Annotated in this window: 54 protein-coding genes, 1 tRNA gene, 1 rRNA gene and 4 pseudogenes (2 of these 60 cut by a window edge); 24 read left to right on the forward strand and 36 right to left on the reverse strand. The window is 30.9% G+C overall.

The annotated features are described in order from the left end of the window. The 3 genes and pseudogenes from CCUN_RS02645 to CCUN_RS02655 form a co-directional block, all read left to right on the forward strand. Position 1 carries a 1-nt sliver of an endonuclease MutS2 gene (locus CCUN_RS02645; protein WP_027305902.1) on the forward strand. The gene continues 2,198 nt to the left of window position 1, outside the view, so a 1-nt sliver of its 2,199-nt coding sequence is all that appears in the window; its start codon lies off the left edge, out of view; its stop codon straddles the left edge of the window (only 1 of its three bases is visible, at position 1). A 10-nt stretch (positions 2 to 11) separates the two neighbouring features. Continuing rightward, positions 12 to 2,669: an AAA domain-containing protein gene (locus tag CCUN_RS02650; protein WP_027305901.1), complete on the forward strand. Its 2,658-nt coding sequence runs from the start codon at positions 12 to 14 to the stop codon at positions 2,667 to 2,669. A 79-nt stretch (positions 2,670 to 2,748) separates the two neighbouring features. Continuing rightward, positions 2,749 to 3,051: pseudogene (locus tag CCUN_RS02655) on the forward strand (endonuclease MutS2); the annotation flags it as partial. A gap of 1,145 nt (positions 3,052 to 4,196) precedes the next feature. On the opposite strand, the gene CCUN_RS02660 reads toward CCUN_RS02655, so the two are convergent. Then, positions 4,197 to 5,709, reverse strand: a 16S ribosomal RNA gene (locus CCUN_RS02660). Between the two features lie 748 nt (positions 5,710 to 6,457). Between CCUN_RS02660 and CCUN_RS10245 the strand changes: the two are divergent. Together CCUN_RS10245 and CCUN_RS10250 are read left to right on the forward strand one after the other, a co-directional pair. Further along, a pseudogene (locus CCUN_RS10245) lies at positions 6,458 to 7,264 on the forward strand (nitrate- and nitrite sensing domain-containing protein); the annotation flags it as partial. A 600-nt stretch (positions 7,265 to 7,864) separates the two neighbouring features. Further along, a pseudogene (locus CCUN_RS10250) lies at positions 7,865 to 8,389 on the forward strand (methyl-accepting chemotaxis protein); the annotation flags it as partial. A 679-nt stretch (positions 8,390 to 9,068) separates the two neighbouring features. On the opposite strand, the gene gdhA reads toward CCUN_RS10250, so the two are convergent. Genes gdhA through gltX form a run of 4 tightly spaced genes read right to left on the reverse strand, consistent with a single transcriptional unit; the run spans position 9,069 to position 13,761 of the window. Beyond that, complete coding sequence (gdhA, locus tag CCUN_RS02670) at positions 9,069 to 10,424, reverse strand: NADP-specific glutamate dehydrogenase (protein ID WP_027306375.1); 1,356 nt, start codon at positions 10,422 to 10,424, stop codon at positions 9,069 to 9,071. Continuing rightward, positions 10,421 to 11,089 carry an MqnA/MqnD/SBP family protein gene (locus CCUN_RS02675; protein WP_027306374.1) on the reverse strand — a complete coding sequence of 223 codons (669 nt, stop codon included), beginning with the start codon at positions 11,087 to 11,089 and terminating at the stop codon, positions 10,421 to 10,423. Before CCUN_RS02675 ends, gdhA begins: the two co-directional genes overlap by 4 nt. A 42-nt stretch (positions 11,090 to 11,131) precedes the next feature. Next, positions 11,132 to 12,370 carry a malic enzyme-like NAD(P)-binding protein gene (locus CCUN_RS02680; RefSeq protein WP_027306373.1) on the reverse strand — a complete coding sequence of 413 codons (1,239 nt, stop codon included), beginning with the start codon at positions 12,368 to 12,370 and terminating at the stop codon, positions 11,132 to 11,134. Further along, complete coding sequence (gene gltX, locus CCUN_RS02685) at positions 12,367 to 13,761, reverse strand: glutamate--tRNA ligase (RefSeq protein ID WP_027306372.1); 1,395 nt, start codon at positions 13,759 to 13,761, stop codon at positions 12,367 to 12,369. The genes CCUN_RS02680 and gltX overlap by 4 nt, the downstream gene beginning before the upstream one ends. Before the next feature lie 65 nt (positions 13,762 to 13,826). Between gltX and CCUN_RS02690 the strand changes: the two genes are divergently transcribed. Next, entirely contained in the window at positions 13,827 to 14,645 is an 819-nt protein-coding gene (locus CCUN_RS02690; protein ID WP_027306371.1) for a SurA N-terminal domain-containing protein, read from the forward strand. 217 nt (positions 14,646 to 14,862) lie between these two features. Here the strand turns inward: CCUN_RS02690 and CCUN_RS02695 are convergent, their stop codons facing one another. Then, positions 14,863 to 16,194, reverse strand: coding sequence for an acetyl-CoA carboxylase biotin carboxylase subunit (locus tag CCUN_RS02695; RefSeq protein WP_027306370.1), 1,332 nt, complete (start codon positions 16,192 to 16,194; stop codon positions 14,863 to 14,865). Between the two features lies 1 nt (position 16,195). Beyond that, positions 16,196 to 16,651, reverse strand: a complete 456-nt coding sequence (gene accB / locus CCUN_RS02700; protein ID WP_027306369.1) for an acetyl-CoA carboxylase biotin carboxyl carrier protein — start codon at positions 16,649 to 16,651, stop codon at positions 16,196 to 16,198. Between the two features lie 151 nt (positions 16,652 to 16,802). Between accB and dcd the strand changes: the two genes are divergently transcribed. Continuing rightward, positions 16,803 to 17,363, forward strand: coding sequence for a dCTP deaminase (gene dcd, locus CCUN_RS02705; RefSeq protein WP_027306368.1), 561 nt, complete (start codon positions 16,803 to 16,805; stop codon positions 17,361 to 17,363). 501 nt (positions 17,364 to 17,864) lie between these two features. Here the strand turns inward: dcd and CCUN_RS02710 are convergent. Next, positions 17,865 to 17,940: transfer RNA gene (locus CCUN_RS02710), tRNA-Phe, on the reverse strand. A 135-nt stretch (positions 17,941 to 18,075) separates the two neighbouring features. Here CCUN_RS02710 and CCUN_RS02715 point away from each other — a divergent pair. Continuing rightward, on the forward strand, positions 18,076 to 19,419 hold the full coding sequence (locus CCUN_RS02715; RefSeq protein ID WP_027306367.1) for a TrkH family potassium uptake protein: 1,344 nt from the start codon (positions 18,076 to 18,078) through the stop codon (positions 19,417 to 19,419). After that, on the forward strand, positions 19,416 to 20,066 hold the full coding sequence (locus tag CCUN_RS02720) for a potassium channel family protein (RefSeq protein WP_027306366.1): 651 nt from the start codon (positions 19,416 to 19,418) through the stop codon (positions 20,064 to 20,066). Before CCUN_RS02715 ends, CCUN_RS02720 begins: the two co-directional genes overlap by 4 nt. Here the strand turns inward: CCUN_RS02720 and CCUN_RS02725 are convergent. From CCUN_RS02725 to gap, 5 genes are read right to left on the reverse strand one after another with little or no spacing between them, the layout of a single operon-like run. Continuing rightward, the gene (locus CCUN_RS02725) at positions 20,047 to 21,663 is read right to left on the reverse strand and encodes a hydrogenase small subunit (RefSeq protein ID WP_084483713.1); all 1,617 of its coding nucleotides are present in this window, start codon (positions 21,661 to 21,663) and stop codon (positions 20,047 to 20,049) included. The two genes, CCUN_RS02720 and CCUN_RS02725, sit on opposite strands and share 20 nt — an antisense overlap. After that, positions 21,660 to 22,484, reverse strand: coding sequence for an enoyl-ACP reductase FabI (gene fabI, locus CCUN_RS02730; protein ID WP_027306365.1), 825 nt, complete (start codon positions 22,482 to 22,484; stop codon positions 21,660 to 21,662). The genes CCUN_RS02725 and fabI overlap by 4 nt, the downstream gene beginning before the upstream one ends. A gap of 3 nt (positions 22,485 to 22,487) precedes the next feature. Continuing rightward, positions 22,488 to 23,159, reverse strand: a complete 672-nt coding sequence (locus CCUN_RS02735) for a triose-phosphate isomerase (RefSeq protein ID WP_027306364.1) — start codon at positions 23,157 to 23,159, stop codon at positions 22,488 to 22,490. Beyond that, entirely contained in the window at positions 23,156 to 24,355 is a 1,200-nt protein-coding gene (locus CCUN_RS02740) for a phosphoglycerate kinase (protein ID WP_027306363.1), read from the reverse strand. The genes CCUN_RS02735 and CCUN_RS02740 overlap by 4 nt, the downstream gene beginning before the upstream one ends. Positions 24,356 to 24,358: 3 nt before the next feature. Beyond that, the gene (gene gap, locus CCUN_RS02745; RefSeq protein WP_027306362.1) at positions 24,359 to 25,354 is read right to left on the reverse strand and encodes a type I glyceraldehyde-3-phosphate dehydrogenase; all 996 of its coding nucleotides are present in this window, start codon (positions 25,352 to 25,354) and stop codon (positions 24,359 to 24,361) included. Between the two features lie 62 nt (positions 25,355 to 25,416). Between gap and nadD the strand changes: the two genes are divergently transcribed. The 4 genes from nadD (at position 25,417) to CCUN_RS02765 (ending at position 28,475) form a co-directional block, all read left to right on the forward strand. Continuing rightward, on the forward strand, positions 25,417 to 25,956 hold the full coding sequence (gene nadD, locus CCUN_RS02750; RefSeq protein WP_027306361.1) for a nicotinate (nicotinamide) nucleotide adenylyltransferase: 540 nt from the start codon (positions 25,417 to 25,419) through the stop codon (positions 25,954 to 25,956). Between the two features lie 29 nt (positions 25,957 to 25,985). Next, on the forward strand, positions 25,986 to 26,324 hold the full coding sequence (rsfS, locus tag CCUN_RS02755; RefSeq protein WP_027306360.1) for a ribosome silencing factor: 339 nt from the start codon (positions 25,986 to 25,988) through the stop codon (positions 26,322 to 26,324). A gap of 124 nt (positions 26,325 to 26,448) precedes the next feature. Continuing rightward, positions 26,449 to 27,162 (forward strand): gamma-glutamyl-gamma-aminobutyrate hydrolase family protein, encoded by a 714-nt coding sequence (locus CCUN_RS02760; protein ID WP_051521746.1) that lies wholly within the window; start codon positions 26,449 to 26,451, stop codon positions 27,160 to 27,162. Beyond that, a complete protein-coding gene (locus tag CCUN_RS02765) occupies positions 27,159 to 28,475 on the forward strand; it encodes an APC family permease (RefSeq protein WP_027306358.1) in 1,317 nt (438 codons plus the stop codon). The genes CCUN_RS02760 and CCUN_RS02765 overlap by 4 nt, the downstream gene beginning before the upstream one ends. Positions 28,476 to 28,488: 13 nt before the next feature. Here CCUN_RS02765 and CCUN_RS02770 read toward each other — a convergent pair whose 3' ends face one another. Further along, positions 28,489 to 29,853, reverse strand: coding sequence for a phosphomannomutase/phosphoglucomutase (locus tag CCUN_RS02770; protein WP_027306357.1), 1,365 nt, complete (start codon positions 29,851 to 29,853; stop codon positions 28,489 to 28,491). A gap of 97 nt (positions 29,854 to 29,950) precedes the next feature. Here CCUN_RS02770 and fliL point away from each other — a divergent pair, with 97 nt between their 5' ends. After that, a complete protein-coding gene (gene fliL, locus CCUN_RS02775) occupies positions 29,951 to 30,490 on the forward strand; it encodes a flagellar basal body-associated protein FliL (RefSeq protein WP_027306356.1) in 540 nt (179 codons plus the stop codon). Continuing rightward, complete coding sequence (gene acpS, locus CCUN_RS02780; RefSeq protein ID WP_027306355.1) at positions 30,490 to 30,837, forward strand: holo-ACP synthase; 348 nt, start codon at positions 30,490 to 30,492, stop codon at positions 30,835 to 30,837. Before fliL ends, acpS begins: the two co-directional genes overlap by 1 nt. 287 nt (positions 30,838 to 31,124) lie before the next feature. Here acpS and CCUN_RS02785 read toward each other — a convergent pair whose 3' ends face one another. From CCUN_RS02785 to CCUN_RS10010, 3 genes are read right to left on the reverse strand one after another with little or no spacing between them, the layout of a single operon-like run. Further along, complete coding sequence (locus CCUN_RS02785; protein WP_027306354.1) at positions 31,125 to 31,988, reverse strand: aminotransferase class IV; 864 nt, start codon at positions 31,986 to 31,988, stop codon at positions 31,125 to 31,127. Positions 31,989 to 31,991: 3 nt separating this feature from the next. Beyond that, entirely contained in the window at positions 31,992 to 32,360 is a 369-nt protein-coding gene (locus CCUN_RS10005) for a glycosyl transferase family 90 (protein WP_244893541.1), read from the reverse strand. A 49-nt stretch (positions 32,361 to 32,409) separates the two neighbouring features. Continuing rightward, on the reverse strand, positions 32,410 to 32,976 hold the full coding sequence (locus CCUN_RS10010) for a hypothetical protein (protein WP_240471211.1): 567 nt from the start codon (positions 32,974 to 32,976) through the stop codon (positions 32,410 to 32,412). 91 nt (positions 32,977 to 33,067) lie between these two features. Between CCUN_RS10010 and CCUN_RS02795 the strand changes: the two genes are divergently transcribed. Together CCUN_RS02795 and CCUN_RS02800 are read left to right on the forward strand one after the other, a co-directional pair. After that, positions 33,068 to 33,562: a hypothetical protein gene (locus CCUN_RS02795; RefSeq protein ID WP_027306353.1), complete on the forward strand. Its 495-nt coding sequence runs from the start codon at positions 33,068 to 33,070 to the stop codon at positions 33,560 to 33,562. A 50-nt stretch (positions 33,563 to 33,612) separates the two neighbouring features. Then, on the forward strand, positions 33,613 to 34,341 hold the full coding sequence (locus CCUN_RS02800) for an amino acid ABC transporter ATP-binding protein (RefSeq protein WP_027306352.1): 729 nt from the start codon (positions 33,613 to 33,615) through the stop codon (positions 34,339 to 34,341). Here the strand turns inward: CCUN_RS02800 and CCUN_RS02805 are convergent. The 6 genes from CCUN_RS02805 to CCUN_RS02830 form a co-directional block, all read right to left on the reverse strand. Continuing rightward, the gene (locus CCUN_RS02805) at positions 34,338 to 34,997 is read right to left on the reverse strand and encodes an amino acid ABC transporter permease (RefSeq protein WP_027306351.1); all 660 of its coding nucleotides are present in this window, start codon (positions 34,995 to 34,997) and stop codon (positions 34,338 to 34,340) included. The genes CCUN_RS02800 and CCUN_RS02805 overlap by 4 nt on opposite strands. A gap of 11 nt (positions 34,998 to 35,008) precedes the next feature. Then, positions 35,009 to 35,758 carry an amino acid ABC transporter permease gene (locus CCUN_RS02810; RefSeq protein ID WP_027306350.1) on the reverse strand — a complete coding sequence of 250 codons (750 nt, stop codon included), beginning with the start codon at positions 35,756 to 35,758 and terminating at the stop codon, positions 35,009 to 35,011. 3 nt (positions 35,759 to 35,761) lie between these two features. After that, the gene (locus tag CCUN_RS02815; RefSeq protein ID WP_027306349.1) at positions 35,762 to 36,541 is read right to left on the reverse strand and encodes a transporter substrate-binding domain-containing protein; all 780 of its coding nucleotides are present in this window, start codon (positions 36,539 to 36,541) and stop codon (positions 35,762 to 35,764) included. Between the two features lie 21 nt (positions 36,542 to 36,562). Next, positions 36,563 to 37,291 carry an amino acid ABC transporter ATP-binding protein gene (locus tag CCUN_RS02820; protein WP_027306348.1) on the reverse strand — a complete coding sequence of 243 codons (729 nt, stop codon included), beginning with the start codon at positions 37,289 to 37,291 and terminating at the stop codon, positions 36,563 to 36,565. 128 nt (positions 37,292 to 37,419) lie between these two features. Next, a complete protein-coding gene (locus CCUN_RS02825; protein WP_027306347.1) occupies positions 37,420 to 38,205 on the reverse strand; it encodes a CheR family methyltransferase in 786 nt (261 codons plus the stop codon). Between the two features lie 36 nt (positions 38,206 to 38,241). Then, a complete protein-coding gene (locus tag CCUN_RS02830; RefSeq protein WP_027306346.1) occupies positions 38,242 to 38,811 on the reverse strand; it encodes a CheB methylesterase domain-containing protein in 570 nt (189 codons plus the stop codon). Between the two features lie 135 nt (positions 38,812 to 38,946). Here CCUN_RS02830 and rpiB point away from each other — a divergent pair, with 135 nt between their 5' ends. The 7 genes and pseudogenes from rpiB (at position 38,947) to CCUN_RS02865 (ending at position 47,025) form a co-directional block, all read left to right on the forward strand. Then, on the forward strand, positions 38,947 to 39,384 hold the full coding sequence (gene rpiB / locus CCUN_RS02835) for a ribose 5-phosphate isomerase B (RefSeq protein WP_027306345.1): 438 nt from the start codon (positions 38,947 to 38,949) through the stop codon (positions 39,382 to 39,384). Then, positions 39,384 to 39,716 (forward strand): membrane protein, encoded by a 333-nt coding sequence (locus CCUN_RS02840; protein WP_027306344.1) that lies wholly within the window; start codon positions 39,384 to 39,386, stop codon positions 39,714 to 39,716. The genes rpiB and CCUN_RS02840 overlap by 1 nt, the downstream gene beginning before the upstream one ends. Next, positions 39,713 to 40,238: pseudogene (apt, locus tag CCUN_RS02845) on the forward strand (adenine phosphoribosyltransferase). Before CCUN_RS02840 ends, apt begins: the two are co-directional and overlap by 4 nt. A 91-nt stretch (positions 40,239 to 40,329) precedes the next feature. Continuing rightward, positions 40,330 to 40,953 (forward strand): DedA family protein, encoded by a 624-nt coding sequence (locus CCUN_RS02850; protein WP_027306343.1) that lies wholly within the window; start codon positions 40,330 to 40,332, stop codon positions 40,951 to 40,953. Beyond that, positions 40,950 to 42,401 (forward strand): leucyl aminopeptidase, encoded by a 1,452-nt coding sequence (locus CCUN_RS02855; protein ID WP_027306342.1) that lies wholly within the window; start codon positions 40,950 to 40,952, stop codon positions 42,399 to 42,401. The genes CCUN_RS02850 and CCUN_RS02855 overlap by 4 nt, the downstream gene beginning before the upstream one ends. Further along, positions 42,398 to 43,501: a redox-regulated ATPase YchF gene (ychF, locus tag CCUN_RS02860; protein ID WP_027306341.1), complete on the forward strand. Its 1,104-nt coding sequence runs from the start codon at positions 42,398 to 42,400 to the stop codon at positions 43,499 to 43,501. The genes CCUN_RS02855 and ychF overlap by 4 nt, the downstream gene beginning before the upstream one ends. Positions 43,502 to 43,524: 23 nt before the next feature. Further along, positions 43,525 to 47,025: an acyl-[ACP]--phospholipid O-acyltransferase gene (locus tag CCUN_RS02865; protein WP_027306340.1), complete on the forward strand. Its 3,501-nt coding sequence runs from the start codon at positions 43,525 to 43,527 to the stop codon at positions 47,023 to 47,025. A gap of 375 nt (positions 47,026 to 47,400) precedes the next feature. Here CCUN_RS02865 and CCUN_RS02870 read toward each other — a convergent pair whose 3' ends face one another. From CCUN_RS02870 to CCUN_RS02925, 13 genes are all read right to left on the reverse strand, one after another. Continuing rightward, entirely contained in the window at positions 47,401 to 48,591 is a 1,191-nt protein-coding gene (locus CCUN_RS02870; protein ID WP_085296632.1) for a methyltransferase domain-containing protein, read from the reverse strand. A gap of 24 nt (positions 48,592 to 48,615) precedes the next feature. Beyond that, entirely contained in the window at positions 48,616 to 50,259 is a 1,644-nt protein-coding gene (locus tag CCUN_RS02875; protein ID WP_085296633.1) for a hypothetical protein, read from the reverse strand. Positions 50,260 to 50,493: 234 nt separating this feature from the next. Continuing rightward, positions 50,494 to 50,985: a flavodoxin FldA gene (gene fldA / locus CCUN_RS02880; protein WP_027306336.1), complete on the reverse strand. Its 492-nt coding sequence runs from the start codon at positions 50,983 to 50,985 to the stop codon at positions 50,494 to 50,496. Further along, positions 50,985 to 51,680, reverse strand: a complete 696-nt coding sequence (locus CCUN_RS02885) for a hypothetical protein (RefSeq protein ID WP_027306335.1) — start codon at positions 51,678 to 51,680, stop codon at positions 50,985 to 50,987. The genes fldA and CCUN_RS02885 overlap by 1 nt, the downstream gene beginning before the upstream one ends. After that, positions 51,680 to 51,997, reverse strand: a complete 318-nt coding sequence (locus CCUN_RS02890; protein WP_027306334.1) for a DUF2325 domain-containing protein — start codon at positions 51,995 to 51,997, stop codon at positions 51,680 to 51,682. The genes CCUN_RS02885 and CCUN_RS02890 overlap by 1 nt, the downstream gene beginning before the upstream one ends. Before the next feature lie 273 nt (positions 51,998 to 52,270). Further along, positions 52,271 to 52,483 carry a hypothetical protein gene (locus CCUN_RS02895; RefSeq protein WP_244893542.1) on the reverse strand — a complete coding sequence of 71 codons (213 nt, stop codon included), beginning with the start codon at positions 52,481 to 52,483 and terminating at the stop codon, positions 52,271 to 52,273. A gap of 345 nt (positions 52,484 to 52,828) precedes the next feature. Next, entirely contained in the window at positions 52,829 to 53,314 is a 486-nt protein-coding gene (locus CCUN_RS02900) for an HIT family protein (RefSeq protein ID WP_027306333.1), read from the reverse strand. Between the two features lie 2 nt (positions 53,315 to 53,316). Beyond that, positions 53,317 to 54,099, reverse strand: coding sequence for an indole-3-glycerol phosphate synthase TrpC (gene trpC, locus CCUN_RS02905; RefSeq protein ID WP_027306332.1), 783 nt, complete (start codon positions 54,097 to 54,099; stop codon positions 53,317 to 53,319). Further along, positions 54,086 to 55,375: a tetratricopeptide repeat protein gene (locus CCUN_RS02910; RefSeq protein WP_027306331.1), complete on the reverse strand. Its 1,290-nt coding sequence runs from the start codon at positions 55,373 to 55,375 to the stop codon at positions 54,086 to 54,088. The genes trpC and CCUN_RS02910 overlap by 14 nt, the downstream gene beginning before the upstream one ends. Further along, positions 55,351 to 55,722, reverse strand: coding sequence for a YkgJ family cysteine cluster protein (locus tag CCUN_RS02915; protein WP_027306330.1), 372 nt, complete (start codon positions 55,720 to 55,722; stop codon positions 55,351 to 55,353). Before CCUN_RS02915 ends, CCUN_RS02910 begins: the two co-directional genes overlap by 25 nt. Continuing rightward, positions 55,712 to 56,410, reverse strand: a complete 699-nt coding sequence (locus tag CCUN_RS02920) for a tRNA1(Val) (adenine(37)-N6)-methyltransferase (RefSeq protein ID WP_027306329.1) — start codon at positions 56,408 to 56,410, stop codon at positions 55,712 to 55,714. The genes CCUN_RS02915 and CCUN_RS02920 overlap by 11 nt, the downstream gene beginning before the upstream one ends. Before the next feature lie 9 nt (positions 56,411 to 56,419). Continuing rightward, a complete protein-coding gene (locus CCUN_RS09740; RefSeq protein WP_157258372.1) occupies positions 56,420 to 56,557 on the reverse strand; it encodes a hypothetical protein in 138 nt (45 codons plus the stop codon). 326 nt (positions 56,558 to 56,883) lie between these two features. Beyond that, positions 56,884 to 57,671, reverse strand: partial view of a fumarylacetoacetate hydrolase family protein gene (locus tag CCUN_RS02925; protein WP_027306328.1) — the 3' portion only. The gene runs 85 nt beyond the window's last position; the window shows 788 of its 873 coding nt (coding positions 86-873); the start codon falls outside the window, past its right edge; its stop codon occupies positions 56,884 to 56,886.

Here is a 57,671-nt window from a genome sequence, read left to right on the forward strand (position 1 = left end):
GGCAAAAGAGTATGGATATAGAGCAATATTTAATCATACTTAAAAAAGAAGATAAGACTGCACAAATTAAAAAATATGTTTTTGAAGGTGAAAATATAAAAGTAACATTTGGCGATTCATTTTCTAAAACATATATATATTCTTCGCAAAATTTTTATTTTTCTGATGAGGCTAAGTTATTAAAAGAAACAGAGATTAGAGATTTAAGGATATGTAATATTGCTAATATAGAAAAGATTATAAAATTTGGAAAGTATTATAGGATTTTTTTTAAAAATAAAAAAGTTAAAATATTTCTTAGAGATGAAATATTTGTTTGTGAAAAAGTTAGAGATATTTTTAATTATTGTAAAGCAGTGGCTGATGTGGTAGGACTAAAAACCGAAGATGGAGAAAATTTTCTTGCAAAAGAGTATGATAAAATTACTAAAATTCATAAAGAAAGCGTTTTGTATCGGTATTTGAATTCAAATTATAAACCGAATTTTTCTAATAAAGATAAATTCCTTATTTATCCTTTTGGAACCAATAAATCTCAATACACAGCATTAAAAAATGCCTTAACAGAGCAAATTAGTATCATTGAAGGACCTCCGGGCACAGGAAAAACACAAACCATACTTAATATTGCTATAAATATTGTTTTCAATGGGCAAAAACTAGCAATCATTTCTAATAACAATTCTGCAACAAAAAATGTCTTAGAAAAATTAAAAGATTATAATTTAGATTTTATTTGTGCTTTTTTAGGCAGCAGAGAAAATAAAGAAAATTTTATTGAAAATCAGCCTTATCGTCCGGAATTTAGGGGCAGTGATAGTCAGCAAAAAAAATTTTTACAAGATGAATTTAAAAATTTAAATGAAAAATTACAAATGGCTTTTGAGCTTGAAAACGCTAGAGCGAAATTACAAAGTCAATTTAATGCTTTAGAGCTAGAATACAAGCATTTTATCAAAGAAGAAAATTTGAAAATTGCTCCTAAAATGAGAAAAAAGCTAAAATCTGAAAAAATAATGGATTTGATTGTAAAACTTCAAGAAAATCAAAGGATAAATTTTTGGTTAAAATTGCAATTAGTATGGTTTTATGGCATAGGTGATTTCAATTTTTATAAAAATACTAAGCAAGATATTATTTTAGCATACAATGAAATTTATTATATAATTAAACAAGAGGAATTAAAAACATTGATTCAAACTTATGATAAAAAGCTCATTGAACTTGATAAAAATACTCTCCACCAAAAACTTAAAGAAAATTCTTTTAAGCTTTTTCATCTTTACTTGCAAGAGAGATATGCAAATAAAAAGCGTGAGGAATTTCATATTGCGAATTTAGGTGGAGATAATTTTTTTCAAGAATATCCTATTATACTAAGCACAACATATTCTTTAAAGAATTGTTTGGACGAGGGGGACAATTTTCTTATTGATTATATTATTATTGATGAAGCATCACAAGTTGATTTGAGTACAGCGGTGCTTGCATTATCTTGTGCCAAAAATGCCGTTATTGTCGGAGATACAAAACAATTGCCTAATGTTATTGAATCGGCAAAAATAAAAGAAATTCAAAAACTCAATAAACAATATCACATTAATGAAAACTTTAATTATATAAACCAAAATATTTTAAGCTCTATGATTGCAAGTTTAGAAGTTCCTAAGGTTTTACTCAAAGAACATTATCGCTCACACCCTAAAATTATTGAATTTTGTAATCAAAAATTTTATAATAATGAGCTTATAATATTTACCGAAGATAAAGGCGAAAAAGATGTTTTAGAAGCTTATATCACACAAAAGGGCAATCACGCTAGAGAGAATTATAATATGCGTGAAATAGAAGTCATTTCTCAAGAAATTATGCCTTCATTGAAATTACCAAAGGAGCAAATTGGAATTATCTCTCCATATAATGCTCAAAAAGAGAAATTAAAAAAATATCTCCAAAATGAAAACATACAAATTGATACCATTCATAAATATCAAGGACGAGAAAAACAAGCTATTATCATTACAACCGTAGCTAATGATATCAATGCATTTATTGACGATTTTAGAATTTTAAATGTTGCTGTTTCTCGTGCAAAACGTTATTTAAGAATAGTTACTTCAGATTGTATAGCTCAAAAAGATAGTAATATCCGCGATTTACTCGCTTATATTCATTATAATAATTTTTCGGTTAAGCAAAGCAATATTAAATCGATTTTTGATTTACTTTATAGAGCAAATCAAGAAGCAAGATTGAGATATCTAAAAAACAAAAAAAGAATTTCACAATTTGATAGTGAAAATCTTATGTTTAATTTATTGCAAGGGCTTATTGATAAAGAGTATAATTTTTTATCTTGTGCAGTGCATATCCCTTTGATAAGACTTTTAAATAATACACAATTGTTAAATACAGAAGAAAAAAGATATGCAAACAATATCTTAAGTCATATTGATTTTATTTTATATAGAAAAACAGATAAAAGTATTGTTCTTGCCATAGAAGTTGATGGATATAGTTTTCATAAAGAAGAAAGCATACAATATAAAAGAGATAGATTAAAAGATAGTATTTTAGAAAAATATAATATTCCACTCTTGCGTTTAAATACTATCAATAGCGATGAAGTAAGACAAATTTCAGTTAAATTGAAAGAAGTTTTATGTTAAGCAATTAAATTTTAGTCTTTATTTGTCTTTTAAAAAATGCTTATTTTTAAATTAAATGAAAAATAAAATAAATATCTACAAAATCGAACTTTTAGCAGCTTTATATGATGAAAAAAATTCACGTCCTCAATATGAGTTTTTAAAAGGCACAATAGGAAAATCCTATGCTTTTGAAACAGCTTTAAACTACCAAATTCCACCTTTTTTAGTTGAGAAAGCAAGGAAAAATTATGGAGAGGATAAGCAAAATTTAGAAGAGCTTGTGAGTAAAAATATCAACTTAGAACTTGAACTTCGCACAAAACTTAAAGAACTTCAATTCAAAGAAAATAAAGTCGATACACTTTTAAATTCCTTTAAAATTCAAAAGGAAAAAGAAGAACCCCCCCCCCCAAAAAAAATCACAAACCCACAAGCAAAAATTCTCAATTGATTTTTCACTCATTAAGATTAAAATTCTTTAAACATTGAGTCTCATTTGTGAATTTTCTTTCTCAATCAACAACACTTTTTTAAGAATTTAATCATCAATTTAATGATTATCTTATGAAATGATTATTTTATGAAATCATCATCTTAATCTTTTATATCAATTCTAAAATGATAAAAAAGATTTTTATCATTTTAAAAATACATTCTTTTATATTTATAATGATTTAAAAAACAACATTCTTTACATTCAAATCATTTTTTATTTTAATTTTTATTATTTAATATCATATCTTTTTTCAATGCTTAGAATTTAAGATTAATATTGATATTTTATTTTCATAAGAACTAAGAAAGCTTATTATAAGATTTAGAATATAAAAATATTTTAAATATCTTTTTAAATATCTTTGTTATTTTTAAATAAATATATAGAATAAAACGAGTTTCTTTTATGGCTTCTTAACAGATTTTAAGATGAAAAGCAGAGACAATGCTAAGAATTAAATCAACAAAAATAAATATTATTTTTAGAAAATATCTTGTTAGGGTTTTAATTTTGCATAAATCACTCCTGCAAGAATGCATATTGCAAAAATACCTAAGAAATATAGAGCTAACATATCATCATCACAGAAGTAAAAAAAATCAAACATTCTTATCATCTTAAGCTCTTTCTTCACATTATCAACAAGAAACTCAATGCCTTATAAAAGATTATTCATTGAAACAATGAGTCAAAGATTAAAATGATTATGTTTTAAAAGTGTCTTATTCACACAATGCATCTTTTAATCATTTTTTGATGATTTCTTGCTAAGAATGTGTTTGTTTAAAAAGCTGTGTTTTATAATGCATTCATAAAACAATGGATTATAATAAAATAAGTTTTAATTCAAAAACACTAATAAATTCTTACCATAATTTTATTAAATCTGTATTAATGAAATTTGTATTAATGAAATGTTTATTGAAGTCTGTGTTTTACACTAATAATGATAAGGCTTAGCCTTTACATCAATCTTTAAAATCCAAACAAGGACTATTGAGTTTTATTTTAAAGTGATAGTTGTGAGACTCATCACTTAAGTACTCTAGAAAGGAGGTGATCCAACCGCAGGTTCTCCTACGGTTACCTTGTTACGACTTCACCCCAGTCGCTGATTCCACTGTGGAGAGTAGCCGATTTAGCATCCCCTCTTCGAGTGAAATCAACTCCCATGGTGTGACGGGCGGTGAGTACAAGACCCGGGAACGTATTCACCGCAACATGGCTGATTTGCGATTACTAGCGATTCCGGCTTTATGCTCTCGAGTTGCAGAGAACAATCCGAACTGGGACATATTTTATAGATTTGCTCCACCTCGCGGTATTGCGTCTCATTGTATATGCCATTGTAGCACGTGTGTCGCCCTGGGCATAAGGGCCATGATGACTTGACGTCGTCCACACCTTCCTCCTCCTTACGAAGGCAGTCTATTTAGAGTGCTCAGCCGAGCTGTTAGCAACTAAATACGTGGGTTGCGCTCGTTGCGGGACTTAACCCAACATCTCACGACACGAGCTGACGACAGCCGTGCAGCACCTGTCTCTAAGTTCTAGCAAGCTAGCACCCCCATATCTCTATAGGGTTCTTAGGATATCAAGCCCAGGTAAGGTTCTTCGCGTATCCTCGAATTAAACCACATGCTCCACCGCTTGTGCGGGTCCCCGTCTATTCCTTTGAGTTTTAATCTTGCGACCGTACTCCCCAGGCGGTATGCTTAATGCGTTAGCTGCATTACTGAAATGACTAGCACTCCAACAACTAGCATACATCGTTTAGGGCGTGGACTACCAGGGTATCTAATCCTGTTTGCTCCCCACGCTTTCGCGCCTTAGCGTCAGTTAAGTTCCAGCAGATCGCCTTCGCAATGGGTATTCTTGGTGATATCTACGGATTTTACCCCTACACCACCAATTCCATCTGCCTCTCCCCCACTCTAGACTATCAGTTTCTCAAGCAGTTTAATGGTTAAGCCATTAGATTTCACAAAAGACTTGATAATCCGCCTACGCGCCCTTTACGCCCAGTGATTCCGAGTAACGCTTGCACCCTCCGTATTACCGCGGCTGCTGGCACGGAGTTAGCCGGTGCTTATTCCTTAGGTACCGTCAAAGTTCTTCCCTAAGAAAAGGAGTTTACGCTCCGAAAAGTGTCATCCTCCACGCGGCGTTGCTGCGTCAGGCTTTCGCCCATTGCGCAATATTCCCTACTGCTGCCTCCCGTAGGAGTCTGGACCGTGTCTCAGTTCCAGTGTGACTGATCATCCTCTCAGACCAGTTAAGCGTCATAGCCTTGGTAAGCCTTTACCCCACCAACTAGCTGATACTATATAGCCTCATCCTACACCGAAAAACTTTCCCTATTAAACTTAGGTTCAATAGGAGTATAGGGTATTAGCACTCATTTCTAAGTGTTATTCCCTAGTGTAGGGCAGATTAACTATACCTTACTCACCCGTGCGCCACTAATCCACTTCTAGCAAGCTAGAAGCTTCATCGTTCGACTTGCATGTATTAGGCACGCCGCCAGCGTTCACTCTGAGCCAGGATCAAACTCTCCATAAAATTTGGATTGTTTAATCTTTTTTCTCAAAATTTAAGAAAAAAATATAAAAGCTTAAAAGCTTTTTGACTCAATCGATCACTTGTTTAGATTTCAAAGATTGACTATAAGAATGAAATAACAATATCTCAATTTAAAGAACACAAGCAAAAAATCTTTTTTAAAATCCTTTGCAAAAACTTTATTAAATTTAAGCGTGATTTTAATACAAGTCTAAGCTTAAGAATTTTAATTCTTTTAAAAACTCTCCCTTAGAATCAAATATTTTAATCCCTTGCTTAAAATTAAAAAAAGAAATAAAATTATAGCTAAAGAAACTTAAAGAGATATTAATTAAAGAGGTTTTAAATTCTTTGCAGGGTTTTTGCATTTTTTGGGATTAAGGGCTGAAAAAGGTGGGGTAAGAAATTTATGGTTATTTTTTGAATGAAAATTTTATTTTTTTTAAAAAGTTTTTTGATATGAGGTAAAATATTAAAAAATATAAAGCAATATTAAATTTTAAATTAAAATTAAATGGTATTTTTTATCATAGTATTTGATGTAAAAGTTGAGGGGGATAAGGGAAAAAATTTAAATAATTAATGAAAATTTAATATTTTTTCAATATAATCTTTTTGTTTTGATTGAATATAGAAAATAAATTTAATTAAAGGATAAAATATTTTCTAAGGAGATATGATGAATTTCTTAAATAATCTAAAAATCAACACAAAAATGCTTCTGCTTGTAATTTTCCCCTTATTCGTGATGATAGTGTTTTCTGCTATTTTAATAAAAGAAAGATTTTCTGCTTATCAAGAAGCTAAACTTTTAAATTCGGCTATTGTTTTATCGACAAAGATTTCCTCTCTCATTCACGAATTACAAAAAGAACGCGGTTCCTCTTCGGGTTATCTTGGTTCAAAATCCCAAAATTTCTTGGATATTTTAAATCAACAAAGAATTTTAAGTGATGAAAAACTCAAAGAATTAAATCTTTATTTACAAAGTTTTGACATAAATGCTCAACCTGAAATTTTAAAAACTACTTTAAATCAATTCAACAAAGAACTTGAAAATATTCGCAATATAAGAACAAATATCAATGAGCTTAATATCCCTGTATCAAAGGCTATTGGATACTATACAAACACGATAAAATTAGGTCTTGATACTATAAAACAAATTGGAAGTATCAGCAGTATTGATACAATCAGCAAAAAACTGATAGCTTATAGGAATTTATTGAATGCTAAAGAAAATTCGGGACAAGAAAGAGCATTACTCTCAAATACCTTTAGCACTAATCAGTTTGCACCGGGTGTATTTGAAAAATTTATTTCTTTGATGGTGGCACAAAATACCGGCTTAGAGAATTTCAAACATTATGCAAATAAAGAAAATATCCAAAAATTAGAAACCATACAAAAAGATAAAAGTTTTAATGAGGTTCAAAAAATGCGGGATATTGCAATAAAAAATCAAATAACCGGTAATTTTGGTATCGAAGGAACTTTTTGGTTTAAAACCATTACAGATAAGATTAATCTTTTAAAAAATTTAGAGGATTCTTTTGCGAATGAACTCATTGAAGATATTATAAACATTCAAAATTCAAATTTTTTGTCTTTTTTACTGATACTTGGTATTGTAGTTATTCTTACTATCACAACTATAAGTTTAGGATATTTAATAGGCAAAAACATCACTTCAAGAATTATAAAAATTCAAAATGACCTCTCCATTTTAGAGCAAAATAAAGATATGAGAAAAATTTCTAATTTTCATACTACAGCAAAAGATGAAATCGGTTTGATTTTTATTTCGATTGAAAATTTTTTAAATTCAATCAAACAAATTTTTATTCAACTCAATCTTCACAGCAAACAAAATGTCAATATTTCTGAAGCTTTGTTTCAAAGTGCAAAAGAGGTGCTAGAAAAAATACAGCAAGGATTTGATTTGTCTAATGCAGCTAATAAAATTGGGTTTAATGTTGAACAATCTTTAAATTTAAATATGCAAAAAACAAATGAAACAATGAATGACATTATCACTGCAAGAGAAGAACTTGCTCTCACAGCTCAAACGATTAATAATTTTGCACAAAATGTTACTAACGATGCACAAAATCAAGAAAGTTTGGCTCACAGGGTAACTGAACTTGACAAAGAAGCTCAAAATATCAAAAGTGTGCTTACAACGATTGCAGATATTGCAGACCAAACGAATTTGCTTGCCCTTAATGCTGCCATTGAAGCAGCTCGTGCGGGAGAACACGGACGCGGTTTTGCTGTGGTGGCTGATGAAGTAAGAAAACTTGCTGAACAAACTCAAACAAGTCTTAATCAAATCAATATTACAATCAATACCATAGCTAAATCTATCAACGATGTGAGTGTGGAAATTACAGAAAATGCAAAAAGATTTTATAATTTCGTCCAAAATTCTCAAGATATTCAAAAAAATATCGAATCGATTACAAACAAAATCATTAATGTTTCTAATTTAGCTAAAGACACTATAAATAGTTCGGAAATATTGACAGATGAATCAAGGACATTGCTAAGCAATAATAAAACCTTAAATGAAAATTTACATAAAATTTCAAATCAAATGAATAAAATCTCTAATTCAGCCGATGAACTTGATAAAAGGACGATAGAAATTAGCAGTGAGATTAATGCGTTTAAATTTTAATTCATGGTTGTTTTTTGTAAATTTTATTTAAAAATCAATTTATACCCCTATAATTTTAGAAAATTTATAGGGGATTTTTTATTGCTTTAATCAACTTAGCTCACAAGAACAATCAAATTCTTCTTTAAAATTTTTGTGTATAAAATCTCTAATTTTTTAAATTTCTCTTTGTGCTTTAAAACATTGATGAGAGCATAAATCCTAAATTGCTATGTTTTAAGTGGATAAAATTATGGCTGATTTCTTTGTGATAAAAAATTAAAAAAGCTTGATTTTATACTTGATTTTTTAAAAACTGCAAGCCAAATAAAATCTTTTATATTTCTTGATTGTGATTATAAAATTTTTACAGATGCATTCATTTTAAAATTGCGTTTTTATATTCATTTGCATAATAAAAGTTTTTTAAGGATTTTAATCAATTTTCATCATTATGAATGAATTTTTGCTTTATTTTATAATAAAAAAATCATACAAAATTTATTTCTTATATCATCAAAATCTGCTTTAGAATTTTACTTTTTAATCATAAAATATCAATCATTTTAAATCAAATCATTCAAAATCCAGCCATACTCCTAGCCATACTCCTACATTTTAGGCATTTTATTTTTATAAAATGAGCAAATTATTAAAAAAATCAAACCTAGTTTAAAATTTAAACTAGGCTGAAAATATGCTAAATATATCCTTGATCAATCATAGCATCAGCAACTTTTTTAAAGCCTGCTATATTTGAACCAACGACTAAATTTCCTGTATATTTAAATTCTTTAGCAGTTTCATAGGTATTGTAAAAAATATCTTTCATAATGCGATGAAGTTTTTCATCGACTTCCTTAAAACTCCATTGAGTCATAGCTGCATTTTGTTGCATTTCGAGTCCAGAAGTTGCAACACCACCGGCGTTTGCAGCCTTAGCTGGAGCAAAAAGAAAATCTTTTTTATCCAACATAAAATTAATCGCCTCAAGTGTGCTTGGCATATTAGCACCCTCAGCGACAAAGCGACAGCCATTATTATAAAGGGTTTTAATGTCATTTAAATTCAATTCATTTTGAGTTGCACTTGGAAAGGCTCCATCGCAAGGTATGCTCCAAACTCCATTTGTGCCTTTTGTGTATTTTTTAACTTCAGTATAAACACTACCTTTTCTAAGCTTAGCATAATCACTCACTCGACCGCGTTTTACTTCTTTAATCTCTTTTAAAAGTTCTAAATCAATGCCATTTTTATCATACACAAAACCCGAACTATCGCTAATAGTTACGGCTTTAGCACCTAATTCTTGAAGTTTTTCTATAGTATAAATTGCCACATTTCCACTTCCGCTTACAGCACAGGTTTTACCCTCTAAAGATTGCTTAGCTTTTTTCAGCATTTCATACGCAAAATACACACAACCATATCCCGTAGCTTCAGGTCTAACAAGAGAGCCACCCCAAGAGATATTTTTTCCTGTAAGAGTGCCATTGAAAAGATTTGTAATTTTTTTATAGGCTCCAAACATATAGCCTATTTCTCGACCTCCAACACCTATATCACCCGCTGGGACATCTGTATTTGCACCGATAATCTTACTAAGCTCGAGCATAAAAGCTTGACAAAATCTCATAATTTCAGCATCACTTTTGCCCTTAGGGTCAAAATTTGAACCTCCTTTTCCACCGCCCATCATCAAACCCGTGAGTGAATTTTTAAAAATTTGCTCAAAACCTAAGAATTTTAAAACATCAAGATTGACACTTGGGTGGAATCTAAGTCCTCCTTTATAGGGTCCAAGAGCTGAATTAAATTGCACTCTATAACCAAAATGAGCCTTTGCTTTACCATCATCTCCTGTATAAACCACTCTAAAAATACTTGTCTTTTCTGGGATAACAAGTCTTTCTAAAACATTATGATTTTGGTATTTCTTTTCCGCTTTTAAAATCGGTTCCAAAGATTGTAAAACTTCTGTTGCAGCCTGCAAAAACACTCCATCGCCATTACTTTGCTTGATACTTTGCAATATTCCATTGATATAAGTACTCATCTTACTCCCTTGTTTTTAATTTGTTTAAAAAATATTTTTAAAGCCTTACGTTCTTTGTGTTCTATTTTATAATAAATTACTTGAAGATAAGCTTTGATATTTTTTGGAGAAATATTTCTTGTTTGAGAGTATTTTTCAAGAATATAATAAGGAATTTTAATCTTAGTTTGAGTGAATTTTTTGAAAATTTTTGAGTAAAAATTTCTTTGTTTGATGCAAGAAAATCTCGCAAATACAAAAGGAAGTCCCGTTTTTTCATACCACAAAGAACAAAGGTCAATAAATTTTGAGCTGTCTTCTAAATAAAGCCTTAAAGCCTCATCTCCTATAATCACTTTGCCATTTTGCTTAAGCACACGAGCAAGGACATTAGAAGTGGCTGAACTTGGGTCTTTAGCATTTTTAACATCTTTTTGTATAATCACACTCCAAACCTTTTGATTTGCACAAATTCCAAGATTTAAATTCCGATATTTCGCCCTTGCACTCTCTACACTTGAAATGATAGCTGCGTCAATTCTTCTATAAAATAAAGCCCTATTTAATTGACTTGGAACTCCTTTTTTGTATTCCATAGTTTTCTTTAAACCGCTAGGTAAAGGGTATTTTTTCAAATAAATGTGCAAAGGCAATAAATTGATATAATCGATCTTTCCAAAAATCATAAGCTTATATCCTTATTTTGTTTTAAATTAATTTAAAAATTATTAATTATCAAGACTTTTAAAATAAGTTTTTTCATCAAAATTTTTAAGCTTTGCGACTCCATCTTTAACTGCTGCACTTGCTACTGCCGTACTTACAGCTGCTTTAACCCTTTTATCAAAAGGTTTTGGTATCACATAATCTTTTCCAAAATCTAATTGCTTGATATTATAAGCTCTTTTTACCTCTTCACTTATAGGTAATTTTGCTAAATCAGCCAAGGCTCTAGCAGCGGCAATTTTCATATTTTCAGTGATTTGAGATGCGTGTGTATCTAAAGCTCCCCTAAAGATAAAAGGAAACACTAAGACATTGTTAATTTGGTTAGGATAATCACTGCGTCCCGTTCCCATAATCACATCATTTCTAAGGCTTTCTACAAGTTCTGGCATCACTTCTGGAGTAGGATTTGCCAAAGCAAAAATGATAGGATTTTTTGCCATCGATAAAACCATTTCTTCATCAAGAATTTTTGGTTTTGAAAGTCCTAGAAAAACATCGGCTCCTTTTATAACCTCTTTTAATGTTCTTTCCTTGCAAGAGATTGCAAATTCAAGCTTTTCTTTGCTTAAATTTTCTCTGTCTTTATGCACCACACCTTGAGAATCAATTAAAATGATATTTTCAACCCCTAAAGTTCTATACATTCTAGCACTTGCTATACCTGCAGCACCCGAACCACTAATGACAACTTTGATATTTTTAAAACTTTTTCCGCTAATCTCCATAGCATTTATAAGTCCTGCACTCGAAATAATGGCTGTGCCGTGCTGATCATCGTGCATAACAGGTATGCCTAAATTCTGTAAAGCCGCTTCAATCTCAAAACATTTTGGTGCTGCAATATCTTCGAGATTAATTCCTCCAAAAGTTGGTGCCAAAGCCTTACAAAAGGCTACAATCTCTTCAACACTATGGACATTAATTTCTATATCATAAGCATTCACATTCGCAAATTTCTTAAACAAACAAGCCTTGCCTTCCATAACAGGCTTACTCGCTGCTGCACCGATATTTCCAAGTCCTAAAACTGCACTTCCATCACTGACAACAGCAACTAAATTTGCTTTGTTTGTATAAATATATGCAAGTTCCTCATCCCTTGCAATTTCAAGACAAGGTTCAGCAACACCCGGACTATAAGCTAAAGATAAATCATGGCTTGAATTCATAGCCTTGCTCGGCGTGATGTCAATTTTCCCGCCTAAATGATATTTTAAAGCTTCTTCTTTTAAATTCATTGTTTTTTCCTAAATTCTAAAAATTTTTGTATTCTTTGTTTGCATTCTTGTATGCCTAAAAACTCAAGCACTTCAAAGATACTAGGACTTACCGCATTTCCTGTTAAAGCAATGCGTAGAGCTTGAGCTATGTCTTTGAGTTTTATCCCATTTTTTTCTAAAAATTCATTTGTAAAATCCTCAAATTCTTTTGCATTGCTTTGAGCTTTGAGGGCATTTGCAAATTTTTCAAGAAAGATGAGATTTTCATCATTGACAAATTTTTTTACCGCCACTTCATCATAATGTTTTGGAGGCTCTAAAATGCTTTTTGCACCCAAAATGAGTTCAAGTAGAGTCTTGGCTCTTTGTCTTAAAATATCAAGCAAAAATCCAGCTTTATGCACAGCACTTAAATCAAAATTTAAATCTTTTAATTGTTGATTAATCCTTTCAAAAGGTAAGGTTTTAATATAATGTGCATTGAGCCACTCGAGTTTTTTAAAACTATAAGATGAAGCACTTTTGCTGATATGATGAGGATTGAAAAGCTTTTCAAGTTCTGCTAAAGAAAAAATTTCATCATCATTATGACTCCAACCCAAACGCACTAAAAAATTAAGCAAAGCTTCAGGTAAAATTCCCATTGCTTTGTATTCCATTACATCGGTGGCTCCGTGTCTTTTTGAAAGTTTTTTGCCATCTTCTCCATGGATCATCGCTAAATGAAAAAATTGAGGAATTTCAAAACCTAAAGCCTCATAAAGCACGATTTGTTTAGGGGTATTTGAAAGATGATCATCTCCTCTTATCACATCACTTATTCCCATTAAAGCATCATCAATGACCACAGTAAAATTATAAGTAGGTGTTCCATCGCTTCTTGCAATGATAAAATCATCTAAAATATCCGCGACTTTAAATTTGATTTCACCCTTAATGCCATCATTGAAAGAAATTTCGCCACTAAGTGGAGCCTTAATGCGTACAACAGGTTCAATCCCACTTGGAGCAATACCCTTAAAATCTCTATATCTGCCATCGTATCTTGGACGTTCTTTTCTGGCTTCTTGAGCCTTTCTCAGTTCATCAAGCTCCTCTTTACTTGTATAACAATAATACGCTTTTTTTTCATCTAAAAGTTTTTGAATGTATTGTTTATAAAGCTCTAAACGTTTAGATTGATATACAATTTCTTCATCACAATGAAGTCCGCACCATTTAAAAGCTTCAATAATTGCTTGAGTAGCCTCTTGAGAATTGCGTTTTAAATCTGTATCTTCAATACGCAATAAAAATTTTCCACCCCTATTTTTTGCATAAAGATAATTATAAAGAGCTGTTCTTAAACCCCCTATATGTAAGTATCCGGTAGGTGAAGGGGCAAAACGAGTTATAATTTTTTTTTGCATTTTTTGTCTTTTCTTAAATTTTAATCGGTATAATGCTATATTTATACTTAAATAAAGGTTTAATTATGAAAAAATTTTGGATATTTTTATTTTTTTGTGCGAATTTGGCGAATGCAACCCTCACAAATTCTATAGCTGTTGTGGTGAATAAAGAACCTATAACAAGCTATGACATACAGCAAACAATGAAAATTTTAAATCTTTCAAGAGAACAAGCTTTAAATGTGCTTATCAATGAAAAGATTGAAATTTCACAAATAAAACAATTTGAAATTTCTGTTAATGACCTTGAAGTTGATGAAGGCATTAAAAAAATGATGGCTCAAGGAGGAATGAGTTTAGAGCAATTTCGTGCAAATTTAAAGGCTAAGGGACAAAGTTATGAGAGTTTTCGTGCAAATTTTAGAAAAGATTTGGAAAAAAGAAAGCTCTATGAAAAGATTGCAAATTCTAACAAAACAGATTTTAGCGAAGATGGTGCAAAAAAATTTTTCGAGCAAAATAGAAATAAATTTGTATTTTATGCAAATATCAATGTCAATATTTATAGCTCACAAGATGCAAAAATTTTAGAAAATTTAAAAAATACTAAGCATACAAAACTGAAAGCCCATAATGTTAATTTAAATCCAAATAACGCTGACCCAAGACTTTTAGCACTTTTATCTCAAATTGAAATCGGTGATTTTTCTCCGGTTTTAAACTCAAGAGATGGTTATGAACTCTATGAAGTTAAAAGCAAGAGCAATCAACAAAATGTAGAATATGAGCAAATCAAAAACGAAGTGCTAAACGCTTATATCAATGAACAAAGGCAAAATTATATACAGGATTATTTTGAAAAACTTCGCTCGAAAGTTAGCATTGAATATTTGGATCGTTAATTGAAATTTAGTCTTTATTTTAATTTTTAGCATAAGATAAAAATATTATGAAAATTTGAATTTGCTTTAAAATTATCTAAAGCTAATATATGCGTAAAAATTTTAAAAAAATAATGTTTTTTATAGTTTTGATTTGAGTGAAATTTTATTTCTAAAAGAAGTTAATATTTTTTGCTTAAGCGACAATTTAATCCTAATGATTCATTAGGATTAAAAATTAATGTCTTGCAAGGTAATTTGTATCAAAATTATTGCTTATAAAATCCGGATTTTCCATCATTGCTAAATGAAAATCCTTTGTTGTTTTAATCCCATGAATCACCAATTCATCTAAAGCCACTTTCATCTTAGCAATAGCCCTATGTCTGTCTTCAGCCCAAACGACAAGTTTTCCTATCATCGAATCATAATAAGGAGGCACACTATAATCTTGATAACAATGGCTTTCCATTCTCACATTGCGTCCTGCTGGAGGAATGTATTTGATAATTTTTCCCGGACTTGGCAAAAAAGTTTTTGGATCTTCAGCTGTAATTCTACATTCTATAGAATGTCCATTAAGTTTAATGTTCTCTTGAGGAGGTAAGGCATATCCTTCAGCAACTTTTATCATCTGTTCGATAATATCAATCCCGCTCACCATCTCACTCACACAATGCTCCACTTGCAAACGTGTATTCATTTCTATAAAATAAAAATCTAAATTTTTATCCACCAAAAATTCAAAAGTACCTGCTCCTTCGTATCCTATGGCTTTAGCAGCCTTTATGGCTGTTTGGTGTAAATTTTTTCTTGTTTTTTCATCAAGCAAGATAGCCGGACTTTCTTCGATGAGTTTTTGATGCCTCCTTTGCATAGAGCAATCCCTTTCACCAATATGAATCACATTTCCAAAACTATCGCCTATAATTTGCACTTCAATATGACGAGGATTTTGTATGTATTTTTCCATATACAAAGTCCCATCACCAAAGGCTGTCATGGCTTCACTTTCAGCTGACCAATACGCTTTTTCTAAGTCTTTTTCTCCTTCAACCACACGCATACCGCGTCCGCCACCACCAGCAGCAGCCTTTAAAATTATAGGATAACCTATCTCTTTAGCAAGTTTTTTAGCTGCTTCAATACCTTTTAAGGCCCCATCACTTCCGGGTATAACCGGAACGCCTGCTCTTTGCATAACCTGTTTTGCCTTGCTTTTATCACTCATCAAAACCATAGCTTCTACAGATGGACCTATGAATTTGATATTATGTTTGGCACAAATCTCAACGAAATTTTGATTTTCACTCAAAAAGCCATATCCCGGAAAAATTGCGTCCGCTTCAGCAATCTCCGTAGCACTGATAACTGCTGGGATATTAAGATAACTTTCAGAGCTTCTTGCTTTGCCAATGCAAATACTTGCGTCAGCGTATTTTAAATAGAGTGCATCTTTATCAGCTTCAGAATACACGCAAATTGCCTTTTTTCCCATTTCTTTAATGGTTCTTAAGGCACGTAGAGCAATTTCTCCACGATTTGCAATTAAAATACTTTTGATTTCCATATTAAAGCTTCTCCACTACAAATAAAGGCATACCAAATTCAACAGGCTGTCCGTCAGCCACCAATACTTCGATAATGCGACAATTAAATTCTGCTTCAATTTCATTCATAATCTTCATCGCTTCAATAATGGCAATCACATCACCTTTTTTCACCATAGAACCTACTTTGACAAAAGGAGTAGCACCCGGACTTGGAGCCTGATAAAAAGTCCCTACCATAGGGCTATTAATGCTTGGATTATTCGAATGTGCTAAAGCGTTATGTTGAGCCTCATTGACAACATTCACATTGATAGGCTGTGGAGTAGCAGCTGGAGGACATACGGGATTTTCTAAGTGAGGATATATATCCTTTTCAAGTTCAATTTCAAAGCCATTTTCATCTTTAATTTTGATTTTACTAATATTCGTTTCAGCAAATAAATTGACTAAATCTTTAATCTCTTCTTTTGTCATAAAACTTCTCCTAATTTTAAAACTCAATTTATTATTATATAGAAAAACCTAAAATTTAACTTTAAAATCTAAAAATTTTAAGTCAAAATTCATAAATCTTATTAAAATTTTTTAGTTATAATTCTTATAGAATGTTTAAAAAAGGTAAATCATGGGACTTAAAGCGGATCATTGGATAAGAAAAATGGCAAAAGAATTTAAGATGATAGAACCCTTTTGTGAAGCAAATGTTGGAAAAGGGGTTGTGAGTTATGGAGTTTCAAGCTATGGTTATGATATAAGAGTGGGTAGGGAATTTAAAATTTTTACTAATGTTAATTCAACCGTTGTTGATCCAAAAAATTTTGTTGAGGAAAATGTGGTTGATTTTGTTGGTGATATTTGCATAGTGCCTGCAAATTCTTTTGCTTTAGCAAGAACGATAGAGTATTTTAGAATGCCTGATGATGTTTTAGCTATTTGTCTTGGAAAAAGCACCTATGCAAGATGTGGGATTATCGTTAATGTTACTCCATTTGAGCCGGGTTTTGAGGGACATATTACCATAGAAATTTCAAACACCACTCCCTTACCAGCCAAAATTTATGCCAATGAAGGTATAGCACAGGTATTGTTTTTACAAGGTGATGAGCCTTGCGATACAACCTATAGAGATAAAAAAGGTAAATATCAAGCCCAAACAGGCATCACTTTACCAAGAATTCTCAAATAAACACTTGCTTTGAATGTAGAATTTTATTTTGAAAAATTCAACAATCTTAAGTCTATGCAAAGAATTATTTTTAACTTTCATACTTATAATCTTAAAATATAAGAATTCTTATATTATGAGAGTGAGCTTTAAAATTGATTTAAATTTAAAATTTCTTAATTTGCTATGAAACAATACAATTGATTAATATTTTAAAAAATTTTTTGTATCATGTGTATTTGATATAAATAAAAAAAAATTAAATTTAAAAAAAGATTTTATCTCTTAATAAAAATTTATTTCATTGTAAAAAGCTTAGTTTCTTTATTTTTATAGCAATTCAATTCATATTTTTTTAAAATTGAATTCTTTGTATTTCAATATTTAAAACTAATTTATTTTTTATAAAATCAAATGCTAATCCATTATTAAGGATTTAAATTTTAAAGATTATTTAAAAAAGTGATTTAAATCAAAAGATTAAAAAATATCTCAATAAAATTTGTTTTACCAGCTTTAAAATGGTGGTTAGAGGCAGAATCGAACTGCCGACACGCAGATTTTCAGTCTGCTGCTCTACCGACTGAGCTATCCAACCATATAAATTTAATTGCAAGTTGTGATTATATCTTATTTAAATTTAATATAACTTTAAATCAAACAAAAATTTATTTGCATTAAAGTTTTATTGAGATAGAATTATTTTGTATTATCAAAAAATGTTGAGGAAATTTTGAAACAATTTGGATTTGACAGACGCACTCTTAAAATCTTGCTAAGTGGTTATATTATCATTGCTTTGGCAGGTTCTTTATTATTATCTTTAGATTTTGCCCATACTAAGCCCCTTAGTTTTTTAGATGCCTTTTTTACAAGTGCATCAGCAGTGAGTATGACGGGACTTATTGTTAAAAATACTGCAAGTGATTTTACTCTGTATGGACAAATTATCATCTTGATTCTTGTGCAAATTGGTGGGCTTGGATATATGGGTATAGGGCTTTTTATCTATATATTAATTCGTAAAAAAGTCGGTTTTAGTGGTAAAAATTTACTTAAAGAATCTCTAGTTCATTCATCAATGGACGGCTTATTTAGTTTTTTCAAAAAACTTTTGCTTTTTATTGTCATCATCGAATTCATTGGGACCATTTTATTTTTTTTGCGATTTGCTTTAGAAATGGACTTTGGAAAGGCTCTTTGGTTTGGTTTTTTTCACTCTGTCAGTGCCTTTAATAATTCAGGTTTTTATATACTTGAAGATGGGCTATTAAAATACAGACACGATATTGCCATCAATCTTATTTTTACAAGCTTAGTAATCATTGGTGGGCTTGGATATTTTGTTATTGTTGAATTATATTTCTTCCAAAGAAAGCGATTACAAAATCTTAGTTTGCATACTAAAATTGTCGTTTTTTCAACTCTTTTTTTTATTGTTTTTTCTACTTTAATGATGTTTATTTTAGAATATTCAAATCCAAACAGCATTGGAAATTTCTCTTTTTTTGATAAACTTCTCTCTTCTTATTTTACTGCTGTAAATTTTAGGACTTCAGGGTTTAACACTTTAGATGTTTATTATTTTAAAGATGCAAGTTTGTTTTTTGGTTCCTTGTTTATGGTTATAGGTGGAGCACCCGGAGGAACAGCTGGAGGAATGAAAGTAACAACGGTTGTCGTGCTCGTGCTCTATGCTTATTGGTCTGTAAGAAATGGAAGAGTAAGAATTTTTGGTTATGAAATTCCACAAGAAACTATTAATAAAGCCTTTGTCATCGGTGTAGGCTCGGCAATTTATATAGTCATTTGCACCATACTTCTTTCTTTGCTTGAATCAGAAATTCGATTCATTGCACTTTTATTTGAAACCTCATCAGCTTTTGCAACGGTGGGTTTTTCAGTCGGAGATGGAGGCTCACTTTCTCTTTGTGCGAAATTTAACCCTGTGAGCAAAATTATTGTTATTATTATGATGTTAAGTGGAAGAATAGGTGTTTTTGCATTCTTTATTTCTATTTTCAGTCAAGATAAGGCTATACATATTAAATACCCGAAAGGACGCGTCAATCTATGAAAAATGAAACTTATGGGATTATAGGATTAGGAAAATTTGGTTCGGTTGTAGCAGACGAGCTTCTTGCTTCTGGATATACCGTCATTGTTGCAGATAAAAACGAAGAGGCTTTAAAAAACACTCAACATTCTCCAAGTTATGCTTATATTTTAGATTCTACTAATACCGCAGCCTTAAAAGAAGCAGGTTTTCACGATATAGGGGTTGTTATTATAAGTATAGGTGAAAGTGTTGAAAAAAGCATACTCACTCTTATGGCACTTAAGGATATTGGAGCAAAAAATATTGTCGCTAAAGCCACTTCAAACATTCATGGACAAATTCTTTCAAAACTTGGAGCCACAAAAGTGATTTATCCTGAAAAAGAAAGTGCTAAAAGATTGGTTAAAGATTTTCTTGTTAAATCTGTTAATTTTGAGGTTTTTGAGCTTTCTGCAAATACAATTCGTGCTATAAAACTCAATATAGACGATAAACTTGCTGGAAATAGTCTTAAACAAATTGCTCAAAATATGCACATCATTGCTTATAAAAAATTAAATGGTGATTGGGAAATTTTGCCTGATTTAGAAACCATTATAGTGTATTCGGGTGATTGCGTTATCTTGCTTGGAACGGGCAAAGAGCTTAAAGATTTTCAGTATTAAAAATACTTTTTAATTCTTCATAGTTTCCAAATTCAAAAGCATAGCTTTGATTTAAATTTTGACTTAGAAATTTCAAAGCCTTGCTTAAATTTTTACCCAAATTATTCATTAAAGAAAAAGCAATGGCTTGAGAATCTAATCCACCGCAAAGATAGATTAAAGGCATACGAAAGCTTTTAGAAACATCGATTTTTACTTCATTTTCACTTAAATTTAATTTAATATCCATAGGACTAGCATGCTTAAATTTATAAACCTTAGCTAAGGCTAAAAATTCTTTAATATCTTTTAAAACTTCGCCTTGAGTTAAAATATAAAATGAATTAAAAAGCGTGTATAAATCACTGCAAATTACAGAATTATCATCAAAATAAGTTTGGATAAAGTCATAATTTTTTGTAAATTCTTTTTGATAATTTTGCACCAAAGAAGCACCAAGTTTATTTTTAGCAATATTTTGCAAAATAAGCTTAAGATTGCTTTCAAAATCAAAATTTAAAAAATTGCAAAGCTCATTTTGAGTGTTTTTATAAAGAATTTGCATTGATTCAAAATTTAAGATTATATCTTTATCATCTTTTTGAGTTTTAACACGAAATTTAAACCCTTCAAATGAAAAATTTTTATAGGCAAAAGCATTAATCATAGGTTTTTCATAACTTCCAAAATCGTCCCAAAAATCCTTCTCACTACAAGCAATACAACCATGTCCAGCAGCAACAGGCCAAGAGGTTTTGGAGTTAAATTTTACCTTAGGACAATTATTATAAGTGTAAGGTCCCTTGCAACCCACCTTAAATAAACAAGCTCCATTTTTAGCCAAATCATCACCAAATTCTTGAGCAAAAATTCCGCTTTCAAATCGAGCTTTCCTTTCACACATATCGTGCAAACACTTGCCATAAGCCCATATAGGACGATTTTGCTCATCACATTGAGGTAAAATTTTAAAAAGTGCATAAAAAAACAAGTTCCCTATGATATTAATATCACTTGGAGGACAGCCCGGAATATTAACAACCTTTTGCATTAAAACTTCTGAAATTGCAAGACTTTTACTTGGATTTGGTTGTGCTGCTTGAATTCCACCATAACTTGAACAAGTTCCAACAGCAAATATAGCTTGAGCCTTTGAAGCAATTTTTTGCAAAAGTTCAAAGCCATTGCAAGCCTTAGCTCCTAAAGTTAAAAAATAAGTATCAATAGCACCAACTGCCCCTTCAACAACCAAAATAAAATCTTTTTCCAAAACAGAATCTAAAAGCTCTTCAGAATAAAATCCATCTGCTGCCATTAAAGTTTCGTGATATTCTAAAGAAAAAAGGTCAAAAATCAATTCATCAAAACTCGGATTTACACTTCTTAAAAAACTTTCTGTGCAACCTGTGCATTCACAAAGATGAAGCCATACTATCTTGGTTTTAGGAGCGATTTCTAAAAGCTCTTGAGCTAAGACTAAAAGTTCATTAGGCAAAGAAAGGTATTTAAAGATATTTTTAAGGCTTTCTTCACGTATATGTTTTTTATCTTTAAGAGTCGTATTTCTTAACTCTTCGAGCTGTTTTATAAGCAAAGTTTCAAAATCTTGAATTTTCATTTATTTTTATTATCCCAGCAAAGTATGGTATTTCCTTCATCATCAAGCTCCACATCGCCCATACCCATGATATTATAACCTGAATCGACATAGTGAATTTCTCCTGTAACCCCTCTTGCTAAATCACTTAAAAGATACATTGCAGAATTTCCTACATCTTCTATGCTCACATTGCGTTTGAGTGGTGCATTGATTTCATTGTATTTTAAAATCATTCTAAAATCTCCTATTCCACTTGCTGCTAAGGTTTTAATCGGTCCTGCAGAAATAGCATTGACACGTATTCCTCTTAATCCCAAATCTCTCGCCAAATAACGCACAGAACTCTCTAATGCTGCTTTTGCAACACCCATAACATTATAATGCGGGACATATTTCACTCCACCCAAATAGCTTAGAGTTAAAATCGAAGCATTATCTTTTAATACGGGCAAGAGCGAACGTGTGAGAGAAAGCAAAGAATACACCGAAGTTTGCATTGCTACATCAAAAGCTTCTTTTGAAGTTTGCAAGAAAGAATTTTCCAGTGCTTCTTTAGGAGCATAAGCAACCGCATGGACGACAAAATCAAGAGCGGTTAAATCTTTTTGAATCTTTTGTGGAATTTGATTTAAATGCTCTTCATTATTCACATCAAGCTCATATACAAAATTTGACCCTAATTCAGCAGCGATAGGTTCAACTCTTTTTTTAAGAGCCTCATTTAAAAAAGTAAAAGCAAGTTTTGCACCTTGTGAAGCACACGCTTTAGCTATGCCATAAGCTATGGATTTATTATTTGCTACTCCTACGATAAGACCTTTTTTACCTTCCATTAACATATTTTATCCTTTAATCAATTTTATAAAATTTTCTATTTTTAAAGCTGCAGAACCGATTAAAACACCGCTACAATGCTTTATCGTTTGAATTTCTTTGATATTGTTTTCATTCACAGAACCTCCATATAAAAGTTTTGCCTTTGTTAAAACACTTAGAGTTTCTAAAATATCACTAATATCTTCTTTATCCGCACTGATACCTGTTCCTATAGAATAAATAGGTTCATAGGCTATGATAAGTTTTTCATAATTTAAGTCTATAGCTTCGAGTTGTTTTTTTAGAAAATCTTTTGAATTTCCTAAATTTTTGGTTTTTAAATCCTCTCCTATACAAAAAAAGATGGTATAATTTTGCTCTTTTGCAAAATCAAATTTAGCCTTAATCAAAGCTTCATTATCTAAAATTCTTCTTTCAGAATGTCCTATGAGCACACATTTTATACCAAATTCGTCCAAATGCTCTTTACCGATTTCTCCTGTAAAGGCTCCCTTAAAACAAGGGTAAAAATTTTGAGTCCCTTGAGTGAATTTTAAATCTTCTTTTAAAAAAGCCACATTTGGTGGAAAAACGAAAATTTCCTCATCTTTATTTTTAAGAGCCTTGTTTAAAGCATCTGCATAGGATTTAAAACTTTCTCTTGTATGATTGCATTTTAAATTTGCTGCAAAAATCATTCATTGACCTTCATTCTTAATGGTTTAACGCCCGGAAGCTCTTTTCCCTCGATAAGTTCAAGCGAGGCTCCCCCACCTGTGGAGATGAAAGTAATCTCATCTGCATCTCCAGCCCTTGCAACCACATCAGCTGTATCCCCGCCTCCAACGACGGTTGTAGCATAACTCTCGGCGATATAATGACTCATTTTAATGCTTCCCTTGCTGAATTTATCAATCTCAAAAACACCCATAGGACCATTCCACCATATGGTTTGTGCGTCTGAAATTGCCTCTCTAAAAAGTCTTACACTTGCTGGACCAATATCAAGCCCCATCCAACCACTTGGAATTTCTTGAGAAGGCACAAATTTAACCACCGCATCACTTGAGCAAGAAGCCGCAGCAACCACATCTACGGGTAAATAAATCTTCACACCTAAATTTTTTCCTTTAACTAAAATTTTATTTGCTTCCTCTAAAAGCTCTTCCTCTAAAAGCGAATTCCCTATATCATAGCCCAAAGCTTTAAGAAAAGTAAATGCCATACCTCCGCCGATGATGAGTTTATCTACTTTTGGAAGTAAATTTGTAAGAGCTTGAAGTTTGCCACTCACTTTAGAACCTCCTACAACTGCTACAAAGGGTCTTGTAGGGTGTTTAATCAAATTATTTGCAAAGCTAATTTCTTTTTGAAGTAAAAATCCTGCACATTTAATCTTAAAAAATTTTGTTATAGCCTCTACACTTGCATGGGCTCTATGACACACACCAAAGGCATCATTGATATAAATTTCAGCCATTGATGCAAGTTCTTTAGCAAGATTTTCATCGTTTTTGGTTTCACCTTTTTCAAAACGTAAATTTTCAAGCATTAAAATTTCACCTGCTTTTAAATTTAAAGCCTTCCTTTTTGCATCTTCACCCACAACATCTTTTGCCATAATCACTTCTTTACTCATCAATCTTGCAAGTCTTTTGGCTGCAGGTTCAAGGGAGTATTTGGAATTAAATTCTTTAGGTCGTCCTAAATGAGAAGCCAAAATCACGCTACAACCATTATCCAAACAATACCTTATCGTAGGAATCACCGAGCGAATGCGTCTGTCATCGGTGATGTTTAAAAAATCATCTTGTGGGACATTGAAATCACAACGAATGAAAACTTTTTTATTAGCTAAATCTATATCTTTAATCGAAATAATATCACTACTCATCGCTTAAGCCTTCATAATATAAACTGCCATATCGACTAAACGAGAAGAATAACCCCATTCATTATCATACCAAGCAATCACTTTAATCAAATCATCACAAATGACTTGAGTTAAATCGCTTGCTACAATGGCTCCATAGGGACAAGTGATAAAATCACTTGAAACTCTCTCCTCATCATCAACAAGTAAAATGCCTTTTAAATCGCCTTGAGCCGCCTTTCTAAAAGCGTCATTAATCTCATCTTTACTCACTTTTTTTTCAAGTTGAGCAGTTAAATCCACGCTTGAAACATCAATAACCGGAACTCTCATACTTTGTCCGTGAAGTTTTCCGTTAAGCTCTGGCATTACAAGTTTCATAGCTTTTGCTGCACCGGTTGAAGTTGGGATAATATTTTGTGCAGCCGCACGACTTCTTCTTTTGTCTCTAGCCTTTGAATCAATGATACTTTGCCCATTTGTATAGGCGTGAATGGTTGTCATTAAGCCTTTTTTAATCCCAAAATTATCTTGCAAAACACGACACACAGGACCTAAGCAATTTGTAGTGCAGCTCGCATTTGAAATCATTCTTTCGCCTTTATAAAACTTAGAATTAACACCTAAAACATAAGTTGGAGTATCATCTTTTGCAGGAGCACTCATAATCAATTTTTCAATTCCTTTGTCTAAAAAAATTTGACATTTTTCTTGAGTCAAATTTGCTCCCGTGCATTCTAATACAATTTGTGCTCCATATTTTGCAAAATCAAGCTCTTTTGCCTCACGCGTTTTAAAAACTTTGATTGTTTGATTATTGATTATCAATTCTCCATCTTTAGCTTTAACTTCTCCTTTAAATTCACCATGAACTGAATCATATTTAAAAAGATATTCCATAAGCTCTATTTCACTCGTATCATTAATCGCAACAAGTTCTACATCATCTCTTTGAGAGATGATTCTTGCTACACACCTTCCAATGCGTCCAAAACCATTTATAGCAATTTTTATAGCCATTTAATTTCCTTTTTCGAAATAAAATGTTAATATTCTACAAAAAAAAGGTTTAAAAAAATTTAATGAAAATCGCACTTTTTGGTGGTAGTTTTGACCCACCACATAATGGACACAATGCTATTGTTAAAGAGGCTTTAAATACGCTTGATATTGATAAACTCATTATTATGCCAACTTTTATCAGCCCTTTTAAAGAAAAAGTAAGTGCCGATGCAGAGCAAAGGCTTAAATGGGTGAAAAAACTTTGGGGACATTTAAAAAAAGTAGAAATTTCAAACTATGAAATCAAGCAAATGCGTCCTGTTCCGAGCATTGAAAGTGTTGAATATTTAAATAAAATTTACAAAACTAAAAAATTTTATTTACTCATAGGGGCTGATCATTTAAATTCTCTCCATCTTTGGCATGATTTTGAAAAACTCTCTCATTTGGTTGAATTTGTAGTAGCCAAACGCGACGATATAGAAATTCCAAAGCAATTTAAAGACCTTGATACAAAGGTAAAAATTTCTTCTTCTTTTATTCGTGAAACTTTAGATACTCATGAAATTTGTGAGGAAATTAAAGATGAGGTTAAAAAATATTATTTACAAAAACATTGATATAATTTCAAAAAATTTCAAGGATAAAAATGCAAAAAAGAATCGCTTCAATCGTTAAAATTTTAGATGAAAAAAAGGCAGAAGACATTAAAGTTGTGGATATGAGTGAAGAAGAATATTTTGTTAGCTTTGTCATCATTTGCACAAGTTTGGGACAAAAACATACTTTAGCTTTGATTGATGAATTGCAAACAAAACTTAAAAATGAGGAATTTTTACACATAGAAAGCGGAGAGGAATGGAGTGTGCTTGATTTAGCAGATATTATGATTCATATTTTTGATGAAAATTTAAGAAAAATTTATCAAATTGAGAATTTACTTGATGAACTTAAAAAAGGAAAATTCAATCCTTCTAAAACATTATAATTTTAAGTTAAAATTTACATTTTTTTCTTATAATCGTTTTCAAACTTTGAAAATAAGAGTTTGATTTTTTAGTATGGTCTATTTGAAGGACTTTTACTTGACTTTAACCTGAAAGGCAAGTTTGATGATTATCGCAATTTCTTCAAGTTCAATGAAAATAAAAACAAATATTTTTCCTGATAAATTTTATCTTAATGCTGATTATGTAAAAAGCTTACTTGCTTTAAAGCAAGATTTAGGTGTGATGATGATTCCCTATTGCAATAAACAAAATGCAAAAGAGCTGTTAAAACGAAGTGATGGTTTGATTTTAAGCGGTGGTTTTGATATTAGCCCTTGTATTTATGGAGAAAAACCTAAAAAACTTTTGGGAAAAACTTGTAAAAAAAGGGATATTTTTGAGCTTGATTTGCTCGAATGTGCTTTGGAGATTGGATTAAATGTGTTTGGAATTTGTCGCGGTATGCAATTGATTAATGTCTTTTTTGGTGGTCATTTGTATCAAGATCTTTCTTATATGAAAACGGAGCAAAATCACATCCAAAAAGAAAAACCTTCAAAGGCAAGTCATAGGGTAAAAATTATCGAAAATTCCTTTCTTAGTGCATTTTTACCGAAGAATATTTGGGTGAATTCTTTTCATCATCAAGCCATCAGTTCTCTTGGTGAAAATTTAAAAATTTGTGCAAAAAATAAAAAAATAATCGAAGGTATAGAATTAAAAGAAAGTAAAAATTTGGTTTTTGGAGTCCAGTGGCATCCTGAAGTGATGAAAGATCAATACTCTAAGCTTATTTTTGAAAAATTCTTAGAAAATTGTTGCAGGAATGAAAAATGAATTCAAAATTAGGTTTTTTTAGCGTTGTTTTATTAGGGTTTAATGCTATTGTTGGCACCGGAATTTTTTTATTGCCAAATAAAATCGTAGCTCTTGTGGGTCCTTTTGCCCTTGTAGTGGTTATTTTTGTCGCTGTGCTTGTGTTTTTAATCGCTCTTTGTTTTGCGGAAGTTTCAGCTAAATTTGAAAGAAATGGCGGAGCCTATGTGTATGCAAGAGAGGCTTTTGGAGAATTCGTAGGCTTTGAAGTCGGTTTTATGAAATACGCAATAGCCATCATTGCATGGGCAACTATGATTACGGGATTTAGCGAAGCTTTTGGTTCTTTCGTTTTTGGTATCAATGCCGATATTCCAACGCATTTTAAAGCCTTTACAGCTGTGTTTTTAATCCTCTTGCTCACAGCAATGAATTTAGCAGGAATAGGATTTTCAAAGATTTTTAATAACACCGCCACTCTAGTCAAATTCACTCCGCTTGTATGTTTTATTTTGATTTGTCTTTGGTATGTTCGTGCTGAAAATTTTACCCCTTTCATTGCTCTTGGCACTGATGATAAAGGTGAAATTCTTCCTTTTTGGGACGCTTTTGGTATGGCAGCTTTGATTATATTTTATGCTTTTACGGGTTTTGAAAGCTTAGCAATTGCAGCAGAGGATTATAAAAATCCTAAAAAAGATTTACCAAAGGCTTTGATTTTAGTCATGTTAGGAATTTGTGTGTTTTATCTTTTGATTATCGGCGTATCCATTGGAATTTTAGGGCTTGACTTAGCAAAAAGCAATGCACCCATAGCCGCTGCTTTCAATGTTGTTTTTAATGGAATAGGAGCCTTTATCGTCCAAATTGCAACTTTAATTTCAATCGCAGGCATATCCATAGCAAGCTCAATCCTCACTCCACGCGTAGGACAAGCCATCGCACAAGATAGACTTATACCAAATTTCATTGCTTATAAAAATAAAAAAGGAACTCCCGTTTATGCAATTTTAATCACAGGAATCATCACCCTTGCCCTTGCACTTTATGGCACACTTATAGGCTCTTTTGCAATCTTAGCTGCAATTAGTGTCATTTCAAGATTCATTCAATATGTCCCAACTTGTCTTGCTGTAATCGCACTAAGAAAACGTAAAAACCTGCCTCAATCTCCTTTCAAACTCCCTTTTATAGTCCCCATTTTAGCTGTTTTAATCAGCTTTTGGTTGCTTTTTAATGCTCCGCTTTCAGACATCATCATAGGACTTGGAGGGCTTGTAATCGGCGCTGTGTTTTATATCTTTGCTAAGATAAAAAATAAAAATCAAATTTAACTCAAAAAGCTATTTAAATTCCCGCTCGAATTTTTTCAAAAAGCTCTAGTACTTGTGTTTTGATTTTTTGAGCTTCTTTTTCACTCCTTGCTTCAAAACGTGTGATGAGATAAGCACTTGTATTTGATGCCCTCAAAAGAGCCCAACCTTCTTCAAATTTTATCCTCACTCCGTCAATTTCACAAAGCTCTTTCACTCCATTTAATTGTCCATTTTTAACGGCATTTTTAAATTTTTCAACAAGAATGAATTTTTGCTCTTCTTTTGCTGGAATTTTAAGTTCTGGTGTTGTGTAAAGTTGCGGTAAAGCTCTGATGGAATCTTCTAAATCATAGCCCTTAAAAATAAGCTCTAAAGCCCTTAAAAAAGCATAAATTCCATCATCATAACCAAAATAACGATGCTTAAAAAAGATGTGTCCGCTCACTTCAGCGGCTAAGTCGATTCTTTTTTCTTTCATCATTTTTTTGATATTAGAATGTCCTGTTTTTCCCATAAAAATTGTTCCAAATTTTTCAACAGCGTCAAATAAATTTTGAGAAGATTTCACTTCTGCTAAAATTCTAGGATTTGGAATGTCTTTGGCAAAAAGATAGCAAAGCTCATCTCCGCAAAAGATATGATTTCGCGTTAAAGCTACCATTCTATCGGCATCTCCATCAAAGGCAAAAGCGAATTTAAATTGCGAATTTTGTTTTAAAAGCTCTTGTGCGGCTCTTAAATTTTTCTCTTCAGTAGGGTCAGGTGCGTGATTTGGAAATTGCCCATCAGGCTTAGAAAATAAAATACGAGCCTTTAAATTTAGAGCCTTTATCAAAGGTTCTATCACAACTCCGGCGGTACCATTGCCACAATCAATGATAAATTCATAATCAAAGCCCTTAAGATTTTTAAATTGCTCTTTCATAAATTCTATATAAAGACTTAAAATATCATAATTTTCAGCCTCTAAATTCTCTTCAATCTCATCATCTAAATGTTTATAAACTTCTTTAGAAAATTCTTTGAGTTCTTTTCCAAAGAAACTTTCCTTATGTATGGTTATTTTAAAACCATTATATTCTTTTGGATTGTGCGAACCTGTTATCATAATATTTGCATCGAATTTCATTCCTTCATAGAGACTAAAATATCCCAGAGGAGTTGGGATAAGTCCTAAATTATAAACCTTAATCCCCGCTTTGTTTAAACCACTCACAAGATAAGAAAAAAGCTCGCCAGCACTGCATCTTGCATCATAGCCAACGCTGACGTTTTTGCATTTTTTTTCAAGCATTTTAAGACCTAAACAAAAACCGATAGCCTTTGCACTGCTTCGATTGAGTTCTTGACCATAAATTCCTCTAATATCATATTCTCTAAAAATCACATCCAGCATTAATTTTCCTTAAAAAATTCATTTGAAAATACAAGATTAAAAATTTTCTGCTATAATTTTACATTAAAATCATAAATATAAATCTTAAGGAAATCATATGGCAGAAGAAGAAGTAGAAAACGAAGAGGGTGGAAAAAAGAAAAAAAGCGGTATGCTTGTCATTATCATTGTCATTGTGTTATTTGTTTTACTTCTTAGCATAATGGGAGTGATTGCTTGGCTTTTAAGCTCATCTTCACAAGATGAAAGCGAGGTTAAAGAGGCACCGCAAGAAGAAGTTAAAGGCAAAGCAAAAGCTCAATCTCCCAATCAAAGGGGAAGCGATTTTGCAAATATAGGTCCTATGTATCCTCTTGATCCTTTTACACTCAATTTACTTAGCGATACAGGCTCAAGATATGTCAAATGCACGATAGAATTAGAGCAAAATACAGACCTCTTAACAACAGAGCTTGATAAAAAAGTTGCAATCATTCGCGATATAATCATTCGCACTCTTACAGCTAAGACCTTTGAGGAAATAAGCACAGCTAAGGGTAAGGAGAGATTAAAAGATGAACTTGTCGGTAAAATCAATGAAGTACTCACCGATGGTTTTATCAAAAATGTTTATTTTACAGATTTTGTCGTTTCTTAATGAAAATAGGCTGTGATCTTGTCAGTATCGCTAGAATTGAAAAAATTTATCAAAAACATGGGGAAAAATTTTTAGATAAATTTTTAGACACAGACGAGCAAAAACTTTTTAAAACAAGTTCAAGTCTTGCGGGACTTTGGGCAGCTAAAGAAGCAGCAAGTAAAGCTTTGGGCGTTGGAATCTCTTTAGAATGCAGTTTTTTTGATATAAAAATTTCAAAAGACTCTAAAAACGCTCCAAAGCTTGATTTTTCGCAAAAAATTCTAAAAAATTTTAAGGTCCAAACCGCTTCATTGAGTATTTCTCATGATTTTGGCTTTGCTATGGCTGTGGTGATTGTGGGATAAATAAAAAAATCATTTTTATGAAATTAAAATAAATCAAATTTAAGATAATATTCTTATCAATTGATGTGATATTTAAAATAAAATTTTTACCAAAGATAAAGATTCATCAATACTTAAAAGCAAATTTTATCTTTTGAAAGACAAATACTAAATGTCTTCACATCTTGCTTTTTATGGTTTTAGTTGATTTAAATTTCTAAAGTTTAAACTTATTTTGCAAAAAAATTTCGATACAAATTTAAAAGCCACTCAATCAAAAGCCATTAATATTAAATTTCATTTAATCTTTAACTTTCAGCCTCTTTCATAATTTTTTCTATATATTTTTGACGCAATTTTGGCACAAATTCTCCGATTTTTCCACCATTTATAAGTTTATCATCTGCCTTAATCACAGGTAAAATCAAAAATGTCGCTGCTGAAATAAAGACCTCATCAGCTGCATAAACCTCACTCATACTAAAAGCTCTCTCATTAATCTTTAAGCCAAGCTCTTTAGCAAAAGAAAGGATATTTTTACGACGAATTCCACTTAAAATTTCATTAGAAAGAGGTTTAGTGATAAGAGTTTTATCTTTAATGATAAAAGCGGACGCACTTGAACCCTCATTAACCTTACCATTTTCTATCATAAAAGCTTCATCCGCCTTAGCTTTATAGGCTAAATTTTTAGCATAACATTGTGCTAAAAGCGAGGTGGATTTAATGTCGCGTCTTTTCCAACGCAAATCACTCACACTTATGATTTTTATCCCTTTATCTTTAAATTCGTTTTCAAGAACCTTACATTCAAAAACAAAAGCCATAATTGTAGGTTTTAATCCCTTAACAAAAGCAAATTCTCTAGACGCAACACCTCTTGTAACCTGTATATAAACTCCACCCTCTTTAAGGGAATTTTTTAAAATCAATTCTTTTAAAATGCTTTCAAATTCACTTTTTTCATAAGGAAATTCAAGCTCTATGGCTTTTAAACTGCGTAAAAATCTCTCCCAAAATTCCTCCCTATCGACTAAATTTGACTTGATGATAGGCACAACTTCATAAATTCCATCTCCAAAGATAAATCCTCTATCAAAAACGCTAATCTTTGCCTCATTTTTGTCCAAAAATTCACCATTTAAAAAAATAATTTGTTTTTCTTTCATCATTGTTTATCCTTTAATCAAATTAAGAATTTCTTTAGGACAATCCATTTGTTTTGAAGTGTAGAAATATTTTGCCAAAACTAAAATTCCTATATGAAATTCTTTTCTTTTATCCAAAAATTGCTCGATGTAAGAATGAGCATTGTCAATAAGCTCTTGTGCTTCTTTGAGATGAGTCATATAATATTCGATTTTTGACTCCAAATTCTGCTCATCAATTAAAACAAAATGTTCATCCGGTTTGAGCTGTCCTTCCATAAACCAAGTTTCACACCTCATCTTAGGAGCTAAAACCAAAGAATTTGAAAACATAGCCCATATTAAATTACTTGCAAAGGAATTTCCCTCCAAAGAAACAATAAATTTATATCGCATTTGCTCTTTTTTACTTAAAAAATTCTTTCTAAAATTCTTAATTTCAGGCTTACCCCCCCCCATTTCCCATTACATGAGCAAAATCACAATATTTTGACCCAGAATAAATTTGCAAAAATTTCTTTCTATGCTCTTGATAGCTCGCTCCTCTAAAAACAGCTAAATCTTTTTTATCTTCAAAATTTTGAGTGTCATGCAAAAAAATAAAATGCCTATGGGTATCAAGCTTTAAGATAATGCCATTTTCATCTCCTATAAGTCTGTCCTTACAAATGCTTGGTTCGTTGAGTTTATAAGAAATATCAGCATAATTTTTTATGATTAAAAAATCATCATTAAAATACTTTGTAATTTTATAGGCATCAAAGGCTTTTGAAGTTTTTTTGAAGGGAAATTGACCTAATTTTTCTTTATCCTTTGAGTGCAATAAAATTTCACTAAAATCTTGATTGATTTGATGATAATAATTCACGCGAAAGCAGATTTGCTCTAAAATTTCATCTTTGTATCTTAAAATTTCTTTAAAAATATTAGGGAGTTTTCTTTGAAAAAAGATTCTTGGAATAAAGGCTGTGCTAATACCCTTTAAATTCATCACAAACCGAGAATCAGCCATTTAAACTCCTTAAAAATTTTTATCGCAGTTATGATTATATTGTAAATTTTATGATAAAATCATAAAATTTAAAACAAAAAACAGGAATAAAATGAAAAAATTCAAACAATTTAGTCTTAATTTTCTCTTTAAAATTTCAGAACAGCCTGTGCTCTTAAGAGACTTGCTTGAGGCAAATGCACTTTTTAATGAAGGAATGCTCGTTGATCCTGCAAAACTTAATTATAAATTTAAAACTTTGAATTCTTATATTTATTATGGAATTTTATGCTCTCTTGTCCTCTTGCCTTTGCTTTTGATTACGCATTATTTTTTTACACTTTTGGACTTTCATGTCAGCATTATCAGTGCGGTTTTGGTTACGGCTTTGGTTTTTATTTTTTATGATATTTTTAGAATTTATATGCGAAAAATGATTTCTAAAAAACTCATTCAAAAAGCTTGGGAGATTCATTTTCCTTGTTTTATTTATGAAAAATACTCTAAAATCGTTGAAGAAATATATAAACAAGCCCTAAAAGATGAGATTCCACGCACTTCACTTGAAAAATATGTTTTGGAAAAAATTGTAGAAAAATCAGTTTGATTTTCGAAAATTAAAAATTTTAGAAAAAGCTATCATTCAAAAGGTTGAAAATGTTAAAAATCGAGAATCTTAACAAAAAATTCAAAAAAGAACAAGTTTTAAAAAATATCCATCTTGAAGTGAAAACTAACGAAATTATCGCTATCATAGGACCTAGCGGAGCGGGTAAAAGCACTTTTTTAAGGACTATAAATTTGCTTGAAATTCCTGATACCGGTAGAATCAGTATCGATGAGTTAAAATTAGATTTTGCAAATTTTAGCAAGGATGAAGCCTTTAAACTTAGAAAGAAAAGTGCTATGGTTTTTCAAAATTTCAATCTTTTCATCAATAAAAATATCTTAGAAAATATCACAGAAGCCTTAATTGTTGTCTATAAAATGCCTAAAAATAGAGCAAAAGAAATAGCTTACGAAAGGCTTAAAAGTGTGAATTTAGAGGCTAAAGCCTTAAATTATCCCTATGAATTAAGCGGAGGACAACAGCAAAGAGTTGCTATAGCTCGAGCCTTAGCCTTAAATCCTTCAGTCATGCTTTTTGATGAACCAACCTCTGCACTTGATTTAGAACTCGTTGCAGAAGTTTTAGAAGTGATTAAAAATATAAAAGATAAAACGATGATTATCGTAACTCATGAGCTTAATTTTGCTAAAAATCTTGCTGATAAAATCATATTTATGGCAAATGGAGAGATTTTAGAGCAAGGAGAAGCAAAACATTTTTTCAACAATCCCTCTCATACAAGAGTCAAAAACTTTTTAGAAAAATTGCATATTTAAACCACATAGGCAGTTTTTTTCGCATAATATCTCACAAGCATAGAAAGAGAAAAACAAATCACAAAATAAATTCCAGCCACCAAAGCAATCATCACTAAAATTTCTTCAAAAGATTTGAGTTGAGCTAAAAGAATTTTGGATTGATAAGTAAGCTCTGCAATTTGAAGTCCAGCTAAAAATGAAGTGTCTTTAATCGTCGTAATGATTTGAGAAAGCAAAGCAGGAATGGCTCTTCTAAAGGTTTGAGGTAAAATGATATAAAACAGTGTAAAAAATTTACTAAAACCTTGAGAATACGCTGCTTCAAATTGTCCCTTAGGAATGGAATTTAAACTTCCACGAATGATTTCAGCCATAACCGAACTTGTATATAAAGAAAAGCCTATAGTCCCCCAAAAAGCTTGAGAAAATTGCCCAAAAAACACAGGCAAAACAAAACAGGCTGCAAGCATCCAAAGCAAAAGCGGAGTATTTCTAAAAATATCCACATAAGCACTTGCTAAAAAACGACTGATTCTACCACCAAAATTTCTAGTAATTGCTAAAAAAGTTCCAAAAATCATAGAAATGATACAAGTTGCTAAGGCAATTTTAAGAGTTAAGATTAAACCCAGCAATAAAAAATCTAAATTTTGAGCATTAAAAACATTTTGCATTCATCAATCCTTTATCTTGTTGTGGCAAGTTTGAGCTTGTCTTCATAAGCCTTTGCAAAATATGCTAAAGGATAACAAATGATAAAATACAAAATTGCTACAAAAATATAAGCGGGTGCATAATTTCCAAAATCAGAAGCATAGCTATCTGCGACGGACATAAGCTCTGTTCCCGCAACAATCAAAAGCACTGAAGTGTTTTTGATTAAATTTGCAACTTGATTGCTCATCGGAGGTAAGATATTTTTAATGGTTTGTGGGATAATGATATATCTCATTTGCTGGATATAAGTAAAACCTTGAGAAGCAGAAGCCTCAAACTGCCCCCTATCCACAGCCAAAATTCCTCCTCGCACCACTTCGCTCACATAAGCACCATGATAAGCTCCAACACCTAAAACTCCAATAGTAAAAACATCAAGGTTGATTCCTAAATGGGGCAAACCAAAATATAAAAAGAAAATTTGTATCACCAAAGGAGTGTTTTGAAAAATTTCAACATAAATTCGCGTGTAGGCTTTGATGATTTTACTTTTACTTGTAGCCATTATCCCGCCTATTGTGCCAAAAATTATAGCTATGGCTAAGGCTAGGGCACTCACCTCTAAAGTATAAAGAAAACCTTGCAAAAATTCATCACTATGCTCTAAGGTATCTAAAAATTTCCAAAGTGCAAAGGGGCTTACGCTATTTTCATCATAAAGCCCCAAATGGATGAAAAATTCTCGCAATTTTTCAACAAAACCTACACTTTCATTCATATCTTACAAACCCCAATTCTTTGCTAAATTTTCTATGGCATTTCTGTTTGTTTTTACAAATTCATCAATGTATTTTGCAAATTTCTCATCTCCTTTTTTGCTTACAATACCATATTCTTGCGGAGCAAAAGAATCAGCTAAAATTTCACTCTTGTCATCAACATAACCTAAAAGTATAGATTTATCTACAGAAAAAGCATCAACTCTTTTAGAATCTAAAGCCGCTTTTATACTAGGATAATCTGGAAACTCGCTAAATTTAACTTTTATATTTAATTTTTTTGCCTCCTCATCAATAATCTTTTTAGTCGTTGCAGCCTGTGCTACACCTATGGTTGCACCTTGCATATCTGCTAAAGATTTATAATTTTTTTCTTTAAGCACAAGCAAACCAACAGAATCTTGATAATAAGGTTCAGAAAAATTATAAATTCTCTTTCTTTCCGGAGTGATGGTAAAAGTCGCTATCACCACATCAACCGTGCCATTGTCAAGCAAGGGTCCCCTTGTTTTAGCATTGACCGGAACAAGTTTGATTTTATTTTCATCGCCTAAAATGCTTTTAGCAAGCAATTTAGCAATATCGACTTCAAAACCCTTAATCTCACCTGTGGCTTGGTCTAACAAAGCATAGTGCGGAATATCATTTTTCACACCTACAACAAGAGTGCCTTTACTTTTAAGCTCATCAAGTTTTGAATCAGCTCCAAAAGCACTTGAGAGCATTACACTTGCACCCAAAGCTAGTGCAAATATTTTTAATAAACCTTTTTTTAAAAACATTTTTTCTCCTTTAAAATTAAATTAGTTTTTAAGAATCTTTCCTAAAAAAAGCTTAGCCCTTTGTGTTTTTGGACTTAAAAAGAATTCTTTAGGAATGTTTTCTTCAACAATTGCCCCATCTTCCATAAAGATGATTCTATCTGCAACTTCTTTAGCAAAACCCATTTCATGCGTTACAACTACCATTGTTGTATTGCTTTGTAAAGAAATTTGTTTCATCACGTCTAAAACCTCTTGTATGGTTTCTGGATCAAGTGCGGAAGTTGGCTCATCAAAGAGTATATAGGGTTTTTTAGAACAGAGACTTCTTGCTATGGCTACTCTTTGTTGTTGTCCGCCTGAAAGAGTTGCAGGATAGACATTTGCTTTATCCACAAGCCCTACAACCTTAAGATAATGATAAGCGATTTCTTCAGCTTCTTTTTTACTCTTTTTTTGAAGTTTTATCGGTGCAAGAGTTAAATTTTGCAAAACACTCATATGGGGATAAAGATTGAAATGTTGAAAAACCATAGCACAATATTTTCTGCAAATTTCAATTTTATTTTTATGCGTTAAAACAAGATTATTAACAATCACCTCACCCGAACTGACCTCTTCAAGTCCATTCATACAGCGTATAGTCGTGCTTTTTCCACTTCCGCTAGGTCCTATAATGACAAGTTTTTCACCCTCTTGTATTTTAAGATTAATATCCTTTAAAACATGGTGTTTTCCATAGTATTTATTCACTTGTTTCAGTTCAATCAAAATTTTATCCTTCTAAAATATCAAATCCATTGTTCTTAATTTAGTTTTCCTAAACTATACATAAAACTAGCTTAAATGCTCAAATTTAATTAAGAGCATGTAACTAATGGTAATAGAAAGCTAAAACATCAAATTTTCTTATAATAATTTCCACCGGGAGAAAAAACTTTTTCAAAGAAAATATTATCCGGAATCAAATCAGCACTACCGATATAAAGGCGTCCATCATCATTTAAAATTCTATGAAAATTTTCCATAAGCTTGAGTTTAGAATCGTAATCAAAATAAATCAGCATATTTCTTGATAAAATCACATCAAATTTTTTAGAATTTAAAAAATTATTATCCAAAACATTACAAATATCAAATTTGCAAGGACAAAATTTGCTTTTATTAATCTTATAACTTGAATTTTCTTCAGTAAAAAATTTTTTCTTTTCTGCTGGAGTGAATTTTTGCAAAGCTCTTTCGTTATATATGCCTTTTTTGGCTTTTTCTATTGCATTAGAATTGATATCTATGCCCAAAATTTCAATGTCTTTAACAAAATGTTTAGTTGCTAAAATGGCTAAAGAATACACTTCTTCTCCACTTGCACAAGGAGCACTTAAAACACTTACTCTTTTTTCTAAACTTTTTATGTAATAAATTATCTCTTGAAGTTGCGATAATTCTCTTAAAAAATAAGTTTCAGTGATAGTTACAAAATTTAAAGTTTTTTGTCTAATATCTTTATTAGTCCTCATTTTAATTAATAAATCAGCCATTTTTTTAAAATTTAATTCTTCGAGGAAATTTGGTAATTTTAACAATAAAGTATTTTTTTTATCATTTAAATCCATTCCACATAATTCATTGATAATTTTAATAAAGTGATTCAATTCTAAATCATTTAAAATATTTTTTTCAACCATTTTTTATAACCCCCCCCCCTATAATATTTTTTAAATTTATTTTATAAATTGCAAAATTTCTTTTTTAATAGACTCTAAGCTCATTTGTTTTAAATCCGGATTGAGCTGCTTTGCTCTCTTTGGCATTCCATAAACTACAGAATCTTCTTCGTTTTCTGCTAAACATTTGACTCCAGCTTGATGAAGTTTAAGCAATGATTTTGCCCCATCATCTCCCATTCCCGTTAAAAGAATGGCTAACATTTCGTTTGTTTTAGCAAATGCTATTGCAGAATCAAAAAGTAAATCCACACTTGGGCTATAAGGAGTTTGAATATCTTGCCAATGCGAAACTATATCAGAATGCTTTTTTAACGGACTATTGTATTTAGATAAAATTGTATTTTTACAGCAAATATAAATTTTATTACTCAAATATTCTTTATCGTTTAATACAGAAACTTTGCTCAAAGAATGTTTATCGAATTGCTTGATAAAAGATGGGATAAAATTTTCTGTCATATGTTGAGCCACAATAATGCAAGTGTTTTTTACATTTATATCTTCAAGAAGAAATCTAAGCTGATTAGGACCACCTGTTGAAGAGCCTATTAATACTAATTTCATCACAAATCTCTCTTTAATGATAATTTTTTATTAAATCTTTTGCAATATAATTATAACAAGAAAAAGAAAACAAACTTTATTCATTTAGTTATTTTATGCTAAAATGATGGTTTTATTATATATTTTAGGTGTTAAATGCTAAGAGAAAAAATTTATATTGCAAGTGATCATGCAGGATTTGAGCTTAAAGAAAAAATTTGTGAATTTTTAAAAAACAAGCAAATTTCTTTTACAGACCTTGGCACAGATAGCAAACAAAGCTGCGATTATCCCGATTATGCACATTTACTTGCAAGTAAAATGGACTCTAAAAGCTTTGGAATTTTAATCTGTGGCACAGGGATTGGAATTTCAATTACTGCAAACAAGCACAAAAAAATTCGTTGTGCCTTATGTCATGAAAGTTTAAGTGCAAAATTTGCAAGAAAACACAATGATGCTAATGTTTTAGCCCTTGGGGCAAGACTGATAGGAGTGGATTTGGCATTAGATATTATTGAAAATTTTATCCAAACTCCTTTTGAAGAAGGAAGACATATAAAAAGAATTCAAAAAATTGAGGCGGGTTTATAATGTTTGGAAATTGGCTGATTTTGACAATACTCATTTGTATAACAATTTACTTAATTGTTATGTTATTTTATTATAAAACCTTACTTTCTAAAGAGAAAAATTCTAAGGATTTTATCAAAAATAATCTTGATGATACTGAAATTGTCATCCGAAAATTACAAGTGCAACTTCAAAGAAGTCTAGGAAATATAGACATACTTACAGAAGAGCTTAATAAAATTAAAAGCGATTTAACCTCACTAAGAACAAGAAATTCTCAATATCGCTTAGAAAATGATAAATTAAGACAAAGAATTAAAGAATTAGAAGCAAAAATCGAGGCATTATTATGAAAAAACTGACACAACAAGAGCAAAAATATCTGCTTGAAAGCATACGAAATATTCCGGATTTTCCTAAAAAAGGGATATTATTTAAGGACATCACAACTCTACTCAATAACAAAGAAGCGTTAAATTTCTTGCTTAAACATTTGCAAGCATATTATAAAGATAAAAATTTAGATTTTATTGCAGGGATAGAAAGCAGGGGTTTTATCTTTGCTTCTATGCTTTGTGCCCATTCGCAAAGCAAATAAACTTCCTTTTGAGACTCTTAGTTGCAAATATGAGTTAGAATACGGAACAGACAGCATTGAAATTCACAAAGATGCTTTTAGGGGTATTAAAAAGGCTAAAGTTTTACTTGTTGATGACCTCATTGCTACAGGTGGAACGGCTCTAGCCTCTTATGAGCTGATAAAAAAGGCGGGAGGAGAATGTGTTGAAGCTTTTTTCTTGCTTAATCTTAAAGATTTAAAAGGATATTTAAAACTTAAAGAACTGACTTCTGTTTATAGTGTTTTAGAAATTTAAAAGATTGAGAAAGGAAAGTTGAAATATGAAAAAAATGTTTAGAATTTGTATTTTTCTAGCAATTATATTTCTCGTAGCCTATGGGGTTTATATGTTAATCACAAAAGATTTTTCTTTTGAAGAATTTATCATTGGCATATGGAATGAACACGTAGAAAAATGGGGTTATGTCATACTTTTCTTTTGGAGTATCTTAGAAGGTGAGCTTGGACTCATTTTTGCAGGTTTTGCAGCTCATGATGGAAAATTAAATTTAGCTTTAACTATCTTTGTAGCGGGGATTGGAGGCTTTGTTGGAGACCAAATTTATTTTTATATAGGCAGATATAATAAAAAATTAATACAAAAAAAACTTCACACACAAAGACGTAAATTTGCCGTAGCACATTTACTCTTGCAACGTTTTGGTTGGCCTATTATCTTTATACAAAGATATATGTATGGTTTTAGAACTATAATTCCTATGAGTATAGGTATAACGCGTTATAGTGCAAAAAAATTTGCCTTTATCAATCTTATCAGTGCTTGGGTTTGGGCTACTATAACCATACTTTTAGCTTGGTATTTTGGTGCTTTAATTGAAGAATTTTTAGCTTGGGCAAAGCATCATTGGTATTATGCTGCAATTCTCATCGTGGCTTTGTTATCGGTTTTACTCTTTTCTTTTAAACAAATGGAAAAAGCTATACTTAAACATAAAAAGGAACAACAATGAAATTTGAATTTAGCCATCAAAGTTTAAATAAAATCAAAGCTGATTTTGAACTCGTATTTATACAAGATAAAAATCTTAAAAAATTCGCCTCATCGGCAAATTTTTTTAAACTTAACAATTACAAAGGTGAAGGAATTTGCCTAGATTTAGCAAATAAAAAGCTTTTTATAGAACTTAAAAGCCTTTCTTATGAAGATATAAGACTCGCTTTTTTCACAGCCTATAAAAATCTTGAAAAACTCAATATTAAAAGCATTAAAACCCCTTCTATTATAGGAGAGTGCGTTACAAGAAGTTTTGCTTGTTTGGCTGAAGGCATACTTTTTGGGGCGTATAAATTTGATAAATATAAAAGCGAGAAAAAGAAATCAAGTCTTGAAAAAATCATCATTTCAAAAGATGAAATCAATGGCAAAAAATTTGATTCAGACAAAGTTAATCTCGGTCTTAAACGAGGAGAAATTCTAGCTGGTGCAACGAATTTTGCTAAAGACATAGTCAATGAAATTCCTCAAGAATACACCCCTTTAAAAATGGCAAAAGATGCACAAAAATTAGCCAAAGAAAATAAAAACATACTTTGTAAAATTTATGATGAGAACTTCCTTGCTAAAGAAAAAATGAATGCTTTTTTAGCTGTAAATCGTGCTTCAATCTATCCGCCACGTTTGATTCATTTAAGTTATAAGCCTAAAAACGCAAAAAAACGCATTATCTTTGTAGGAAAAGGATTGACCTATGATAGCGGAGGACTTAGCTTAAAACCTTCAGATTATATGCTTACAATGAAAGCGGACAAAAGCGGTGCTGCTGCTGCAATGGGTATTATCAAAGCAGTTTGTGAGCTCAATTTAGAACTTGAAGTTCATTGCGTTTTAGGTGCAACGGAAAATATGATAGGAGGCGATGCGTATAAGCCTGATGATGTGTTAATCTCTCGCGAGGGTGTGAGCATAGAAGTGCGTAATACAGATGCTGAAGGCAGACTCGTGCTGGCGGATTGCCTTTCTTTTGCACAAGATTTAAAGCCTGATTTACTCATTGATATGGCAACCTTAACTGGTGCTTGTGTTGTGGGGCTTGGAGAATTTACAACCGGCATTATGGGAAATAACGAGGAATTGCAAAACGAATTTTATCTTAGCAGCAAAAAAAGCGGAGAATACACAACTATATTGCATTTTAATCCCCATTTAAAAGAGCTTGTTAAATCAAATATTGCAGATATTAGCAATACAGCTTCAAGTCGCTATGGTGGAGCCATTACGGCAGGAATTTTTCTTGATAAATTCATACGCAAAGAATACAAAGACAAATGGCTTCATCTTGATATAGCAGGACCGGCTTACACTGAAAAAGCTTGGGGTTATACAAGTTTTGGTGCTGGGGGAGCTGGGGTTAGAATGTGCGTGAATTTCCTTATGCATCTTTTAAGGAAAGTTCAGTGAATCTTCGTGTTGGCATAGTAGGATTACCAAATGTTGGAAAATCCACAACTTTTAATGCCTTAACTAAGGCTCAAAACGCTCAAAGTGCTAATTATCCCTTTTGCACTATAGAGCCTAATAAAGCGTTGGTTGAAGTGCCGGATTCTAGACTTTTTGAACTTGCTAAAATTGTCAAACCTCAAAAAATCTTGCATTCTTTGATTGAATTTGTAGATATTGCAGGACTTGTTAGAGGTGCAAGTAAAGGGGAGGGGCTTGGCAATAAATTTCTTTCAAATATTCGTGAGACTGAAGTGATTTTACATATAGTGAGATGCTTTGATGATGAAAATATCACGCATACTGAAGGTGGCATAAATCCTATAAGAGATATTGAGATTATCAATACAGAGCTGATTTTAGCAGATATTGAACAGCTAAGCAAAAAGATAGAAAAACTCAACAAAGAAGCAAAGGCAAATCAAAAGGGTGCTAAAGAGAGTTTGGAGCTTGCAAATTCCTTGCTAGAGCATTTAAATCAAGGTTTATCTGCAAACAGCTTTGAGGGTAGAGAGAGTGAACATTACAAAAATTTAATCAAAGAATTAAGACTGCTTTCTGCTAAAGAAGTGATTTATGGTGCAAATGTCGATGAAAAAGGGCTTTCAAAAGACAATGCTTTTGTTAAACAGCTTAAAGAATATGCCACAAAACACAATCAAGAAGTGATAAAAATTTGTGCTAAGATTGAAGAGGAGTTGATTGGTTTGAGTGAGGAGGAAATTAGTGAATTTTTAAGCTCTTTGGGGGCTAAAGAGAGCGGACTTCATCAAATCATACGCACAGCCTTTCATAAGCTTGGACTCATTAATTATTTTACAGCAGGAGTGCTTGAGGTACGTTCTTGGACTATACGCAAAGGTGATAAGGCTCCAAAGGCTGCAAGTGTGATTCACAATGATTTTGAAAAAGGATTCATCAAGGCTGAAGTGATAAGTTATGAAGATTTTATCGCTTATGAAGGAGAGAGCGGAGCTAAAGAAGCAGGAAAACTGCGTTTAGAGGGCAAAGACTATGAGGTCAAAGATGGAGATGTGATTCATTTTAGATTCAATGTGTAATTAATATTTCAAAGGATTGATTGATGAAGCAAAAATCTTTGATTCAAATTTTTGGAATGATTCCGTTTTTATCTGTAGCTTTTATCAATGCTTTGGTGGATTTAGGACATAAAATCATCATTCAAAATACAATCTATAAAATTTACAATGGAAGCGAACAATTTTTTTTAAGTACTTTAATCAACGCTCTCATTCTTTTACCCTTCATTTTAATGCTCTCTCCTTCAGGTTTTCTCGCTGATCGTTTTCCTAAAAATCTTATTATGAAATTTTCAGCCTATTTCAATGTCTTTTTAACTTCAATTCTTTGTATTTCTTATTATACCGGTGCTTTTCATATCGCCTTTATAATGACTTTCATTTTAGCAATTCAATCCGCACTCTATTCACCTTCAAAATATGGCTTTATTAAGGAGCTTGTGGGTAAAAACTTGCTAACTTTAGGAAATGGAATCATCAATGCCGTAAGCATTGCTGGAATTTTAACCGGAATATGTGTTTTTTCTTTAGGTTTTAACCTGCTTTATAATGCAAATTTAAGCGATGAGCTTCTTCAAAAAATTGCACCACTTGGAATTTTACTCGTAGTTTTTGCTCTTTTAGAGCTTTTTTTAACGCATCGTTTGCCAAAATTAAAACAAGAAAATAAAGAAATAAAATTTCACACCAAAGATTATCTTAAAGGCAAACTTTTATCAAATAATTTAAAATTGATTTTTCAAAATAAAATCATCAGACTTTGTATTGTAGCAATTGCGTTATTTTGGTCGCTTTCACAGCTTTATCTTGTGGCTTTTCCTGTTTATGCTAAAAATATCTTATTTGAAGATAACGTCTTTTTTGTGCAACTTTGTATGGGAATTTCGGGATTAGGTATGATTAGCGGTTCTTTGATTGTGGGAAAACTTTCTAAAAATTATATTGAGCTTGGTTTTATCCCGCTTGGAATTTTAGGAATTTTATTCAGCTCTTTGCTCATGCCTTGTTTGACAAATTTAATCAATTATGGTGTGCTTTTCTTCTTTTTTGGTCTTTGCGGTGCCTTTTTTATCATTCCTTTAAACGCACTCATACAATATCATGCTAAAGAATCAGAATTGGGAAAAATTTTAGCAGCAAGTCATTTTGTCCAAAATTTATGCATGTTGAGCTTTTTAGTTTTCGTATCATTTTTTTCTTATTTTGAGCTTAATGTCATTTATCTTTTTTATCTTGCTAGTTTTATTGTCTTTGTCGGTGCGATTTATATCCTTTTAAAATTGCCTTTTTCTTTAATACGTATTCTGGTGCAACTTGCATTTTTTCAACGTTATAAGCTTCTTGTGGAGGGTTTTGAAAACATCCCTGAAAAAGGTGGTGCTTTGCTTTTAGGAAATCATATTTCTTTTATTGATTGGGCAATCATTCAAATGGCAATTCCTAGACATGTCCATTTTGCTATGGAAAAAAGTATTTATTCTAAATGGTATATTAAATTTTTTCTGGATAAATTTGGAGTGTTTTTTATTTCAGCAACGACAAATAAAACAAGCTTTGAATTGATTGCTCAAGCGATTAAAAAAGGTGAGCTTGTTTGTCTTTTTCCTGAAGGAGTGATTTCAAGGCATGGACAATTGAATGAATTTAAAGGAGATTTTGAGTTTATTTGTTCTCAACTTGAATCAAATGAAGGAGTGATTTTACCCTTTTATATTCGTGGGCTTTGGGGAAGTGCGTTTTCAAGAAGTGATGAAGAATTTTCTTCACGTCATAGGAGATTGAGTAAAAGAAATATTGCAATCGCTTTTGGTAAAGCTATGCCACTTAATGCAAAAAAAGAAGAGGTAAAGGCTAAGGTCTTTGAACTATCCTTTATGGCGTGGAAATCTCAATGCGAAGCTATGCAAACCCTAACCCGCTCTTTTATAAGCAGTGCCAAAAGAAAGCTTTCTCATATTGCCTTAATCGATCCGGTTTCTGGAGCAATAAGCTATAGAAAAATGCTTAGTTTAAGCCTAATCTTAAGCACAATCATCAAGGACAATTCGCAACGATTCAATATCCAAATTCAAAGAGGTTCTTATGCTCCTAAAGAAGAGAGTGTTGGCATTCTACTTCCTGCATCCTTTGCTTCTTCTCTTTGCAACCTCGCCACTTTGTTTGCAAATAAAGTTGTCGTTAATCTTAATTTTACAGCAGGAGAAAAAAACATCCAAGCAGCAATTCAAAGTGCTAACATCAAGCAAATTTATACTTCTAAAACATTCTTAGAAAGACTTAAAAATAAGGGGGTTGATTATCATTTTGCAGAAAATATCAAGGTGTTTTTTGTCGAAGATTTAGTTGATATTTTTAAAAAAGAAAAGGCTAAAATTATAATTTATATGATTTTGGTGAGTCTCTTGCCAAGTTTTATACTCAAAGCCATTTTTTCACCTTCTAAAAACAATCTTGCCATAGCTGCTATACTCTTTAGTAGCGGAAGTGAGGGAACTCCTAAGGGTATAATGCTTAATAACCGCAATATTTTAAGCAATATAGCTCAAATTTCAGATCTTTTGTGTGCAAAAGACAATGATACTATCTTATCTTCTTTGCCACCTTTTCATGCCTTTGGATTAACCGTTACAACCTTTTTGCCACTTTTAGAATCAATAAAAAGCGTAACTTTTGCTGACCCAACTGATGCCATAGGCGTTGCAAAAACCATCCTAAAAAATAATGTGACTATAATGTGTGGAACTTCAACCTTTCTTGGAATTTACGCAAGAAATAAAAAACTTGACGCATTAATGTTTGAAAGTTTAAGAATCATAGTTTGTGGGGCTGAAAAACTCAAACAAGAAGTGCGAAGTGCTTTTGAAATGAAATTTAAAAAAAGCATCCTTGAAGGATATGGAGCAACCGAAACCACTCCTGTTGCAAGTGTGAATTTGCCTAATAAATTTGACCCGGATTATTGGATTTTACATCGTGCAAATAAGGAAGGAAGCGTAGGAATGCCTTTACCGGGAACTGCAATTAGAATTGTTAATCCAAACACTTATGAAAGCTTAAAACATGGAGAAGAGGGATTGATACTCATTGGCGGACATCAAGTTATGGTGGGCTATCTTAATGATAAAGAAAAAACCGATGAAGTGATTAAAGAGATTGATGGGATTCGTTGGTATAACACAGGCGATAAAGGACGTTTAGATGAAGATGGTTTTTTATACATTATCGACCGATATTCTCGTTTTGCTAAAATCGGCGGAGAAATGATTTCTTTAGGAGCTTTAGAAGAAGAGCTTGCAAAAGTTCTTAATACAGAAATTGTGAAATTTTGTGCTTTGTCTTTAGAAGATGATAAAAAAGGTGAAAAGATTGTTTTATTGATAGAGTGTCAAAATGAGCATTTTCAAGGAATCATCCAAGCCATTAAAGATTCAAATATACCTGCACTTTTTAAACCAAGTCAATACATTCAAGTTGAAAAAATTCCTCTTTTGGGCTCTGGAAAAGTAGATTTTAAGAGAGCAAAAGAACTTGCAAAATACTCTTAAAATAATCAATTTACATTGAATAATTTTTAGAAAAAAACATTATTTTTCTAAAAATTTATCTCTATAAACTAAAATCTTATGAATTAAAAAATCAATCCTCAATCTCCCTAGCACAAAATTGATTGAGTCTTTTGATACAAATGATTTTATGAATAAATTCTCCCTTGATTTATTTTTTAACACATTAATCCATTTTAATTTTTAAGGAAAAAATGGCTAAAATCTATTATGAATAGAGTCTCCAAAACGCAAAAGATGTTAAAGATAACAGCTAAAAAAGCTAAGCTTAGCTTTTAAGAAATGAAAAAATTCTTAAAATGCATAAAGAAAAATTAAAAAATTTAGCCCGACTTGATAGAGCTCAAGCGGGTAAAATCATAAAATTTTCATGTTTTTTGACTTAATAAAATCTCCTTTATATCCCTTTTCTCTTAGAAGATTTATAACTTCTTGTTCATATAATGGCACCGCTAATAAAATCAAATCGAGCGATTTAAATTCTTGTGGTTGTGGTTTAGAAATTTTTATATTAGAATTTTGAAGATATTGTCCTTGTTTTCTTATATCCAAATCAAAACATTTTTTGATTTTTAACAAGCAATTTTGGCTTAAAAAATTGAGTAAAGAATTCCCGTGTGCTCCGGCACCATATAGAGCTATATTTTGATAATTTTGAAATTTAAGATTAAGACTTTTTATTGCTTGATTAAAATTCTTTGCAATGTGTGAATCATAATGTTTAAATTCAAGTTTTTTATCTGTTTTGAAATTATTTTTTCTAAAGAATAAACCCATATGCTGTTTTTCATATAAAAAAATTTCATCGATAAGCTCACAACCTAAATCATTTAAAACGTTAATCAAAACATTTTTTTGATAATAGCCACAATGATCATTAAAAACTTCGTAAAATCTGTTATGTTCTATAAATTCATCAAGATTAGGGACTTCAACATAAATAATGCCTTCATTTGCAAGAAGTTTTATCACATCATTTAAAAAATCATAGGGTGTATTGATATGTTCTAAAAGATGCCTAAATAAAACAAAATTAATTTCGTGTTCAAGTTTGTTTTTGACAAATTCATAATCAAAAAAGCCTTGTATGTGTTTTAAATTCTTAGCGTCTTTTAATTCTAACGAAACCAAAGAAGGGTCAATTGTAGTAAAAGACTCAACCTCATCAATCAAAGCTAAAACCATATCACCGCTTCCGGGTGCAATTTCCAAGCAATGAGAATTTTTATCGAGGTATTTTAGGATTTTATTTTTAATCGATTGAATGTTTTCGCTCATTTCCTTAGAAACAATTTTGCGAGAGATATAAGTTTGGGAAGAATATTCATTGTTAATTTGCTCTAAATCAAAACTTGCATTAAAGACATAACCGCAGTTTTTACATTGAGTTAGAGTGATTTTTGCATTACCCTTGCAATACCCCCCCCCCCATAACTCATCTGTATTTAAATAAGGCTTTTCACTCAATTTACCTGAACTAGCAAAAACATTTTCATGAACCCATAAATTTTGTATTTGGTTTTCTTTTTGACATAGGGCACAAACCATTCTTTCTCCTTAAATTTAAAAATTTTATTTTTTGATTATATCTAAAATAAATAATTTATAAATTAAATATTTTTGCCTAAAACTATCTTTTAAAGCTTTCATCAAGATTAAAGGAATTTGATTGAAATACTCTTTTTTTGTAATATTTTGTGATTTGTAAATTTTCCTATGGAGTCGTAAAGCAAGTCTAACATTTGATTTATAAGACCTAAAAAAATATTTAGGAATACTCATTTTTTCTAAATTTAAAAGATTTTTCCTTTCTTGTTCATTTTTAAGATAGCAAAGTCTTAAATATTTTTTTCTTTGAGAAAATCTAAAAAATTCACAAATTTTAGAACCCATAAAAACAATATAAGGAAAATTTTCATCATCAAAATATACATAATCATAAAAATAACACTCAAACTCCCCAAAAATAGGATTTAACATAGTTTGCAAAAATTCCTTAGCTTGAGTTTGAAGAATGTTTTTTAACATAGAATCAATTTCTTTATATTTATTTTGATTGAAAAATTCTTTCATAATAAATATTCGATATGCCATATTTTCTTTATCAAACTCTAAAGCTTTTAAAAGATATTCTAAGCTTTCTTGAATAGGTTTTTTGAGATTTTTACTTAAATCAAAAAGCTTAAAATACGATGCAGCAATTTGTAGATTATGGAATTTAAGCCTTTGTATATTCTCTTTGATAATTTCAAATTGTTTTTCACTAGAAAAGATTTTATCGTAAGAAATAATTCTATCATCTCCACTTATCATACGAATCAATCCTGCAAAGCCAGAATTTTTAGTAGAATATACCTTAAAAGCCCTAGCCATAAGATTTAATTCAAAAAATGCCCTTTGTATATCATTGAGTTTTTTATCGAAAAATTCTTCGCAAGTTTTAACATTTAAGTGAGAAAATTCTTTAAAGGATTTTAGATGATTTGCGAGGATGTGATTGGCTTGTATGTCCTGCCCAAAAATGATGATATGATTGTTCGCTTTTAATTCCATTTGAGCGAGTTCTAAAGCTATTTCGTAAGGAAAAAATCTTTCTTTTGATATCGGAGAATGCATAGCCTGTCTTATAGAATGAGAAAAGACGACTTCCCCCCCCCTGATATGTAAAGCTATAAAATTATGATTTAAGGATAGAGAAATATCATGGACTCTCTTTTGTATGTCTGTAAATTCTTTTGAAAAGGGAATGCTTTTATAAATATTTCCAAGCTCTTCTAAGCACTCTTTTCTTTCACAATCAACAAGAAAATCACTCGGCAAATAAGGACAAGCATAATATCCCCATTTTCTATCAAATCTGCTTTTTTGTTTTAATTGCTTAAAAGTTTTAGCCTTTTTCATAATTCTCATTCCATAAGTAAGTGGATGAGAATAAGAATCAACCCAAGAATCAATACTAGGATTTAAAAGATAATTTTTGATAAAATTTTCACCAAAGATTAGCTCTGCTTTGTCCATAGCAACACCTAAAAAATTCTTATTTTTATCATTTTTTGAGCTTAAATCTGCCTTAATATCAATAGAATTTTCCCAGACAAAACCAAAATTAAATTGTAATTTTTTTGCTAAATAAAGTCCTACCAATATCGAACAAAATCTTTGACCAAAACCATCGGGTCTTGCCGCAACAATCCAACTATCGCTTTTTTTATCCATAATACTCCTCTTTCATAATAATCCTTCTAAAAAATATGAAACACTCTCACTTAAAACCCTTGATAAAAGGATAATATCTAAGGATAATTTTAATAATTGCATTTGAAACCAAATTAATTTTCTTATCGAAAAATAGAAGTTTTCTTAACTAAGACTTGATAAAATAGCTATTGTATCAAAAATTTCTTAAAGAAATTATAATCCCTGTTACAAAGAACTAACAGGGATAAATTTTTAAGCAAAATGAGGTTTAATTTCAGCAATCCATGCATCAATTCTTGCTTCAGTTTGATCTTCTTGATTGTCATTATCTAAGGCAAGACCAACGAATTTTCCATCAACAACCGCGTCGCTTGATTCAAAAGTATAGCCTTCTGTTGAAACGGCACCAACCAAATTTGCACCCGCATCTTTTAAATTTTGAGCGAGTTTTCCCATACCGCCACAATAAGTATCAGAATAACTCTCACTATCGCCCATTCCAAAAACAGCAACGGTTTTTCCACTAAGATTTAAGCCTTTAAAATCAAAGCCTTCCCAATCATCTTGCAAATCGCCACTTCCCCAAGTTGAAGTTCCACAGATAAGTTTATCATAAGAATTCATCTTATCTGCATCGATATTAGCAATGTTTAAAACATCACTGATTCCAAGCTTTGAAGCAATCAAACCTGCTGCACCTTCAGTATTTCCCATAGCACTGCCATAAATCACTGCTACTGACATTAAATTCTCCTTATAAGTTTATTTGATATTGAATACGGAACTAATTTTAGCATAGTTTTACTTAAATCACATAAAAAATGTTTGATTTCTATGAAATGATTAAAATTATCATTTTTTGGATAAATTATATAAAAAACTAAAAAGGAATTTTTGCGAATTAAATTCAATGCTTCTTCAATTTCACTGCAATTTTCCAATTTGTTTATATCGATTTTTTTACTATACACTAAAAGAGCTATTTTCTGCTCAATAATAATAAAATTATCCTTAAAAAACAATGATTTGTCAGGATTTTGCTTAGAAATTTTATCATAAACATAACCCACAAATAGGTCTTGAGTTTTAAAACATATTCCATAAAAATATATTTTTAAATTTTTTTTAAGTTGCATAAAATTCATGGAATTTGTTTTAAAAATTTTATTCTTTTTTATATCAAAATTTTCAATATAAACATTACTTTGAATGCAAATTTTTCTAGCTTTATTAAAATCCACACAAAGTAAATCTTTTAAAAAAAGTTTGAAAATATCTTGTAGATTTTCAGCCTTTTTCGCATAATGAAAAGGAATTTTTAAATCATCCTCTACATTTGCATTGTATTGATATAAAAAAATGAGATTGAGCTCCTTTCTTGCAGAGCCTTGATAAATTTTTGGAATCAATTCCTTGCCATTTGAAAAACCAAAAAACATCATAAAGCCTTGGAGCAAGAAAATTCTCTATCGAGATTAAAAATTTTACAATACTCACAATACACACAACTGACGCTTCTTTTAGCACAAACTAAAGGAATTTTTCTTTTTTTAGCCTCGCTTTTTATTTTTTTCATCGTATTGTGATTTAAAAAACTTGTAAGCATTACAATACATTCTGTATCATTTGGTATGGGTTTGCGATTGACACGATTTTCATTTCTTGCATCCCAGTGTTCAATTTTTTTAGCACCTAAATCATACAAAACCGCCTTTATAGGAGTGATTTCATCTGCACCGATAACTAAAACTGACATATTTTTCCTTTTTTATATTTTTTGATAATTATTATTATAATATAAAAAAATAAAAATATTTTGAAATTTATTATCATATTTGATTTTTTTTAAAAAATAATTTTTAAAAATTGATCTAAATGATTAAAATATCAATTTTTATACCATTTTTACATCTAAAATTTTGATTATTTAATCCAAATAAGAATTTAATTTTTACAAATAAAAAATTAAAAAATTTTTAAAATAAGAATTTATAAAAAACGTAAGATAAATCATTAGATTTTAAAATAATTATAAAAAATAATATTTAATTTTTTTAACATTGTGCCAACCTTTTATATAATGAACAATATAATCAATCACAGCATTTTCTATGGCTTCTAAATCTGCATTGGTAGGAGTGGATTGTTTTTCATTGAAACTCACATTATAAATTCCTCTTTGTTCTTTTTGAATTTTTTCATTGAGTTCTTTGAGTTTTTTCTTCATATTTTTAAAAATCATTTTAAGAGATGGTGTATATAGTAGTATTAAAAATCAATTAAATTTTTAAACAAATTTAAGAAATTAAAGATTACTATATAAATTTTTATAATCTATAGAAGAATTTAGACATTCTAACCCATTAATTTAAGCCAAAATTAAAAAAAATCATACTTAAAGAAAGAATTTTAAAAAAGAAATTATTAAAATTTTTAAAGAATTCTTGCAAAAATTCAGTTTAGAGCTAAGAATTAAACCTATAAAATCTTAAATAAATTTATATTGTTATTCGATTTATCTGCTATTTTTTAAGTTCTAAATTTAAACCATTTTAATCTGTGTTATGATTGATAAAACCAGCTCATTTTAGATAAGTTTTGCAAAAGCTGTAAGAAATTTTTGATAAATCTTTTCTATATCATTTCCACAAACCCGCACTTGTCCAATACTTGTGATGAAATTTGTATCCCCTGCCCAACGCGGAACAAGATGATAATGGCAATGTGGTGCTATTCCAGCTCCAGCCTCTTTACCTAAATTCATACCGATATTAACACCTCTAGCACCCAACTCGCTCTTAAGAATTTTCACACTTTTTCTGACAAAATCACTCATTTCTTGCCAAGTTTCCTGGCTTAAATTTTCAATATTTTCTTCATGGATATAGGGTATAACCATAAAATGTCCGGGCGTATAAGGATAATGATTCATCACCCCAAAACAATGCTTTGCTCTAAAAATCACTTTCAATTCTTCATCACTCTTAAGCCTATTTGCACAATCACAAAAAGGGCAGGTATCTTTCTTTTGTCCCAAATATTCCTCCCTCCAAGGTGCGTATAAATACTGCATCTTCAGCCTTTTATAACTTCTTTTAAAGCCTTACCTGCATCATCTTGACGCATAAAATACTCTCCAATTAAAAAGGCATCAACCCCTAAATGTTGCAAGTGCTTTATGAATGCCTTATCATTCAAACCACTTTCTGCAACGATAATTTTTGAATTTGGAATTTGCGGAATGAGTTTTTCACAAAGATCCATATGCATAGAAAAATCATTTAAATCCCTATGATTAATCCCAATAATATCCGCCCCAGCAAAAATAGCCTTGCTTAAATCTTCTCTATCGTGGATTTCAACCAAAGCTTCAAGACCTAAATGCCTTGCAAATTCGAGTAAATTTTTAAGCTCTTTCATACTTAGAATTTTCGCAATCAAAAGAATAAAATCTGCTCCATAAATCAAGGCTTCTAAAATTTGATATTCATCAAAAATAAAATCCTTTCTTAAAAGCGGAATCTGCGTATATCTGCGTATCATGCTTAAATTTTCAAGACTTCCTTGAAAAAAAAGAGGCTCGGTTAATACAGAAATAGCTGCAGCTCCATTTTTTTCATAATTTAACGCAATGCTTAAGGGGTCAAATTCTGTTCTAATCACACCCTTGCTAGGACTTGCTTTTTTAACTTCAGCAATGATTTTAATCTCACCGTCTTCTTTTTTAAGGGCTTTATGAATGTTTTTTGGAAAAAAAGGACTTGCAGCCAAAGACCTTCCTAGCATATCATAAGGCAAATCTTTTTTTCTTTTTTCCAAAGCGGTTTTGGTTTTTTTTAAAATTTCATCTAAAATCATCTTTCAAACAACCTCTTATAGCTTTAATGTGTTTTTTACTCTCTTCTGATTCTACAAATTCTTTATCATCAAAGGTTTTTTGCAAAAGCTCCCAAGCCTCCTTGCATTTTCCTAATTTATAATACCCCCACGCTAAAGAATCAATATAATAAAAATTATTCGGTTCTTTTTCTAAAGCAAGTTCTACAAATTTCATACCCTTTTTAATGTCTAAATCATAATCAATCAACAAATACCCATAATAATTTAAATACAAAGCATCCGCATCTTCATCTATACCCTCTTCAAATTTTTTTACAATTTGAGCGATTTTTTCCGCAGTGATTTGTTTTTTAAAATTTGCTTCTTCAAATTCAAGAATGGCTGTACGCAATAAATATTCTTTATTTCCATCACGTTCATAAATTTTAAGACTTAATTTTTTTGCCTCATCGAATTGTTTTAAATTTTCATATAAAAAAATTTTAACATTATCTTTCACATCGTATTTTAAGGCAAATTCCAAAGCTTCTTGTTTGTGATTTTGAGAAATTAAAAGTTCGATTATAGCAAGGATAAAATCTTTATTATGACTTAATTGATAAAGATTAAGATAAAGCTCTTTTAAAGCTTTAATATTTTTTTCATTGCTATAAATTTGAGCGAGTAAAATGCAAGTTTTTAGGGTGCAACCATTAGATTTTTTGAAATTTTCAAGTAAAATTTTAATATTTTTTACCTGATTTAAATTCGCATAAATTCCTACAATCTTGAGTAAAAGATCCTCACTTTGAAAATGTTTATACGCAAGCTCATAGTATTTTATAGCATTTCTTAAATCATTTTTAGCAACCAAAATATCTCCATAAATTTCAAAATCTCTTGGGTCATTATTTTTTTTAGCCAAAAGTTCTTTGACATATTTTTCAGCTCTTTTAAGATTTAAATTTTGTAAATCATAAAGTATGCTAAGACGTTTAAGACTATCACTTTGATTGAGATAAGCTCTAGCGAGTTCGTTGAGCTCATCGGCTTTATCAAGCTGATTGACTAAGGTGAGCAAATAGGCGTTTTCTAAAAAATTTGTAACATTATAATCTTTAAAAAGGGCTAAAAATTCATCTCTAGCTTCTTTGTATTGATTAAAATGACTATAGGTGAAAGCCTTCATCACTCTTGAATCAAATTCCTTGCTTTTTTGTTCTGTATAATCCTTATAAACAACGACGATATTTTGCTTATTTGCACAAGCATTTAAAAATATGAAAACAACTATAAATAACAAATTCCTATACATTCTTTTTCTAATTCCTCTTTGTGGTTTTTATAATATTTCCAAAAGGGAAAAGTTCGACATTGACTCGGTCTGTACTCATAAATTTTACAATTTCTTTTCACTTGGTCAAAAAAGATACAAGCATAGCCATCTTCGAATTTCACCTCTTTAAAACTCATTTTAAAACCCACTTTTTTTAAAAATTTTAACGCAAATTCTTGTTCATCTAATCCTAAATATTGCCTTAAAATTTTTAATTCTTCTTTACTTACAAATATATTGCCGCTCTCGCCTGTGCAACATTTTCCGCCACATTTTTCACAAGCTTTTTCATCAAAAGAAAAATCAAAACCTTCTTTAGAAATCATAACTTTTTATCCTAAACCTAGAGCAAATCCTTTGCATTTCATCGCTTAAATTTAAATTTTTTTGCATCAACAAAGGGGGTAAAATTTCACAAGAACTCTTCACTCCCTTTCGAGCCTGTATCAAAACAAGCCTTGCTTTTTGTCCCTTTGCACTATAAACAAAGCGAATTTTAGTCAGTTTGAGCTTTTTATTTTCTAAAATAAAACAAATCTTAGGTAAAGCTAAGGCTTCATAAGCAAAATAAAACACCCCTCTTGGTTTTAAGAGTGAATTAGCCTTGGCAATCAGCTCATCAAGAGGTAAAAAACGCTGAAATTTGCTTATATTTTCATGTTCATTGATGCCCATTTTTGCTCCATCTCTGTAAAATGGAGGATTTGAAACTAAAAAATCAAATTTTTTCTTGCTTGAAAAAACACGAAAATCTGCGTGGAAAACCTGTGCTTGGATATGATTTTGCTTTAAATTTTTTTCAATCAAAGCTATATTTTTTTCTTGAATCTCAAGCAAATTTAAAGTTAAATTTGGGGTGAAGAATTTAAGCAAAATTCCTACAATCCCACAACCAGCACCGATATCTAAAAGCTCATTTTTCACTCCGCAATTTAAAGCAAAATCACTTAAAAGCAAGGAATCGCTGTTGTAACGATAGGTTTGCTTGTATTGAGCTAATTTTAAAATTTCCAAAACAAAACTTCAATGTGTTGGAATTTTGATACGCTTTTGTGAAGATTCTTGCGTAGCATTTATATCTTTAGAATTTTGCTCATGTTCATAAAAATTTTGGGCAAAAACCATATTTAAAAAAACTAGAATAAAAAAAAATCTCAACATTTTAATCCTCCAAAAAAATATTTTAATACTTTTAGGTTAATTAAAAAAATTTATTTAAAATCTAATATAAATCTTAAATCTAAAAAATTTAATGGCTTTTTATAAAAATTAAGTATTTATGATATTATTTTAAATCTTAATATAAAATATTTTTTATTATGCTTATTTTATATAAGTATTTATATTAAAATTATATTTAATTTTTATGAAGTTTAAAAAGCAAAAATCTCACGATTGAAATTAATAAAATATTAAATTCTTAAATATATTTATGCTTTTTATAGCATTATACTTAAAAAAATTTTTATGACTAAAAATTTAATGGCTTATTTTTTGACGATTTTATTGCAGAGTTTGCCTAAATTTTCAATCACACAGCACACCTCATCATTTTCTTTTAAAAATTGAGGAGGATTTAGCCCCATTCCTACTCCACTCGGTGTTCCCATAGAAATGATACTTCCAGCCTTTAAACGCATTCCAGCACTAAGTTCTTCTAAAACATAAGCGATATTGAAAATGAAAAATTCTGTATTTGAATTTTGTCTGAGTTCGCCATTGACATAGCTTTGCAAAGCAAGTTTTGGCGGGTAAGCAATCTCATCAGCACTCACCAAATAAGGTCCCATTATCGTGCTGCCTTCTAAACTTTTTGCACGATAAAATTGTTTATGCTGTTTTTGAAGATCTCTTGCTGAAATATCGTTAATGATGGTATATCCAAAGATATAAGCCTTTGCATCTAAAGCCTTGATTTTATAAGCTTCTTTGCCTAAAACAAAAGCGAGTTCGCATTCATAATCAAGCTCTTTTGTAACTTCTTCGTGCAAATAAAGATTTGCATAAGGAGCGGTTGTTGCATTGACGCGTTTGCTAAAATATACAGGAGATTGTCTTTCTTCAAATTTCTCACCTTTAAATCGTGCGGATTCTTTAGCATGATCTAAAAAATTAATCCCCAAACAAATAATATCTTGTAAGGGCGTGATGATAGGAGCTAAAATCTCTTCTTTTGGAATTTTTAAACTTGGAATTTTTTCTAAATTTTCAAGTTTAAAACGATATTTTTCATAATTTAAAATGAAATCATTCATATCCCTTGCATCAATTCCTA

Origin of the sequence: Campylobacter cuniculorum DSM 23162 = LMG 24588 (genome assembly GCF_002104335.1) — a bacterium.
Lineage (GTDB): Bacteria > Campylobacterota > Campylobacteria > Campylobacterales > Campylobacteraceae > Campylobacter_D > Campylobacter_D cuniculorum.

Excerpts from the sequence above, each read along its gene's own strand:
- gdhA (WP_027306375.1), bottom strand. The coding sequence starts at position 10,424 with ATGAGTACTTATATCAATGGAATATTGCAAAGTATCAAGCAAAGTAAT.
- CCUN_RS02850 (WP_027306343.1), top strand. The coding sequence starts at position 40,330 with ATGTTAATCACAAAAGATTTTTCTTTTGAAGAATTTATCATTGGCATA.
- CCUN_RS02650 (WP_027305901.1), top strand. The coding sequence starts at position 12 with ATGGATATAGAGCAATATTTAATCATACTTAAAAAAGAAGATAAGACT.
- CCUN_RS02735 (WP_027306364.1), bottom strand. The coding sequence starts at position 23,159 with ATGATTTTTGCAGCAAATTTAAAATGCAATCATACAAGAGAAAGTTTT.
- CCUN_RS02900 (WP_027306333.1), bottom strand. The coding sequence starts at position 53,314 with ATGCAGTATTTATACGCACCTTGGAGGGAGGAATATTTGGGACAAAAG.
- CCUN_RS02765 (WP_027306358.1), top strand. The coding sequence starts at position 27,159 with ATGAATTCAAAATTAGGTTTTTTTAGCGTTGTTTTATTAGGGTTTAAT.
- CCUN_RS02800 (WP_027306352.1), top strand. The coding sequence starts at position 33,613 with ATGTTAAAAATCGAGAATCTTAACAAAAAATTCAAAAAAGAACAAGTT.
- CCUN_RS02825 (WP_027306347.1), bottom strand. The coding sequence starts at position 38,205 with ATGGTTGAAAAAAATATTTTAAATGATTTAGAATTGAATCACTTTATT.
- CCUN_RS02805 (WP_027306351.1), bottom strand. The coding sequence starts at position 34,997 with ATGCAAAATGTTTTTAATGCTCAAAATTTAGATTTTTTATTGCTGGGT.
- CCUN_RS02795 (WP_027306353.1), top strand. The coding sequence starts at position 33,068 with ATGAAAAAATTCAAACAATTTAGTCTTAATTTTCTCTTTAAAATTTCA.
- CCUN_RS02740 (WP_027306363.1), bottom strand. The coding sequence starts at position 24,355 with ATGAGTAGTGATATTATTTCGATTAAAGATATAGATTTAGCTAATAAA.
- rpiB (WP_027306345.1), top strand. The coding sequence starts at position 38,947 with ATGCTAAGAGAAAAAATTTATATTGCAAGTGATCATGCAGGATTTGAG.
- CCUN_RS02890 (WP_027306334.1), bottom strand. The coding sequence starts at position 51,997 with ATGTCAGTTTTAGTTATCGGTGCAGATGAAATCACTCCTATAAAGGCG.
- CCUN_RS02675 (WP_027306374.1), bottom strand. The coding sequence starts at position 11,089 with ATGATTTTTGGAAAGATCGATTATATCAATTTATTGCCTTTGCACATT.
- CCUN_RS02840 (WP_027306344.1), top strand. The coding sequence starts at position 39,384 with ATGTTTGGAAATTGGCTGATTTTGACAATACTCATTTGTATAACAATT.
- CCUN_RS02870 (WP_085296632.1), bottom strand. The coding sequence starts at position 48,591 with ATGGTTTGTGCCCTATGTCAAAAAGAAAACCAAATACAAAATTTATGG.
- CCUN_RS02810 (WP_027306350.1), bottom strand. The coding sequence starts at position 35,758 with ATGAATGAAAGTGTAGGTTTTGTTGAAAAATTGCGAGAATTTTTCATC.
- CCUN_RS02910 (WP_027306331.1), bottom strand. The coding sequence starts at position 55,375 with ATGTATAGGAATTTGTTATTTATAGTTGTTTTCATATTTTTAAATGCT.
- CCUN_RS02875 (WP_085296633.1), bottom strand. The coding sequence starts at position 50,259 with ATGGATAAAAAAAGCGATAGTTGGATTGTTGCGGCAAGACCCGATGGT.
- CCUN_RS02770 (WP_027306357.1), bottom strand. The coding sequence starts at position 29,853 with ATGCTGGATGTGATTTTTAGAGAATATGATATTAGAGGAATTTATGGT.
- acpS (WP_027306355.1), top strand. The coding sequence starts at position 30,490 with ATGAAAATAGGCTGTGATCTTGTCAGTATCGCTAGAATTGAAAAAATT.
- fabI (WP_027306365.1), bottom strand. The coding sequence starts at position 22,484 with ATGTTAATGGAAGGTAAAAAAGGTCTTATCGTAGGAGTAGCAAATAAT.
- trpC (WP_027306332.1), bottom strand. The coding sequence starts at position 54,099 with ATGATTTTAGATGAAATTTTAAAAAAAACCAAAACCGCTTTGGAAAAA.
- gltX (WP_027306372.1), bottom strand. The coding sequence starts at position 13,761 with ATGCAAAAAAAAATTATAACTCGTTTTGCCCCTTCACCTACCGGATAC.
- fldA (WP_027306336.1), bottom strand. The coding sequence starts at position 50,985 with ATGTCAGTAGCAGTGATTTATGGCAGTGCTATGGGAAATACTGAAGGT.
- CCUN_RS02720 (WP_027306366.1), top strand. The coding sequence starts at position 19,416 with ATGAAAAATGAAACTTATGGGATTATAGGATTAGGAAAATTTGGTTCG.
- CCUN_RS02915 (WP_027306330.1), bottom strand. The coding sequence starts at position 55,722 with ATGATTTCTAAAGAAGGTTTTGATTTTTCTTTTGATGAAAAAGCTTGT.
- CCUN_RS02760 (WP_051521746.1), top strand. The coding sequence starts at position 26,449 with ATGATTATCGCAATTTCTTCAAGTTCAATGAAAATAAAAACAAATATT.
- CCUN_RS02785 (WP_027306354.1), bottom strand. The coding sequence starts at position 31,988 with ATGATGAAAGAAAAACAAATTATTTTTTTAAATGGTGAATTTTTGGAC.
- CCUN_RS02865 (WP_027306340.1), top strand. The coding sequence starts at position 43,525 with ATGAAGCAAAAATCTTTGATTCAAATTTTTGGAATGATTCCGTTTTTA.
- CCUN_RS02815 (WP_027306349.1), bottom strand. The coding sequence starts at position 36,541 with ATGTTTTTAAAAAAAGGTTTATTAAAAATATTTGCACTAGCTTTGGGT.
- CCUN_RS02695 (WP_027306370.1), bottom strand. The coding sequence starts at position 16,194 with ATGGAAATCAAAAGTATTTTAATTGCAAATCGTGGAGAAATTGCTCTA.
- dcd (WP_027306368.1), top strand. The coding sequence starts at position 16,803 with ATGGGACTTAAAGCGGATCATTGGATAAGAAAAATGGCAAAAGAATTT.
- gap (WP_027306362.1), bottom strand. The coding sequence starts at position 25,354 with ATGGCTATAAAAATTGCTATAAATGGTTTTGGACGCATTGGAAGGTGT.
- CCUN_RS02895 (WP_244893542.1), bottom strand. The coding sequence starts at position 52,483 with ATGATTTTTAAAAATATGAAGAAAAAACTCAAAGAACTCAATGAAAAA.
- CCUN_RS02725 (WP_084483713.1), bottom strand. The coding sequence starts at position 21,663 with ATGAAAATTCAAGATTTTGAAACTTTGCTTATAAAACAGCTCGAAGAG.
- CCUN_RS02680 (WP_027306373.1), bottom strand. The coding sequence starts at position 12,370 with ATGAATTTAAAAGAAGAAGCTTTAAAATATCATTTAGGCGGGAAAATT.
- CCUN_RS09740 (WP_157258372.1), bottom strand. The coding sequence starts at position 56,557 with ATGTTGAGATTTTTTTTTATTCTAGTTTTTTTAAATATGGTTTTTGCC.
- fliL (WP_027306356.1), top strand. The coding sequence starts at position 29,951 with ATGGCAGAAGAAGAAGTAGAAAACGAAGAGGGTGGAAAAAAGAAAAAA.
- CCUN_RS02830 (WP_027306346.1), bottom strand. The coding sequence starts at position 38,811 with ATGAAATTAGTATTAATAGGCTCTTCAACAGGTGGTCCTAATCAGCTT.
- CCUN_RS10010 (WP_240471211.1), bottom strand. The coding sequence starts at position 32,976 with ATGGCTGATTCTCGGTTTGTGATGAATTTAAAGGGTATTAGCACAGCC.
- CCUN_RS10005 (WP_244893541.1), bottom strand. The coding sequence starts at position 32,360 with ATGCGATATAAATTTATTGTTTCTTTGGAGGGAAATTCCTTTGCAAGT.
- CCUN_RS02690 (WP_027306371.1), top strand. The coding sequence starts at position 13,827 with ATGAAAAAATTTTGGATATTTTTATTTTTTTGTGCGAATTTGGCGAAT.
- accB (WP_027306369.1), bottom strand. The coding sequence starts at position 16,651 with ATGACAAAAGAAGAGATTAAAGATTTAGTCAATTTATTTGCTGAAACG.
- CCUN_RS02855 (WP_027306342.1), top strand. The coding sequence starts at position 40,950 with ATGAAATTTGAATTTAGCCATCAAAGTTTAAATAAAATCAAAGCTGAT.
- CCUN_RS02885 (WP_027306335.1), bottom strand. The coding sequence starts at position 51,680 with ATGTTTTTTGGTTTTTCAAATGGCAAGGAATTGATTCCAAAAATTTAT.
- rsfS (WP_027306360.1), top strand. The coding sequence starts at position 25,986 with ATGCAAAAAAGAATCGCTTCAATCGTTAAAATTTTAGATGAAAAAAAG.
- nadD (WP_027306361.1), top strand. The coding sequence starts at position 25,417 with ATGAAAATCGCACTTTTTGGTGGTAGTTTTGACCCACCACATAATGGA.